The organism is Actinomadura rubteroloni (genome assembly GCF_002911665.1).
In the GTDB taxonomy this organism is placed as follows: domain Bacteria; phylum Actinomycetota; class Actinomycetes; order Streptosporangiales; family Streptosporangiaceae; genus Spirillospora; species Spirillospora rubteroloni.
In genome coordinates, this window is the sequence record NZ_MTBP01000003.1 from 1 (window position 1) to 56632 (window position 56632).

Sequence of the window (56632 nt, forward strand, 5' to 3'; positions counted from 1 at the left end):
TTTGGCGAGAGGGAAACACCCGGTTCCATTCCGAACCCGGAAGTTAAGCCTTTCAGCGCCGATGGTACTGCATGGGAGACTGTGTGGGAGAGTAGGACACCGCCGGACTTATTGTGGTTGAGGGCCATCCCGCGAGGGATGGCCCTCAACGCATTTCTAGGGGCTTCGCCGTCGGCGGGGCCCCTTTTTGCGTTGCCGGCCGGGGGCCTTGTGGCGGTTGGAGTGAGCCCGAGGGCGCCGTAGGGTGGTTCGGGTGACTGACAAGCTGTGGGAGATCGAACCGTCCGGGCCCCTGCGCGGTGACGTCACTGTGCGCGGGGCGAAGAACGCTGTCAGCAAGCACATGGTCGCGGCCATGCTCGGGAGCGAGCCCAGCACGATCCGCAATACGCCTGACGTGGGTGAAGTCGGGATCACTGCGGCGATGCTGGAGCATCTCGGGACCTCGGTGGAGCGTTCCGGGGACGAGATCACGCTCGTCCCTGGTGACGTCGTCGAGCCGAATGTGCCCAAGGCGTTCACCGGGCTCAACCGGATCCCGATTCTGATGCTCGGTCCGTTGCTGCATCGTGCGGGTGAGGCGTTCGTGCCGCTCGTGGGCGGGGATCCGATCGGGCGGCGGCCCGTCGACTTCCATGTGGACGCGCTGCGGGCGTTCGGGGCCGAGGTCACGCTGGCCGCTGACGGCATTCATGCGCGTGCCAAGCGGCTTGTCGGGACGCGTATCGAACTGCCGTACCCGAGCGTCGGGGCGACCGAGACGGTTCTGCTGGCCGCCGTGCTCGCGCAGGGCAAGACCGTCATCCGCAACGCCGCCACCGAGCCGGAGATCACCGAGCTGGCGCTGTTCCTGCAGCGGATGGGCGCGCGGATCTCGTTCAGCCCGGACCGGCGCATCGTCGTCGAGGGCGTGGAGCGGCTGGGCGGCGCGCAGACGCGGCTCGGCGGGGACCGGATCGAGGCGTTCTCCTACCTTGTGGCGGGGCTTGTCACGGGGGGCGAGGTGCGTGTCCACGGGTGCGCGCAGGACCGGCTCGTCACGCCGATCACGACGCTCGCGCGGATGGGCGCGCGGTTCCAGATCACCGACGACTGGATCATGGCGTCGGCGCCGGAGGGGCTGCTGCCCGCCGCCGTCCAGACCGACACGCACCCCGGGTTCGCCACGGACTGGCAGACGCCGCTGATGGTCCTGTTCACGCAGGCGGACGGCATGTCCGTGCTGCACGAGACCGTCTATGAGAACCGGCTCGCCTACGTCCCCGCGCTCCAGAGCATGGGCGCGGAGATCGAGGTGTACGACACGTGCCTCGGCGGGCCGGCGTGCCGGTACCACGACACGGGCGCGCGGCATTCGGCGGTCGTCCGGGGCGTCAGCAAGCTGCGCGGCGGCGACGTGACGATGCCGGACATCCGCGCGGGGTTCTCCGCCGTGCTCGCCGCCGCCGTGGCGGAGGGGCCGTCGACGTTGCGGGGCGTCCACCACATCGAGCGCGGCTACCACCGTCCGGTCGAGCAGTTCCGTGAGCTCGGGCTGAGCCTGCGCGCCCGCTGAGCGACGCGCCGGACGCGCGCCGGATCGGATATGTATGGGGGGTGATCCATGCCGACGGCCCCCAGCCGAAGTACCTTCAGCTCCGCGCGATCCTGCTGGAGCTGATCGAGCAGGAGCGCCTGCCGGTGAACGCGCCCGTCCCGTCCGAGCGGGAGCTGTGCCGCCGGTTCGGGGTGTCGCGGATGACGGTCCGGCAGGCGGTCGACCAGCTCGTCGCCGAGGACCGGCTGCGCCGCATCCCGGGCAAGGGGACGTTCGTCGCGCGCCCCAAGGTGCAGATGCCGAAAGAGCTGGTGTCGTTCACCGAGGACATGCGGGCGCGGGGGCTGCGGCCCGCGTCCAAGGTGCTCGGCGCGCGGACGGTCCCGGCGGACGCGCGGCTGGCGCGGCTGTTCGGCGCCGACCCGGGCACGCCCGTCCACCAGATCGAGCGGCTGCGGCTCGCCGACGACGAGCCGATGGCCGTCGAGAAGTCCTGCATCCTCGCGTCGCTCGCGCCGGGCCTGCTGGACGGCGGCGTCTCCGACCGGTCGCTGTTCGCGGTCCTGGCGGAGGACCACGGGATCGTCTTGGACGCGGGCGAGCAGACGATCGAGGCCGGCCCGGTCGAGGCCGACGAGGCGGGGCTCCTCGGCGTCGCGCCGGGCAGCGCCGTGTTCTTCCTGCTCCAGCGCACCTTCAGCCGGGACGTCTGCGTCGAAGTGGCGACCGCCACCTACCGCGCCGACCGGTACCGCATCCATCTCGGTCTCGAACCGCGAGGTCACGGGCCGGGGGACTGGCGTCCGCGCTGACGCGAGGCGTTCGCCGCGCCGCGCGCTGGGCATGACCCTCCCGACGGGACGAGGGAGGGACGCGCATGCCGGAGAACGTGCTGATCGCGGGGGCCGGGCCGACCGGGCTGCTGCTGGCGGGCGATCTCGCCGCGGCGGGCGTGGACGTCACCGTCCTGGAGCGGCGGGTGGGGCCGTCGGAGCTGACCCGGGCGTTCGCCGTCCACGCGCGGACGCTGGAGCTGTTCGACATGCGCGGGATCGCGGACGCGCTGCTGCGCACCGGCCGCCGCGTCCGGCAGATCCGATTCTTCGGGCATGTCGGCATTGACCTGTCCGGGCTGCCGGGACGGTTCCCGTTCGTCCTCGTCACCCCGCAGTACGAGACCGAGCGCGTCCTGCGCGACCGGGCCGTCGCGGCGGGCGCGCGGTTCCAGGAAGGCGTGGAGGTGACCGGGCTGCGGCAGGATGCCGAGGGCGTCGCGGTGCACGTCCGGACGGCCGACGGGACGACCGGGGTCCGCAGGGCCGCCTACGCGGTCGGCGCGGACGGAGCGCACAGCGCGGTCCGCGCGGCGCTGGGCCTGCCGTTCGGCGGGACGTCCGCCGCCCGCGAGGTGATGCTCGCCGACGTCCGGCTCGACGCGGAACCCGAAGAGATCTTCCAGTTCGGCGTGGGACGGGACGTGTTCGCCGTGATCGTCCCGTTCGGCGACGGCTGGTACCGCGCGGTCGCGTGGGACGACGACGACCGGGCGGCCGGCACCGGCGAGGTCGACCTGGACGCGCTGCGCGCCGCCCTCCGCAAGGCCCACGGCACCGACTTCGGGCTCGGCGCGGCGCGCTGGACGTCCCGGTACAGCACCGACGAACGCCAGGTCCCCCGCTACCGGGCGGGCCGGGTGCTGCTCGCGGGCGACGCCGCCCACGTCCACTCCCCGGTGGGCGGGCAGGGCATGAACATCGGCCTGCACGACGCCGCGAACCTCGCCTGGCGGCTCGCCGCCGTGCTGCGCGGCCACGCCCCCGACACGCTCCTGGACGGCTACCACGCCGAGCGCCACCCGGTCGGGCGCCAGATCGTCGCCGGGACGGGCGCGCTGATGCGGCTGCTGCTGGCCCGGTCGCCCGTCCTGCGCGCGGCGCGGCCGGTGCTGGTCCGCGCGGCGGCGCTGCCGCCGATCCGGCGGCGGGTCGCGCTGGTCGCGTCCGGGCTCGCCACCGCCTACCCGGCGCCGCGCGGGACGCATCCGCTCACCGGCCGCCGCGCGCCGGACGTGCCGCTGGCGCGCGGCGCCGGACGGCTGTTCGAGGCGCTGCGCGACGGGACGTTCGTCCTGGTCGCCGCCGCTGACGACCCCGCGCTCGGCTACCTGGTGGAGCAGCGCTGGCCGGGCCGCGTCCGGTACGCCGTCGCGGGCGGCCGGACGCGCGCGACCGTGCTCGTCCGGCCCGACGGCCACATCGCGTGGGCGACGGACGAGACCGCGCCGGACGCCAGGGCCGCCGCCGTCCGCGACGCGCTCGCCGGCTGGGCCGGACCGCCCGCCGGGACGGCGGCTCCGGCGGGTCAGAACCGGTGGCTCTCCCGGCCGTAGCCGAGTTCCTCGGCGATGTCGGCGAGGTTCTCGTACGGCCGGTCGGGCAGGTCGGCGAGGCTCTCGGCCGCCGCGTCGGGCGCGTCGGCGCCGATGTGCGCCAGGAGTTCGTCCGGATACGCCGGGTAGCGGACGCCTGTCAGCACGCGCGCGAGGGCGCTGCGCCGGTCGACGTCGGCGGTGCTCATGCCGGGCGGCGATCCGCTCTGCAGGTCGTCGGGCTGCGCCGGGTCGGGCCGTGCCGCCGGATCCCAGACGGCGTCGTCGGAGACGGGCTCGGTCTCCCTGAACTCGTCGGCGTGCGTGGCGTGCCCGCCGGTCACCATGCCGCGGGTCTCGCGCTCCAGCTCGTCGTCGAGCTGGGGGCCGTGCTTGCCGGTCTGCTGCTCGCCCATTGGGGGTCCTCCTTCCGTCAGGTGCGACCCCCTTCCCGGTCATCGGCGGCTGAACCGTCAGGCGTCCCGGCTCCTGCGGGGCAGGCGCAGGCGGCGCCGGGACGGGCGCGGCGACGGCTCGGGATCGGCCGCCCCGGCGGCGTCCGCGCCGGGGTCCACGGCGGCCTCGTAGCGCATCGGCAGTTCCCGGGGCGCGAGGACGAGCGGTGTCGCCCGCCACTCCAGCTCGTCGCGCGGCACGGCGGGCCGCAGCACCGGCAGCGCCGCCGCGAGCCGTTCCACGGCGAGGACGGCGAGGCCCGTCGCCAGGTCGCGGCCGAGGCAGGCGTGCGGCCCCGCGCCCCACGCCAGGTGCGCGCGGGAGCTGTGGACGGCGTCGGCGGGCAGGCCCCCGGCGAACGACGGGTCGGCGTGCGCGGCGGCCGTCGACAGCAGCACCGGGTCGCCCGCGGCGAGGTGGTAGCGGCCGAGCCGGACGCCTGAGCGCGGGCAGCGGAACGTCAGGTAGGACGCCGGGGGAGCGTGCAGCGCCGCCCGGTTGACGGCCTCGGGGAGCAGCCCGCCCGCCGAGCCCGCGCCGTCCCCGGACGCCTCCAGGATCGTCGAGCAGATCAGCGCGCCGGTGTGCCCGCCGACCCACCGGACGGCGAGCATCGCCTCCCCGGCCAGCTCGTCGGCGGTCAGGCCCGGGTCGGCGGCGTGCAGGAGCGACGCCAGGTCCGCGCCGCGCGCTTCCCTCGCCTGCGCGCACCGCTCCCGGACGGCGGCGGCGACCCGCTCGGCGGCCGCGGACGCGTCCGGGCCCTCGCCGAGCAGGACGGCGAGGTCGGCGCGCACGCCGTCGGGCAGCCCGAGCAGCCGGAGCGTCGCCAGCAGCGCAAGCGGACGCGCGTACCCGGCGGCGAGGTCGGCGGTGCCGGTGGCGCCGTGCGTCCGGACGAGCGCGGTGATCAGCTCGTCGGCGTCCCGCGCGACGCCGCGTTCCAGCGCCCGTGCCTCGGGGCGCTTGCGGTCCTGGAGCACCGCGAGCGCGGCGGCCCACGCGGCGCGCAGCCGGTCCAGGGCGGCGCCGTCGGCGAACAGCGCCGAGCCGGTCGCCGCTTGCGGGGCGTGCGGCCAGTCCGCCGGGACGCGGCCGCCCTCACGCTCCCGCCACGCGGCGGGGTCCTTGCTCCAGACGCCGCGCGCGTCGCGCAGGACGTCGAGCATCTGCGGGTAGCCGAGGACGAGCCACGCCGGCACCCCGCCCGCGTCCACCGGGGCGACGGGCCCGTAGCGGGCGCGCAGATCGTCGTGGAACGCGGTGTGCCGCGCCTCTCCCGCGCCCGTGAGCAGCGGTTCGACGGCCAGCCGGGCGAGCGGGGGGTGGGCCGGTTCGTCCGGCGTCAGTGGCTCCATCGGCCCCGACTCTAGAGGACGGCCGGGCGATGTGATCAGTTCCTCGTGAAATGCCCGGCCGGGCACCGCGCCGGTCCGCCGGGCCGCCGGGCGTGCGAGGCTGGTTCCCGCGCAACTGTCCCGATCCCATGACACCCGGAGGTCACGATGGCCGATTCGACCGACGACAACGGCGGCCCGGAAGAGCTGAAGAAGCGGTTCCGGGAGGCTCTGGAGCGCAAACGCGGCGCCGCGGCGGACCGGCAGGGCGCCGGCGGCGGGAAGGGCGGCAAGGTGCGCGGGGCGCACGAGCGCGCCGACCACCAGCGCCAGTTCCGCCGCAAGAGCGGCTGACCGCCGGGGCGGACCCGACGACCGGGTCCGCCCCTCGCGTCACTGCCGGTAGAGCTGCTCGGAGTAGGCGGCGCCGTAGTAGCGCTCCAGCTCCTCCACCGACTCGGGGGTCGTCTGGACCTCCTTGACCAGGCGGGCGTGGGACGGCAGCACGTCCGGCCGCCAGGTCGCGGGCTTCCAGAGTTCCGAGCGCAGGAACGCCTTCGCGCAGTGGAAGAAGATCTGCTCGATCTCGATCTCCACCGCCAGGATCGGCCGGTGGCCCTTGACGATCATCTGGTCGAAGTAGGGGGCGTCGCGCAGCAGCCGCGCGCGGCCGTTGATCCGCAGTGTCTCCGAGCGGCCGGGGATGAGCGAGATCAGCCCGACGTGCGGGTTGGCGAGGATGTTCAGGTAGCCGTCGGCCCGCCGGTTGCCGGGACGCTCGGGGACGGCGATCGTCGTGTCGTCCACCACATGGACGAAGCCGGACGGATCGCCCTTGGGGGACGCGTCGCAGGAGCCGTCGGCGGCGCTGGTGGCGAGGACGCAGAACGGCGACGCGGCGAGCCATTCGCGGTCGCGCGGGTGCAGGACGACGCGCTCCTTGGACACCGCGCGGGGCTTGGGCGCGCCGAGCAGCGCGCGGAGGTCGTCGGGCGAGGTGATCTCGGCCGGATCGGACACCGGTACGAGCCCCTTTCTCCGGCCGTCCGGCCGGTTCGCCGCCCATCCTCCTCTCCGCTGCCGAGCCCTGTCGAGTTTGTTCCGCGGTGTCCGGGTCAGGGGCCGTCGCCGAGCACGGCCGCGGCGGCGGCGATCGCGGGGAAGCGGGCGGCGGCCCCGGGCGCGGCGGCGGCCCCGGCGAGGACGAGCGTCGCGTAGCCGTGCGCCAGCGACCAGGCCGCGAGCAGGGCGTCCTCGTCCGGGACGGCGTCGCGCAGCGGGGCGTAGGACCGTTTCCTGGCCGCCTCCAGTTCGGGGTCGCCGGCGGCGAGCAGGTCGTCCCGGAACATGATCGCGAAGTGGGACGGGTGCCCGATCGCGAAGGCCACGTACCGGGCGCCGAGGTCGCGCAGGCCGGTCGCGGGCGGCTCGCGCAGCGCGGCGGCGAGCAGGTCGTGGCCCTCGGCCGCGAGCGCGGTGAACAGCCCGGTCTTGTCGCCGAAGTGGTGCGCCGGCGCGGCGTGCGACACCCCGGCGCGGCGGGCGAGGTCGCGCAGGCTCACGGCGGCGGGCCCGCGCTCGGCGATGAGCGCGGCGGCCTCGGCGAGCAGCGTCCGCCGCAGGTCGCCGTGGTGGTAGGGGCTCATGCCGCGATCCTATCTTGTCATTGACAAGACGTGGGCGCCGTGCGAATCTTTCCAATGACAAGATTGGAAGGACGCGCCATGACCCTCGACCGCCGCCTGTGGCACCTGCTCGAACCGGTCCACGCGCTCGTCTACTACGCCCCCGAGGTCACCGCCGCCACCCGCGCGCTCGGCCATGCCTCCGACACGCGGTGGCCCGCGTACTTCCCGCTGCGCGCCGCGCCGCTCGGGCCGGTCGGCCCCGGCCCGGTCACCGCGCTCTTCTACAGCTTTGAGCCCGGCATGGTCGGGCGCCACATGGCCGCCGCCTGGGACACCGCGCCGCCGGAACGGATGCTGGACGCGCGGCTCGGCGGGATCGACGCGGCGTACCGGCGGCTGCTCGGCTCCGGTCTCGGCGGTGCGCGCGTCGCCGAGGCCGCCGGCCTGGCCCGCCGCGCCGCCGAGGCCGCGCCGCTCGCGGGACGGGCGCTCGCCGCCGCCAACGCCGGTCTGCCCTGGCCGGACGAGCCCCATCTCGTCCTGTGGCAGGCCGCGACGATCCTGCGCGAGCACCGGGGCGACGGCCATGTCGCGGCGCTGCTCGCCGCCGGGCTCGGCCCGGCCGAGTCCCTGGTGTCGTTCGCGTCCGTCGGCGCGGCCCGTCCGGAGGTGTTCGCGAGCCGGGGCTGGTCGCCGGCGGAGTGGGCGGCGGCCGGGGAGGGCCTTCGCTCCCGCGGCCTGCTCGCCCCGGACGGCACGGCGACCGAGGCGGGCCGCGCGCTGCGCGCCGACGTCGAACGCCGCACCGACGACCTCGCCCGCGCCCCCTACGACGCGCTCGGCGCGGACGCCGCCGAACGCCTCGCGACGGCGCTGGAGCCCGTGTGGATCGCGGCGGTCGGCAGCGGCCTGCTGCCCGCCGAGAACACCCTCGGCATCGGGAAGGTGTGACGATGGAACTCCCGTGGACGACGGTCGCCCCGGCCGAGGGCGATGTGCTCGTGATGGCGTCCCGGTTCCGGCTGCGCGGGATCCGGCGGTCGCCCCGCTTCCTGCTCGACGCGCTGCGGCTGCGGCGGCAGGCGCTCCGCGCGCCCGGCGCGGTCGGCGTCGCGCTGCGCGCCCGCCCGCTGCGCGGCGAGTTCTGGACGCTCTCGGCCTGGACGGACCGCGCGGCGCTCCAGGACTACGCCGCCGCCGATCCGCACGCCGCCGTGCGGGCGCGCGCCGCCCGCTGGACGAGCGACGCCGCGTTCGTTTTCTGGACCGTTCCCGCGCCGCCCGCGAGCCGCGCGGACGCCGCCGAGCTGTGGCGCGAGGGGGAGCGGCGGGTCGCCGGTCAGGCGCGGACGGCGTAGGTGCGGACGCCGCCGGACTCGGCCGCGTCCAAAATCCGCTGCTCGGTGAGGACGTCCAGGTGCGCGCCGATCTCCAGGACGGCGAGCATCCGGCTGAAGGGGTCCAGGTCGTCCAGGGCGCGGCGGCGGCGCGTCCACGGCATCGCCCGCGCGACCTCCAGCGCGGTGGTGTTCCCGGCGCGGACCTGCGCGGCGGCGGCGTCCAGGCGCGCTTCGTGGTGGGCGAGCAACTCGTCCACGCGGGTGTGGACGCTGGCGGTGACGCCGCCGTGCGCGGGCAGCAGCAGCGTGTCGGGCAGGTCCCGGACGAGCCGCAGCGAGTCCAGGTAGCTGCGCAGCGGGCTCGCCTCGGGCTCGGGCTCCAGCCCGATCGACGGGCTGATGTGCGGCAGGACGTGGTCGCCCGCGAACAGCAGCCCGGCGGCGGCGTCGCGCAGCACGACGTGGCCGCGCGTGTGGCCGGGGGTGGCGAAGACGTCCAGGTCGCGGGCGGTGAGGGCGACGCGTTCGCCGTCGTCGAGCCAGGCGTCGGGGAGCGGGTCGGCGATGGAGCGTTCCCCGCCCCGGTCCAGCGCGGCGATCTCGGCGGCGAGGTCGGGCGCCCCGCACCGGCGCAGCAGCTCGATCTGGCGCCGGCTGCGGTCGGCGGCGTTGAACGCCTTGATCGACGGCTCCTCGCCCCGGCCGACCCGCACGCGCGTCCCGAACGCCTCGCGCAGCTTCAGGGCCTGCGAGTAGTGGTCGATGTGGGCGTGGGTGACGAGGAACTGCGAGACGTCCCCGGCCGTCAGGCCGAGCAGCCCGAGCGCCTCGTCCAGGGCAGTGCGTGCGTCCGGGAACGCCCAGCCGGAGTCCACGACGACCGGCCCGGACGGGTCGTCGATCACGTAGACGTTCACCGCGTGCAGGCCCGGGACGGGCACCGGCAGCGGGATCCGGTGGACGCCCGGGACGACCGGGTGCGCGCCCGGCTCCGTCCAGTCCGGGGGCTGCTCACTGAGCGGCGGTGTCACGGCGGCCCCCTTCTCGAACGTGATTCGGTTCGCCGCAGAACCTACTTCATCCGGCGGGCGGCCGGGCCGCCGGGGGCTCCTAGAGTGGGGGCATGGCACGCAGAGGCAGGAACGACCGCACGCCCGTCCCGGACCTGCGTCCGGTGGGCGGCGGACGGGCCGAGCTGCTGCGCGACGCCGACCGCGACGGCGGCTGGGTCCTGATCGTCGGCGGCGTCCCGCAGTCCTACGTGGACCTCGCCGACCCGACGTACCTGGACTTCGAGTACATGCGGCTGCTCGGCGACATCGTGGACTGCCTCGGCCTGCCCGGCGAGCCGTTCGACGCCGTCCACGTCGGCGGCGCGGGCTGCACGCTGCCCCGCTACCTCGCCGCGACCCGGCCCGGCTCGCGGCAGGTCGTGCTGGAGCCGGACGGCGAGCTGGTCGCGCTCGTGCGCGAGCGGCTGCCATTGCGGGGCGTGCGCGGCGTGAAGATCCGGATCACCGACGGTCGGACGGGCCTCGCCGCGATCCCGGACGCGTCCGACGACCTCGTGGTGCTGGACGCGTTCGCGGACGCGACCGTCCCGGCCGAGCTGGTCACCGAGGCGTTCACCCGGGAGGCGGCGCGGGTGCTGCGGCCCGCCGGGGTCTACCTGATGAACATCGCCGACGGGACGCGGCTGGCGTTCGCGCGGCGGGTCACGGCGACGGTGCGGGAGGTGTTCCCGCACGTCCTCATGCTCGCCGACCCCGGGGTGCTGCGCGGGCGCCGGTTCGGGAACATCGTGCTGGCGGCGTCGCGCGCGCCGCTGCCCGCCGACGCGCTGACGCGCCGGGCGGCGGGCGGGATCGCGCGGGCGCGGCTGGTGGACGGCGCCGACCTCGTCGCGTTCGGCGGCGGCGCGGCCCCGATCCGCGCCGCGGCGGACGTCGTGCCCCCCGAACCGCCGGAACGGGTGTTCGGGGCCTTCTGAGCGGCGCCCGTCCTTTATGGACCGTTCCCGGGCGGTCTGTCAGCGTTAACGGAAACGGCGAACCGAATTCTATGCCGCAGATCCGGCCGGTTTGTCCTGCAAAACGGGACGGGATGTCCCATAATCGAGTGATGGAGTCGTCCACCCGGATTCTTATTCTCGGCATGGATTCGTCGGGGAAGGTGCTTCAGTTCGATCGAAATGCGGCGGCCGTCCTGCGAATCGAGCCGGGCGTCCCGCTGGACGAGGTGATCGCCGGGGCCGGCGCGCCGCTGTGCGAGACGGTGCGCAGCGGACGCGAACGCACCGTCATGCTCTCCGTCGAGACCTCCGGCGGCGCGCACGAGGCCGTCGTCACGCTCCATCCGCTGAGCGCCGCCGCCGATCCCGACGGGGTCGCCGTCCTCGCGCTCGTCCGCGTGCCCGTGCCGCACGCCGAGCGGTTCGTGGACCCCGCGCTCGTCCGCCGCGCCCTGCTGGACGACGCCCTGCCGCGCCTCGGCTCCACCCTCGACCTCGACCTGCTCGCGCGCGGGCTGGTCGAGGTGGCCGTCCCGCATCTGTGCAACGTGGCGAGCCTGCTGCTGCTGGAGAGCGCGCTCGACCCCGAGGAGCCGCCCGCGGCGGGCGTCGCGCCGATGCGGCGGATGGCCCTGGCCACCGACGACGGCGACTCGGCGTGGGACGCGGCGTTCCCGACCGGCGAGGCCGTCGTGTACCCCGACGACAGCCCGTACGCGCGGTGCCTGGCGACGGGCGAGCCGGTGCGGGTCACGCTGGACGCCGAGAGCGCCGTCCGGCTGGCCGCCGAGTGGCGCCGTCCGCCCGTCGCGGACCTGTTCAAGGGCGCGTCGCTGCTCCTGCTGCCGATCACCGAGGCGGGCGGGCTCCTCGGGTTCTTCGTGTGCGTCCGGACGCCCGCGCACCGCCCGTTCGACGCCTACGACGTCGAGGTCGGCATGGAGTTCGCGAGCCGCGCGGCGATCCTCGTCGAGTGCGCCCACCGGTACGGGCGCGAGCGCGCGACGGCGCTGACGCTCCAGCGCAGCCTGCTGCCGACCGACCTGTCCGCGCCCGCGACCGTGGAGCTGCGGCACCGCTACCTGCCCGGCGGACGGCTCATCGAGGTCGGCGGCGACTGGTACGAGGCCATCGCGCTGCCCGGCGCGCGGGTCGCGCTCGTCGTCGGCGACGTCGCCGGGCACGGCGTCCGGGCGGCCGTCACGATGGGACGGCTCCGCACCGCGATCCAGACCCTCGCCGCCCTCGACCTGCCGCCCGCCGAGGCGCTGGAGCGGCTGGACGCCCTGATGCGCACCCTCGGCGAGCGCGAACCGCACTTCGCGACCTGCGCCTACGTCGTGTACGACGCGGTCAGCGGCCGGTGCGAGGTCGCGAGCGCCGGGCATCCGCCGCCGCTGCTGGCCGCGCCGGGCTCGCCCGCCGCCTACCTGGACGTCCCGCCCGCGCCGCCGCTCGGGATCGGCGACGGCCCGGTCGTCAGCCGCGAGTTCCCCGTCGCCGACGGCACCCTGCTGTTCCTCTACACCGACGGGCTGGTCGAGCACCGCGCCCGCGACATCGACGTGGGCTTCGACCGGCTGCGCGCCGTCTTCGACCGGGGCGCCGGCGACCTGGACGAACTGTGCCGCGAGACGCTCGACGGCGTCTTCGACGACCACCAGCGCGACGACATCGCGATGCTGCTCGCCCGGCTGCACCGCATCCCCGAGGAGGACCACGTCGCGTTCGCGCTGCCCGCCGAGCCCGCCGCCGCGCGCCGCGCCCGCGGGCTGGTCCGCGAGCGGCTGCGCCGCTGGGGCCTCGGCGCGCTCGCCGACACGGCGGTGCTGCTGGCGTCGGAGCTGGTCACCAACGCCTACCGGCACGCGGGCGGGCCGATCACGCTGCGGCTGATCCGCGAGGGCGGGCTCGTCCTGGAGGTGTTCGACTCCTACGACGGGCAGCCGCGCGTCCGGGCGGGCGAGGACGTCTGCGCCGACGGCGGCCGGGGCCTCCAGGTGGTGGCGCGGCTGTCGCGGCGGTGGGGCGTGCGTTGCACGCCCGGCGGGAAGGCCGTGTGGTGCGAGCTGCCGCTGCCGCGGTGAATGCCGAATGGCCGCCCGGCGACTCCTGCGGCCATTTCGGAAAAGGACGATGTCCGGGGCCGGGAAAAGCACACCCGGCGCGGTCGGCGGCCGATCGTGATTTTCGGCTTCGTATCGTGCCGGATGATGACGCACAGTAGTCTTCGGGGTGCCGGTGACCAAGGTTCCGGTGGCGGAGCCCGGTCCGCCGGTCCTGCGCGGTGAACCGGCGGGCCGGGATTCCGTTCGACGGCGTGTGTGACAAAGCACTGAAATCGGGATAAAGACCGCATCTCCGGTGGTTCGGCGGCCCCGATCATGGGATCTTGGTGGCCGCCGCGATCGCGCGGCCCGGGGACCCCGCCCGTGCGGGTCCCGCTCCCGATCGGAGAACCATGCCGAGACTCGTCCTCGCGGGCGCGTCCGCCGTCGCGCTCGTCGCGGCGGGCGGAATCGTCGCCTTTCGCGCCGCCGACGCGCCGCCCGTCCGGGCCGTGCCGGCCGCCCACGTCGACCCCGGCCGGGTCGCCGCGCGCTCCTTGCGCGACCTCGGCGCGCACACGCGCGGGCTGCCCGCCGCGACCACCGCGCCGTTCAGCCTGGTCGGTGTCACCTGGGACCGGCCGCGCGCCGAACTGCGCGGGACGGTCCGGGTCCGCACGCGGGCGCAGAAGACGGGCACCTGGTCGCCGTGGCGCAGTGTCACGACCGAGACCCAGGACGTCCCGGACAAGCCGGGCAAGAACGTGCGCGGCGGCACCGGCGCGCTGTGGACCGGGCCGTCGGACGGCGTCGAGGTCCGCGTGACCGGGCACGGCCGGACGCTGCCCGCCGGGCTCCGCGTCGACCTGGTCGACCCCGGCACCGGACGGACCACGACCCGCGCCGCCGGACGGCCCGTCCCGGTTCGGCTGGCCGCCGCCGTCGAGCCCGCCGGTTCGCCCGCGCCGTCGGACTCGCCAACCGTGAAGGCCGCCGCCGTGCCGCAGCCCGCGCTGGTGGCGCGCGTCGGGTGGGGCGCGGACGAGTCGCTGGTCAAGGCGCCGCCGACCTACGACGCGTCGGTGAAAGCGGTGTTCGTCCACCACACCGACACCGGGAACGACGTGGCCTGCGCGGACTCGGCGTCCGCCGTCCGGGCGATCTTCCTCTACCACGTGCAGAGCGAGGGCTGGGACGACATCGGCTACAACTTCCTGGTCGACAAGTGCGGGACGATCTTCGAGGGCCGCGCGGGCGGGACGGACCGTCCGGTCCACGGCGCGCACACCTACGGGTTCAACACCGACACCACGGGCGTGGCGGTGCTCGGGAACTACACGTCCGTCCAGCCGAGCGCGGCCGCCCTCGACGCCGTCGCGCGGATCTCCGCCTGGAAGCTCGGCCTCACCGGCGTCGACCCGACCGGGACCACGAAGCTGACCTCGCTCGCCCCCGACGGCACCGGCGGCAAGTACCCCTACGGCACCGAGGTCACGTTCAACACGATCTCCGGGCACCGCGACGGGTTCGCGACCGAGTGCCCCGGCACCGACCTGTACGCCAAGCTGCCCGCGATCCGGACGGCCGCGCGGAACATCACCTGGCCCGTCCCGGCGACGTCGCTGGCCGGGGCCGCCAAGTCCGGCACCCGCTACTACACCAAGGGCGCGGTGACGCTCGGCTGGAAGGCCACGGGCGCCGAGTCCTACGAGGTCCGGGTGGACGGCAAGGTCGTCGCGCAGCCCGCCGGGACCGCCACGTCCGCCGCCGTGACGCTCGCGGCCGGCGCGCACACGCTCGCGCTGCGGGCCGTCTACGCGGGCGGGAAGGTCACCGACGCGCCCGCCTACGCCGTCACCGCCGACGCCACGAAGCCGGTGTTCGGGTCGGGGGCCGCGCTGGCGCTGCGCCGCTCGACCGTGAACACGACCGCCGTGCCCGTCACGCTCGGCTGGAAGGCCACCGACAACACGCTGCTGGCGGCCGTCCGGGCGACGTCCCCGAGCGCGAAGACGTTCTCCCCGACCACCACGAGCTGGTCGGCGACGGCCAAGCCGGGCTCGGCGACCTGGGCGCTGACGGCGACGGACGCGGCGGGCAACGCGGCGACCTCCTCGGTGGCCCGGACGTCCGCGCTCGTCTCCGAGCAGAGCGCCTACCGCAAGGGCACCTGGCGGACCACGACGACGTCGTCCTACCTCGGCGGACGCGGGCTGTACTCCAGCTCGCGCGGCGCGTACGCGTCCTGGACGTTCACCGGCCGCTCGGTGGGCCTCATCGTCAAGCGCGCCAAGAACACCGGCGCGGTCACGGTCTACGTGGACGGCAAGAAGGCCGGGACGCTCGACACCCGCGCGTCCACCACCGCCTACCGGCAGCTCGCGTGGACGAAGGCGTGGTCGTCCAGCGCCAAGCACACGATCAAGATCGTGGTGGCGGGGACGTCCGGGCGCCCGGTCGTCGGCATCGACGGGATCGCCACCCTGCGGTGAGGAAAGACCGTCCGTCCGGCCGAGGGGGAACGGCCGGACGGACGGGGCTCAGGGGACCGGGACGGGCGCGTCCGCGAACGTCCCGGTCCGGCGGATCGTGTGCCAGCGCAGCCGCGCGCCGAGCGCGGCCGTGACGAGCGACTGGATCACCACGAGGTACATGAGCTGCCGGTAGACGACCTGCTGGAGCGGCAGCGCCCACAGCGGCCGGATCCGCTCGCCGTCCAGCCACAGCGCGTACGCGCCCGCCGCCGCCTGCGCCGCGACGAACAGCGACCAGGTCACGAGCGGCGCCACCGGGTCGAGGAACAGCACGCCGAACACCGCGAACAGGTCCACGGCGGGCGCGAAGACCGGCAGCACGACCTGGAAGACGAGCAGGTAGGGCAGCGCGCGGCGGCCGAACCGGCCCGAGGCGCCGCCCTGCACGACCGACCCCCGGTGCTTCCACATCGCCTGCATCGTCCCGTAGCACCAGCGGTAGCGCTGCCGCCAGAGCTGGCGCAGCGACGCGGGCGCCTCGGTCCACGCGACGGCGTTCTCCTCGTAGATGACTCGCCAGCCCGTCCGGCAGATCGCCATGGTCAGGTCGGTGTCCTCGGCGAGGGTGTCCTCCGGGACGCCGCCGACCGACGCCAGCGCCGCGCGGCGGAACGCGCCGATCGCGCCGGGGACGGTCGGCATGCACTGGAGGACGTCGAACATGCGCCGGTCGAGGTTGAAGCCGATGACGTACTCGATGTGCTGCCAGCGGCCGAGGATCCCGCCCCGGTTGGCGACCTTGGTGTTGCCGCTGACCGCGCCGACCGACGGGTCCTCCAGCGCCGTGACGAGATGCCGGATCGTGTCCCGCTGGAAGACCGTGTCGCCGTCCACGAGCACCAGCACGTCGTAGAGCGCCATGCCGACGCCCGCGTTCAGCGCGCTCGGCTTGCCGCCGTTGGCCTTGCGGACGAGCCGGACCCCGGGCAGCGCCAGCGACTCCACGATGGCCGCCGTCGCGTCGCGGGACCCGTCGTCCACGACGACGACCTCCAGCGCGCCCGGATAGTCGGTGTCCAGCAGCGACCGGACCGTCGCCGCGATGCCCGCCTCCTCGTTGTAGGCGGGGACGATCACCGAGACGCCCGGCCAGTGGCGCGGCGGCGGCCGTCGGCCCCGCCGCACCCGGCGCATGTGGACGTGCGCGAACAGCAGCAGCGCGACGAGCCGGATCGCGTACAGCGCCCCGGCGACGCCGAACACCGCCCCGAGCCCGCCGGTCAGCGCGCCCGCCGCCCGCTGCGCGGTCACGAGCGTCCAGCCGATGAACCTCTCGGTGCCGGACGCGGGGACGGCGGCGGGCGGCAGCCGCAGCGCCGCGCTCACGGTCGTGAACCGGTAGCCGCGCGGCTGGAGGCGCGTGATGATCTGCTCGACCGCCGCGACGGTCTCGGCCCGGTCGCCGCCGGAGTCGTGCAGCATGACGACCGCGCCGCCCGTCCCGGCGATGGCCCGGTCCACGATCGCGGCGGTGCCCGGACGGCGCCAGTCCTCGGTGTCGCGGTCGGCGAGCACGACCAGGTAGCCGGCGCGGCCCGCGCGCTCGGCGGCCCGCCACTCGGCGGTGGTCAGCCCGCCCGGGACCGACGAGTACGGCATCCGCAGCAGCCGCGTGTGGACCCCGGCGGCGCCGGCCAGCGCCCGCTGGGTGAGGTCGAGTTCGAGGTCGTCGCGCCAGGCCGGGGCGGACGCCATGTCCGCGTGCGTGTAGGTGTGCGAGCCGATCTCGTGGCCCTCGCGCAGGATCCGCCGGACGATCCCGGGGTGCTGCGCGGCGTGGGCGCCGGTGGCGAAGAACGTGGCGTGGGCGTTGTGGCGGCGCAGGACGTCCAGGATCTTGGGTGTCCAGACCGGGTCGGGGCCGTCGTCGAAGGTGAGCGCGATCGTCTTGGCGGGGAGGCGGCGGCTGCGCGGCGTGCCGTCCGCCAGGTTCAGGACCGGGCCGCCGGACGTCACGGCGGCGGGCGCGGGGGCCGGGTGCGGCGGCGTCCGGTGCGGGCCCTCGCCGACGGCGCCGTGCGCGAAGCCGTCCAGGAGCAGCAGGGCGGCCAGCGCGAGCCCGCCGAGCGCGAGCAGCGCCCAGTGGCCGCGCGGTTCGGAGCGGCGTCTCGTCACGGCTTCTTGGTCCGGCCCTTGGCGGGGGGCGTGACCCGTCCGTGGCCCGGCGTCGGCGTCGCGGCGTGCGACGACGGGAGGGGCGCGGCCGTGGAGCGCGCGGTCGGCGCCGGCGCCGCGTCCGGCCGCGCCGCGACGGCGGGACGGCTCGCCGGGGCGGGGCGCGGCACCGCACGGGGCGTCGCCGCCGGGACGGTCCGGATCCGGGGCGTCCGCTCCTGCTTCGGGCGGGGGTGGGCGGGGGAGACGGTCGCGGTGGGGCCGTCGCCGGTCCACGGCGTCATCGGCACCCGCGCGCCGGTCGCGGCGCCGAGGCCGACCGCGGCCAGGAAGGACGCGCACAGCCCGCCGGCGGCCAGGCCGAGGCCGCGCAGCAGCCTCCGCCGCCGCCCGGTCGGGTCGACGAAGACCGGCTCGGGCGCCTCGGTCTCCGGGCCGTGCGTGATCACGTCGTGGGTCATCGGTTCCATCACTGCTCGCGGGAGGGGCGTTCTGACGGCCCTGATCCCTGAGCGCCGGAATACTCACAGATGTCACACCAGTCCGGGTTTGCCTGCACAATGGCGCCGTGGAGGACGCCACGGAGGACGAGCTCGGCCGGGCCGTCGCGGCGGCGGCCGGCGGCGACGAGGACGCGTTCCGGCTGCTCTACCGGGACGTCCAGCCCCGGCTGCTGCGCTACGCCCGCGCGCTCGCCGGGTCCGACGCCGAGGACGTGACCGCCGAGGCGTGGCTCCAGATCGCCCGCGACATCGCCGGATTCCAGGGCGAGGTGGACGCGTTCCGTGGCTGGTGCGCGACGATCGTCCGCAACCGCGCGCTGGACCTGCTGCGCCGCCGCTCCCGGCGGCCCGTCGCGGACCGCTCGCTGGAGGAGGTGCTGTCGATGCCCGCCCGCGAGGACACCGAGGCGCTCGCGCTCGCCCGGCTGTCGACGGACGCGGCAGTACGGCTGATCGCCGAGCTGCCGCCGGACCAAGCCGAGGCGGTCCTGCTGCGCGTCGTCGTCGGCCTGGACGCCGAACGCGCGGGCCGCGTGCTCGGCAAGCGTGCGGGCGCGGTGCGCACGGCCGCCTACCGGGGGCTGCGCCGCCTCGCCGCGCGACTGGACACCGCACCGGACACCGGCGCCGCCCCGGTCCGCACCCACACCGAGGGGGCACTGTGAGCGAGCCGGAAGCGCACGGCATCGGGTACGCCGCAGGCGGGCGGGAGCCACAGCGCGAGCCGAAGGCGCGCGCCGTGCGCTGGACTGAGGACCGCGCGGAGCGAGGGACGAGCGAGGGAAGCGTGCGGCATCCAGCACGCCGCAGGCTCGCGGGAGGCACCGTGAGCGAGCCGAAGGCGCGCGCAGTGCGCTGGACTGAGGAGCGGCGGGAGCTTGCGACCAGAGTGACGAGGGAAGCGTGCGGCTTTGAGCGCGCCGTAGGCTCGCGGGAGACACAGTGAGCGACGAGATCCGGGAGATCGGGTCGCCTGCGCTGACCCGGCTGGTGGAGGCGGCGCAGGCTTCGGCGGGGCCAGGGGAGCTGGCGGGCGAGGAGGCGGCGGTCGCCGCGTTCCGGGCGGCGCGGGCGGAGCGGGCGCCGCGTCGCGTCCGTGCCGTGACGGTCCGGGCGCTGGCCGTGGGCGGGGTCGTGGCGGTGCTCGGCGGCGGGGCGGGTCTCGCCGCCGCGAGCGGTCATCTGCCCGCGCCGGGCGGCGCGCCCGCGCGGACGCACCCGGCGACGCGGACGGACGCCCCGGACCGGGAGCGGGGCGGGACCGGGCCGGCGGGGCGTCCCGTCGTGCCGCATCCGGACGCGAGTCCCGCGCCGCGTCCTACACCGGACGCGTCCGCCACGCCGACGCCGTCGCCGGGGAAGGGGCACGCGCCGTTCGAGGCCGTTCCGAGCGACGCGCCGAGGACCCCCGTCCCCGGGCGCGGTGTGACCGAGCACCCGCCCAAGCGCCCGGTCAAGCACCCGAAGACGTCGCACACCCCCGCCGGGAACGGCAACGCGCCGCACGGGGGCGAGGAGTAGCGGGTCAGGGCTCGGCGGGCGCCCGGGGCTCCTCCGGCGGCGCGGTCGCCGCCGCGACCGGGTGGAAGTACAGGTGGACGGCCGCCGCGACCACCGCCCCGACCATCGGCGCGACGATGAACAGCCACACCTGGCCGAGCGCCGTCCCGCCGACGATCACCGCCGGGCCGAGCGCGCGCGCCGGGTTCACCGACGTCCCGGTGATCGCGACGCCGATGAGGTGGGCGACCGCGAGTGACAGGCCGATGACGACGCCCGCGGTGGCGCGGTCGGCGGTCTTGCTCGTCACGGCCAGCACCGCGAACACGAAGAACGCCGTCAGGACGACCTCGGCGAGGAACGCGCCGCCGAGGCTCACCCGGATGATGCTCGCCGAGCCCCAGCCGTCCGCGCCGAGGCCCGTCGTGGCGCGGCGGTAGATCGGCGACGCGTTCAGCGTCGCCCACAGGATCAGCGCGCCGACGATGCCGCCGAGGAACTGCGCGATCCAGTAGCCGACGGCGCCGCGCACGCTGATCCGGCCCACGATCAGCGCGCCGAGCGTGACGGCCGGGTTGACGTGGGCGCCGGAGATCGGCGCGAGGACGTAGGTCAGCACGAGCATCACGAAGCCGAAGGTCAGCGCGGTCGCGACGACCCCGGCGGACAGGCTGCGCCCGGTGACGCCGAAGCCGAACGACAGCGCCGCCACCCCGACGGCGAAGTAGACGAGCAGCGCGGTCCCGAGGAACTCCGCCACACATTTCTTGACCATGGTGCCTCTTTCCGAGGATGCCGGTTCCGTCGGGGCCGTACCCGGAACGCGGCGTCCGGCGGAGGGGCGCGGCCGGAATCCTGATCTTCTTTACCGCGCGGCGAGGCATCCTTTCCGTCGACCGGGCGTCCCGCCGTTCTGCCAGGACGCTTCACGCGTCCTTTCCCGCCCCCGGGTTCTTTACCTTTCGCGGGGCATGCTGGACCGTCCCGTGGGGTTATACCCGGTGGATCGCGACGGTCCCATGACCTCGGCCCTCGGTTCTTTACCTTTCCGGGGGCATCATCTGGGACATCGCGGGGTTATACACCCCAGATCGCGACACGCGGTCCCTCTTTCTGGAAGCGCGGCCCTTCTCGGCCGATCCGCTTCGGGCGTCGTGTCCCGCCCCTTCTCGGGCGAGGCTCTTCTTCTCCTTCGCACGGCGCTCACACCGCTCTGATTCCACGGCCCTCGCATGGCCTGGGGCGGTTGTTCTGTCCGCCGAACAAAGGATTTCTTGATGCATCAGCGTGCGACGAATGTTCTGATGGCGACGGTGACGGGTTCTGCTCTGGCGGGGATGATGGTGGCCGGTGTGGCCGCCGCGTCCACCCATGACGAGGCCCCGGCGACCAAGGCCGCCACCACGACCGCCGCCGCCCAGCACGCCCCGGCCAAGAAGGCTCCCGCGAAGAAGAAGGCGCTGCTGACCGGTAAGACGACCGCGTCCTACTTCTGGGACGACGGTTCGGGTGTGAACGGTGACACCGGTGCTCCGGCGTCCGGGAAGCCGATGCAGAAGGGCATGTTCGCCAGCCCGAGCTGGCCGATGAACACCAAGGTCAAGGTCTCCTACCAGGGCCGCAGTGTCACCGGGTTCGTCGGCGACGTCGGTCCGGGTGAGCCGTCGCATCGTGGGGTGATGCTGGACCTGGACACCTACACCTTCCGTCACCTGGTGGACGGGAAGAAGCCGGCGAGCAAGTACGTCACCGGCACCGATGCGGGCCACATCGAGGGTGTGAAGTACGAGGTCCTGAAGTGGGGTCACGGCCCGGGCAAGAAGGGCACGCCCAAGCCCCTCGGATAAGCACGACCAGAACGGCCCCGGCGAACGCCGGGGCCGTTCGCCTGCCTATGCTCGGCCGGTGACCGACTTCGAGCGCCTGATCGACGCGGCGTGGCCCGCCCCCGTGGTCGCGGACGTCCACGGCTGGCGGCTGCGGTTCGCCGACGGCGTCACCAAGCGCGCCAACTCGGTCTGGCCCGCCGCCCACCCCGCCGACACCGACGCCGCGATCCGCGCCGCCGAGGAGTACTACCTGCGCCGCGACGAGCGCCCGACGTTCCACATCGGCCCGGGAGCCCGTCCCGCCGCCCTGGACGCGCTGCTGGAGCGGCGCGGCTACGCCAAGGTGGATCCGACGCTCGTCCTGACCGCCGACCTGGACGCCGAGGAGCCCCCGCCGGACGCGGTGATCGCCGACGTCCCGTCCCCGGAGTGGATGGACGCGTGGTGGTCGGTCGACGGACGCTACGACGACGCCGAGCCCGTCGCGCGCCGCATCCTCACCGGCACCCCGGCCCGGTACGCGGCGGCGGGGGACGGCGCGGCGGTCGGCCGGGCCGTCCCGCAGGACGACTGGCTCGGCGTGTACTGCATGGCCGTCCGGCCCGAGGCGCGGCGGCGCGGCCTGGCGAGGACCGTCCTGCGGGCGCTGCTCGCCGACGGCCGGGCGCGCGGCGCACGCCGCGCCTACCTCTGCGTGACCGAGCGGAACGCGGCGGCGCGGGCGCTGTACGCGACGGCGGGCTTCACGGTCGTGGCCCGCTACCACTACCGGGTGCGCCCGCCGGGAAACGGGTGATAGATCTGGGGACGCGATGAGCGACGCCCCGGGTCTCCGCCGCCTGCTGCCCTACGCGCGGGCGCAGCGCGCCAGTCTCGTCGCAACCGCCGTCACGGCCGTCGGGGTCGCGGCGGTCGGCGTGGCCGTCCCGGTGGTCGAGCGGCGGATCGTGGACGACGCGATCCTCGGCCACGGCGCCCCGCTGCTGCCCTGGCTCGGCGTGCTGCTCGCGCTGGCCGTCGCGGGGTTCGCGCTGACGAAGGTGCGCCGCTACCGGGCCGCGAAGGTGAACGTCGAGGTCGTCATCGCGCTGCGCGAGGCGATCCACGCGCAGGTGCAGCGGCTCGACCTCGCCGCCCACGGCACGCTGTCCACCGGGCAGCTCGCCAGCCGCGCGAGCGCCGACGTGCAGCTCATCTCGGCCGTCACCCGCGCGATCCCGTCGATCGCCGCGAGCGTGCTGCTCATGACCGGGGCGCTCGCGGTGATGGTCGTGCTGTCGCCGCCGCTCGCGCTCGTGTCGCTGACCGTCGTGCCCGCGCTCGCGGCGCTGTCGTGGCGGATGCGGCGGACGCTCGTCCCCGCGACGTTCGACGCCCAGGCTCGCGCGGCGGACGTCGCCGAGATCGTGGACCAGGCCGTCACCGGCGTCCGGGTCGTGAAGGCGTTCGGCGCCGAGGACCGCGAGCTGCGGCGGCTGGAGGGCGCGGCGGCGGCGCTGTTCGGCTCCAGCATGCGCACGATCCGGATCATGGCGCGGTTCCAGCCCGCGCTGGCGGCCGTCCCGGCGTTCGGGCAGGTCGCGGTGCTGGCGTTCGGCGGCTGGCTGGCGATCCGGCACCAGATCACGGTCGGGACGTTCCTGGCGTTCGCGTCCTACCTCGTCATGCTCACCGGCCCGGCGCAGAGCCTCGCGGGGCTGTTCGGCCGCGTCCAGCAGGCCCGCGCGGGCGCGGCGCGCGTGTTCGAGCTGCTGGACTCCGTCCCGGCGGTCGCGGACGCCCCGGACGCGGTGGAGCTGCCGAAAGTCGCGGGCCGCATCGACTTCGACGCCGTGACGTTCGGGTTCCGCCGCTCCGAACCGGTCCTGGACGGCTTCGACCTGCATCTGGCGCCCGGCGAGACGGTCGCGCTCGTCGGCGCGTCCGCGTCCGGGAAGTCCACGGCCGCGATGCTGCTCGCGCGGTTCTACGACCCGCAGCAAGGAAGCGTGCGGGTGGACGGCCGGGACGTGCGGTCGGTGACGCTCGGCTCGCTGCGCTCCCAGATTGGCATGGTGTTCGAGGACGCGTTCCTGTACTCCCGGAGCGTCCGCGACAACATCGCGCACGGCCGTCCGGACGCCACCGACGCCGAGGTGGCCGCCGCCGCGCGCGCCGCCGAGGCCGCCGGGTTCATCGCGGCGCTGCCCGACGGGTACGCGACCGTCGTCGGCGAGCGCGGCATCACGCTGTCGGGCGGGCAGCGGCAGCGGCTCGCGCTGGCCCGCGCGCTGCTGGCCGACCCGCCCGTGCTGGTCCTGGACGGCGCGACGAGCGCGGTCGACGCGCGGGTCGAGGAGAGCATCCACGCGACGCTGCGGCGCGTCCTCGCCGGCCGGACGACGCTGATCATCGCGCACCGCCGGTCCACGCTGCGCCTCGCCGACCGGATCGCCGTCGTGGACGCGGGCCGCGTCGTCGACACCGGCACGCACGAGGAGCTGACGGCCCGCTGCGCCCGGTACCGCGTGCTGCTGGCGGGCGAGCGGGAGCAACTGGACGACGGCGCGGACGAGCCCGAACCCGTCCGGCGCGCGGCGCCCGAACGGGCCGAACTGCTCCCCGAGGACGCCGACCTGCTGCGCCGCGTCGCCGAGCTGCCGCCCGCGACGGACGTGCCGGGCGTGGACGTCGCCGCCGAGACCCGTCCCGACTCCGGCTTCACGCTGCGGAGGTTCCTGCGGCCGTACCGGGGCGCGCTCGCGGCCGGGCTCGCGCTCGTGCTGTGCGACGCGGCGGCCGGGATCGCCGGGCCGTACCTGTCGCGCGACGGCGTGGACCGGGGCGTCCTGCACGGCGACACCGCCGCCGTCCTGGCCGTCGCGGGCGTGTTCTGCCTGGTCACCGTGCTCGGCGTGCTCGCCGGACGGGCCGTGACGCTGGTGACCGGACGGACCGGCGAGCGGCTGATGTACGCGCTCCGGCTCCGCGTCTTCGCCCAGCTCCAGCGGCTCGGGGTCGACTACTACGAGCGCGAGATGGCCGGCCGGATCATGACCCGGATGACCACCGACGTCAGCGCCTTCTCCGCGCTGCTGTCGGACGGGCTGCTGACCGCCGTCGCCGGGACGTTCACGTTCGCGGGCGTCGCCGTCGCGATGTTCACGATGAACGCGCGGCTGGCGGGCGCGACGGCGCTGGTGCTCCTCCCGCTGATCGCGGCGACCGTCGTGTTCCGGCGGCTGTCGGCCGGGCCGTACCGTGAGGCGCGGGACCGGATCGCGACCGTCAACGCCGTCCTCCAGGAGTCGCTGTCGGGCGTGCGGGAGACGCAGGCGTTCGCGCAGGAGGAGCGGCGGCAGCGCGAGTTCGCCGCCGCGACCCGCGCCTACGCCGACGCGCGGCTGCGCTCGCAGCACCTCATCTCGCTGTACTTCCCGTTCGTGCAGTTCCTCGGCGAGGTGGCCGCCGTCCTCGTGCTCGGGCTCGGCGCGGGCCTGGCCGGCGGGGGCGCGCTGACGGCCGGGGAGCTGATCGCGTTCCTGCTGTACCTGGACCTGTTCTTCAGCCCGATCCAGCAGTTCGCGGACGTCTTCGACGACTGGCAGCAGGCGCGGGTCTCGATGGGCCGGATCGGCGGGCTGATGGCCGCGCCGCTGACCGTCCCCGCGCCCGAGCGCCCTGCGCCGCTCCCGGACATCACGGGGGCGATCGAGTTCCGGGACGTCCGGTACGCCTACCCCGGCACCGGCACCGACGTCGTCACCGGCGTCGACCTGCGCGTCGCGCCCGGCGAGCGGGTGGCGATCGTCGGGGCGACGGGCGCGGGCAAGTCCACGCTCGTCCGGCTGGCCGCCCGGTTCGCCGACCCGGTGGCGGGCGCGGTGCTGGTGGACGGCTGCGACCTGCGCACTCTCGACCCGGCCGCCTACCGCCGCCGCCTCGGGTACGTCCCGCAGGAGCCGTTCCTGTTCGCCGGGACCGTCCGCGACAACATCGCCTACGGGGACCCCGGCGCCTCCGACGAGCGCGTCCGGGCGGCGGCGCGGGCCGTCGGCGCGCACGCCGCCATCGCGGCCATGCCCGACGGCTACGACACCGAGGTCACCGAACGCGGACGGTCGCTCTCGGCGGGGCAGCGCCAGCTCGTCTGCCTGGCCCGCGCCGAGCTGGTGGCCCCGGCGATCCTGCTGCTGGACGAGGCAACCGCCGACCTCGACCTCGCCACCGAGGCGCGCGTGACCGCCGCGATGGACCGCCTGGCGTCCGGCCGGACGACGCTGCTCATCGCCCACCGCCTCCAGACCGCCCGGCACGCCGACACGATCGTCGTCATGGACGGCGGCCGGATCGTCGAGTCCGGCACCCACGACGCCCTGCTCGCGGCGGACGGCGCCTACGCGCGCCTGTGGACCGCCGCGTCCTGACGGCCGGGAGGCTCGCGCGACGTTCGATACGGACGCGGAAGTTCGCGTGCTGTTCGTTTCCCGGAATGTCGGGCGCGGCTGTGCGGTGGTGCGCGCCGGTCACGCTCGGCGCCGTGAAGGTCGCCATCGTGACGGAGTCGTTCCTGCCCCGCGTGAACGGGGTCACGAACTCGGTCTGCCGCATCCTCGAACAGCTCGCCGCCGGCGGGCACGAGGCGCTTGTCGTCGCGCCCCGGCCCGGCCCGGACGGGTACGCCGGGGCGCCCGTCGAACTCGTGCCCGGCGTCGCGCTCCCCTTCTACTCGTCGTTCGTCGTCGGGGTCCCGGCCCGCCGCGTCACCTCGGTGCTGCGGGACTTCCGGCCCGACGTCGTCCACCTGGCCTCGCCGCTCGTGCTCGGGACGTCCGGGCTGGCGGCGGCGCGGCGGCTGGACGTCCCGGCCGTCGCGGTGTTCCAGACCGACATCGCCGGATTCGCCCGGCGGTACGGGCTGCGCGCCACCGACCCGCTGATCTGGTGGTGGCTGCGCCGCCTGCACGCGGGCGCCGAGCGCACGCTGGCGCCGTCCACGCCCGTCGTCGCCGAGTTGGAGCGGCGCGGGTTCCCGCGCGTCCACCTGTGGGGACGCGGCGTGGACCGCCGCCGCTTCCACCCCCGCCACCGGTCGGCGGCGCTGCGCGCGCGGCTCGCCCCGGGCGGCGAGATCCTGGTCGGCTACGTCGGACGGCTCGCCGCCGAGAAGCGCCCCGGGCTGCTGGCCCATCTGGCGGACCTGCCCGGCGTCCGGCTCGTCGTGGTCGGCGACGGCCCCGAGGAGCGGTCGCTGCGCCGCCGGCTGCCGGACGCCGTGTTCACCGGGTTCCGCACCGGGACCGAGCTGTCGGAGCTGATGGCGTCGCTGGACGTGTTCGTCCACACCGGCGCCGACGACACGTTCTGCCAGACCGTCCAGGAGGCGCTGGCCTGCGGCGTCCCCGTCGTCGCGGCGGCGGCGGGCGGGCCGCTGGACCTCGTCCGGCCGTGCGTGAACGGGCTGCTGTACGCGCCCGACGACGCCGAGGGCCTGCGCGCGGCCGTGGTGACGCTCGCCGCCGACGCCGGGCTGCGGCGGAGCATGGGGCTGCGGGCGCTGGAGTCCGTCCACGGGCGCGGCTGGGACACCGTCTGCGCGGAGCTGGTCGGCCACTACCGGGAGGCCGTCCACGGCACGGCGCCCGGACGGCGGGCGAAGACGGCCGCGTGAGACGTTCCGCCTTCCCGTTCGTCGTCTCGGTCCACGACGTGGCGCCGAGCACCGCGGGGCCGAGCGCCCGGTGGCTCGCCGACCTGGACGAACGCGGTGTCCACGCCACGCTCCTGCTGATCCCCGGGCCGTTCGGCGGCGGTCCGGCGCTGCCGGACGACCCGGCGCTCGTCCGCCTGCTGCACCGGGCCGCCGGACGCGGCCACGAGCTGTCCCTGCACGGCTATCGGCACGAGGGCGTCCCCGGCGGGCCGCGCTGGCGGCGGGGGGTGAACCGGGTGCTGGCGCGCGGCGCGGGCGAGTTCTGGTCGCTGACCGAGCGGCAGGCCGCGCGGCGCCTCGGCGCGGGGTTGGAGCTGCTGGCGGCGGCGGACATCGCCGTCACCGGCTTCACGCCCCCCGGCTGGCTGGCCTCGCCGGGGACGCGGCGGGCTCTGGCCTCCCTCGGCTTCGCGTACTGGACGAGCCAGCTCGCCGTCCATCCCCTGCCGGGCGGGCCGGTCCGGGCGATGCCCGCGCTCTCGCACCGGCCGGGCGGGGCGGGGGAGCGGTTCGGCGCCCGGCTGATGGTTGACGCCGCCCGCGTGCTCGCCCGATCCGGAACGCCGTTCCGTATCGCGCTGCACCCCGCCGACCTCGGCCGTCCCGGGCTGCGCCGCGCCGCGCTCGCCGCCGTCGACCTGGCCGTCGCGGCGGGCGGGCGCCCGGTGACCTACGCGACGCTGGCGGCGGCATGAGGGTCGTCCAGCTCGCCAACCTCTACAGCCCGGTGTCCGGCGGGCTCCGCACGGCCGTCGACCGGCTCGGCGCCGGGTACGCCGCCGCCGGGCACGACCGCGCGCTCGTCGTCCCCGGCCGCGCCCACACCCGGCGCGAGGACGAGAACGGCGTCGTCGTCACCGTGCCCGGCGCGTCGGTCGCGCCCGGCTACCGGATCGTCCTCAACCCCCGGCCGGTGCTGCGGGCGCTGGCCCGGCTCCGCCCGGACGTGGTCGAGGTGTCCGACAAGGCCAGCCTCACCGTCGTCGCGCGGTGGGCGCGGCGCAACGGCGTCCGGTCGGTGCTGTTCTCGCACGAGCGCCTGGACGCGATCCTCGCGTCCCGCACGCCCGGCCCGGTCCCGCTCGCGCCGCTCACCGACCGGTGGAACCGGCGGCTCGCGGCGTCCTTCGACGCGGTCGTGACGACCTCGGCGTTCGCCGAGGACGAGTTCGCCCGCGTCGGCGCGCCCCGCCTGCACCGCGTCCCGCTCGGGGTGGACCTGGACACGTTCCGTCCGGGCGCCGCGCGGCCGGACGGCGGGCCCGTCCGGCTGCTGCACCTCGGCCGCCTGTCGCGGGAGAAACGCCCCGGGCTGGCGCTCGCGACCGTCGCGGAGCTGCGGCGGCGCGGGATGGCCGTCGAGCTGGACGTCGTCGGCGGCGGCCCGCTCGCCCCGGCGCTGCGGGCGCTGGCCGAGCGCGGCGACCTGCCCGTCCGCTTCCACGGGCACGTCGCGAACCGCGCCGACGTGGCCCGGCTGCTCGCGGCCGCCGACGTCGCGCTGGCCCCCTGCCCGGTCGAGTCGTTCGGCCTCGCGGTGCTGGAGGCCCTGGCCTGCGGCACGCCCGTCGTGGCCGCCGACCGGGGCGCGGCGCGCGAGCTGGTGGCGCCGGGCGCGGGCGTCGCGGTCCCGGCCGTCCCGGGACGGTTCGCCGACGGCGTGCAGGACCTGCTGCGCCGTCCCGCGTCCGAACGCCGCGCCGCCGCCCGCGCCCGCGCCGAGGAGTTCCCCTGGACGGCCGCGATCGCCCGGATGCTCGCCGTCCTGGAAGGGCATCAGCCGCAGTTGTGACCCCACAAGAATTCCGTGTTTCCCTTCCGGCGCCGCCGCCTCCTAGCGTGGGAGACACGGAAAAGGGGGGTCTATTCATGACCGAGCTGAACGGGAAAGTGGCCGTCGTCGCGGGCGGCGCGAAGAACCTCGGCGGGCTGATCAGCGAGCGGTTCGCGGCGGCGGGCGCGAACGTCGTCGTCCATTACCACGGCGCCGCGTCCGAGGCCGACGCGGAGAAGACCGTCGGGGCGGTGCAGGCGGCCGGGACGCAGGCCGTCGCGGTGCAGGGCGACCTCACGCGCGTCGCCGACGTCCAGCGGCTGTTCGACACGGCGCTGGACGAGTTCGGCGGCGTGGACGTCGCCGTCAACACCACCGGAATGGTGCTCAGGAAACCGATCCTGGACACCACCGAGGCCGACTTCGACACCATGTTCGCCGTCAACGCCAAGGCCGCCTATTTCTTCCTCCAGGAGGCCGGGCGCCGCCTCAACGACAACGGCTCGATCATCAGCGTCGTCACGTCGCTGCTGGCGGCCTTCACCGACGGGTACTCCACCTACGCGGGCGCGAAGGCGCCGCTGGAGCATTTCACCCGCGCGGCGGCGAAGGAGTTCGCGAGCCGGGGGATCGCGGTGAACAACGTCGCCCCCGGGCCGATGGACACGCCGTTCTTCTACCCGCAGGAGACGCCCGAGCGGGTCGCGTTCCACCGGTCCCAGGCGATGGGGGACCGGCTCACCCGGATCGAGGACATCGTCCCGCTCGTGGAGTTCCTGGCGACCGGCGGCCGGTGGATCACCGGCCAGACGATCTTCGCCAACGGCGGGTACACCACCCGCTGAACCTATCCTGGGACGCGGCGCGGCGCCCCGCCGCGCGGACGGGACCGGAAGACGTGATGCTGGACCTGCGCAAGCTGGACCACCTGATCGCGGTGGCCGAGGAGGGCGGCTTCACCCGGGCCGCCGAGCGCCTGCACCTCACGCAGCAGGCGCTCAGCACGTCCGTCCGCGCCCTCGAACGCGAGGTGGGCGTGCCGCTGCTGGACCGGCAGGGCGGCCGGGTGACCGTCCTGCCCGCCGGAGCCGCGCTGATCGAGGACGCCCGCGTCCTGCACGGCCTGGCCCGGTCGGCGGTGCGGCGCGCCCGCGCGGTCGGCCGGGACGAGCCCGAGACGCTGCGCGTCGGCCACACCCCGGCGGTGACGGGCGAGGAGGTCAGCGTCCTGGTCGCCGCCGCCCGCGCCGCGCACCCCGGCCTGCGCGCCGAGAGCCACCAGCGCTACCCCGACGACCTCGCCGACGACCTCACCGCCGGGCGCCTCGACCTCGGGCTGTGCCGGGGGATGCGGGCGCCGCACGGGCTCGTCCGGGCGACGCTCGCGCGGCACCGGCTGCGCGTCGCCGTCGCCGCCGACCACCCGCTGGCCGGACGGCCCGCCGTCGCCCTCGCCGACCTGCGCGACCAGCGGATCCTCGTCTGGGGGACGCCCGGCCGGTCGAGCTACACCGACTTCCTCCTGGACCAGTGCCGCCGGGCCGGGTTCGAGCCCCGCCACGAGCGCAGCGAACTGCAGGGCACCCCGCCCGCGACGGCCGTGATCGGCACCGACGCCGTCGCGTTCGTGACGCTCGCGCCGGGGCCGGCGGCGGACGGCCGGGTCCGCGTCCTGGACCTCGAACCGGCCGTCCACGCGCCGCTGCACGCGCTCTGGCCGCAGCACACGACGTCCCCGGCCCGCACGGCCTTTTTGGACGCCGCCGCCGGCTAGCGGGCGGCGTGGTGGCGGGCGCCCGCGGCGGTCTCGGGGTCGGCGTGGACGGTCGCGGCGGCCAGCCGGGGGAGCGCGTCCAGCAGCGCCCGCTCGGCGTCCACCGCGATCCGGTGCGCCGCCGCGACCGTGGCGTCGGGCGGGACGACGATCTCGCACTCGGCGCGCAGCCGGTGCCCGATCCAGCGCAGCCGGACCGTCCCGGCGTCCCGGACGCCCGGCGTGGCGCGCAGGACGTCCTCGGCGGTCGCGACCAGCGCCGGGTCGACGGCGTCCATGAGCCGCCGGACGACCTCCCGGGCCGCCTGCCGCAGCACCGCCAGGATCACGACGGTGATCGCCAGGCCCACCACCGGGTCGGCGCGGTCCCAGCCGAGCGCGGCGCCCCCCGCCCCGAGCAGGACGGCCAGCGACGCGAACCCGTCGGTGCGGGCGTGCAGGCCGTCGGCGACGAGCGCGGCCGACCCGATGCGGCGGCCCACCCGCATCCGGTGCCGGGCGACCAGCTCGTTGCCCGCGAACCCGACGAGCGCGGCGGCGGCCACGGCGGGCAGGCCGGACACCGGCTGCGGATGGACGAGCCGTTCCGCCGCCGTCCATGCCGCCGCCGCCGAGGACGCGGCGATGGCCGCCACGACGGCGACTCCCGCGAGGTCTTCGGCCCGTCCGTACCCGTAGGTGTAGCGGCGGTCGGGCGGCCGGCGGCCGAGCCAGAACGCGAGGCCGAGCGGCACGGCGGTCAGCGCGTCGGCCGCGTTGTGCAGCGTGTCGCCGAGCAGCGCCACCGACCCCGACAGCGCCGCGACCACCGCCTGGACGGCCGCCGTCGCCGCCAGCATCCCGAGCGACACCCACAGGGCGCGCATGCCCTCGGCGCTGGACTCCAGCGCGGCGTCCACCCGGTCGGCGGCCTCGTGCGAGTGCGGCCGGACGACGTGCCGGATCCGCGCCCGCACGCCCCGCCGCCGGTGTCCGTGCCCGTGTCCGTGCCCATGCCCGTGACTGGCCATCGGCTCAGGATGACGCACGGAACGGGTTGCGGCACCTCGACAACAGCCCAGGTGACGCCGTTGCGAACCGGTCGCGGTTCACCGCTCGTCCCCGGGTGCCGTGCCGCGCGTGATCGTCAGGGCCGGGACGGGGCACGGCGCGGAGCGGACGCCCGTCAGGCCGCTCGCGGTCAGCAGCGCGGCGTGGTCGGGCGCGGTCGCGGCGGCGTGCCCGTGCAGCATCAGGTGGGCGCGGACGTGTCCGGCGGCGGACCCGGCGCGGGCGAAGTCCACGACGACCGCGCGCCCGCCCGGCCGGAGCACGCGGCGCGCCTCGGCCAGCGCGGCGGCGGCCTGCTCGCGGTCGAGGTAGTGCAGGACGAGGCTGAGCACGACGACGTCGAAGGACGCGGGGGCGAACGGCAGCCGCTGCGCCCGTCCGTGCACGAAATCCACCCCGTCGGCGCGGGCGCGGGCCCGGGTGAGCATCTCCTCGGACGCGTCCAGGCCGGTGACCCGCGCGTCCGGGCCGACGGCGGCGCGCGCGGCGCGGGTGAGGGGGCCGGTCGCGCAGCCGACGTCCAGGACGTCGTCGCCGGGCCGCACCCCGGCGGCGTCCAGCGTCGCCGCGCGCAGCGAACGGGCGCGGCCGAGCGTCAGCACCGCGACGAGCGGGTCGTAGAGCGAAGCGAACATGAGGGTGACCTTTCGCCGGGACGGTGAACCGATACGGGACAGTTGTTCCGTAACGGAGTATCGTCGTGACGCATGGGATCGGGTCAATCACCAGATCGCCGTATCCGTCCGCTACTGGACGAATGTGGCGAACCGTCCGGAAGCGGGGGCGTCATGCGGCAACAGCGGACGGACCGCCGGTCGGCGCGCACGCGGCGGCTGCTGATGGGCGCGCTGATGGACCTCATGCTCGTCAAGCGCTACGACGCGATCACCGTCCAGGAGATCACCGACCGCGCCGACGTCGGCCGCTCCACCTTCTACGCGCACTTCACCGACAAGGACGCGCTGCTCGTCGACGGCGCCCGCCAGATGATCGGCGGCCTCCCGGCCGGCGACGGCGCGCACGTCAGCCTCGCCCTGCTCCGGCACATCGGCGCGCGGGCCGAGATGTACGTGGTGATGTCGCGCGGCCGGGGCCTGCCGCTGTTCCTGGACGCCCTGCACCGCGAGCTGACGGCCGTCTACGCCGACCGCCTGGCCGCGCGGGCGTCCGCCCCGCCCGCCGTGCCGCTCCCGCTGCTCGCGGCGATGGTGTCCAGCATGCTGCTGACGGCCCTGCGCGGCTGGCTCGAAGCGGGCGCGGCCGAACCGCCCGAGACGGTCGACCGCGCGTTCCGCACCGCCGCCGACGCCGCGATCCGCGCGGGCCTCGCCCCGGCCTGAGCGCGCCGGGGGCCGCGGACCCGGCCGGTGACGACCGGGTCCCGAAGCCGCCCGCGGAACGGCGGCCCCTGCCGGTCAGAAGGTGATGAAGCCCCCCACCAGATTCCAGATGTAGCAGCGGTGGCCGAGGTAGAGGTAACCCGGGCCGGTGGTGCCCGCCGGACCGCCCGGACGCAGGTGGCGCAGGTGCTGGGCGGTGCGGTCGTAGCGGGGCCAGGCGGGCTGGCCGGACGTCGCGGGGTCGCCGTTACGGACGAAGGAGGCCAGGTATGCCGACATCTGCGCGGACAGAGCCGTCTGTTCCGGAGTGAACGCGGCGGACTTCGGGTCGAAGAAGTACGGCAGGTCGGCGGCGTGGGTGGACGCGGGGGACAGGCCGGGCAGGATCGGCGGGGCGCCGGGGTCGTCGAACAGGTAGGCGTAGGTGGGGGCCAGCGGCGCGGCCTCCTGGAGGCCGGTGTCGGTGGCGCAGCCGAACAGCATGTCGCCCATGAGGGCGCTCAGCGCCTTCAGCGGCGAGCCGTACCGCCACGAGGGGTAGAGGAACGTCGCGATCGGGGCGGCGGCGCCGGCGAACTCGGTCATGAGCTTCTGGTAGTCGGCCTCGGTCGGTTCGACGCCGTGGTTGGCCTTGAGCCCGAGCGCGGCGAACAGGTACCCCTCGTCGGAGGTGGTCCCGGCGAGGATCGGACGCACCGGGACCCGGCCCGACTTGATCATCGAGACGGGCGTATCGGGGATGACGACGCCGTCCAGCACCTGCGGGAAGAAGAACGGGGTGTTCGGCCCCTGCGTGAACGGCGCCGCGTCGAGGAGTTCACGGGCGGGCTTGGCGCGCAGGCAGGCGAGCTGGCCGGGGCCGTCGGGGCAGCCGACCTTCGCCGCGAACGCCGAACCGGTCTTGGTGGCGTTGGCGAGCGTCGTGCCGTAGGTCTTCTCCGAGCCGCACACGCTTCCGCTGAGCAGGACGGCCCGTTGGAACAGCCCGGACGCGGCGGGCGAGGCGTAGTTGGCGCAGACGCCGATGCTGCCCGACGACTGGCCCATCAGCGTGACCTGCCGCGGATCGCCGCCGAACGCGCCGATGTTGCGCGCGACCCAGCGCAGCGCCTCCTGCTGGTCCTGCGTGGTGTAGTTCAGCGCGGGGTCCTCGGTGCGCAGGGACTCCAGCGCGAGGTTCCCGAACAGCCCCTGCCGGAAGTTGACCGCCACGACGACCGCGTGCGCGGCCTCGGCCAGCCCCCCGGCGTCACCGTTGGCGTCGCCGAACGCCCAGCTTCCGCCGTGCAGCCACACGATGACCGGGAGGCCGGCGGTCTCGGCCCCGGTGGGCGCGTAGACGTTGAGGTTGAGGCAGTCCTCGGTGTCGACGGCGCCGCCGAAGTCGGTGGCGGGCTGGGGGCAGATCGCGCCGTACCGGGTGGCGTCCCGCACCCCCGGCCACGCGGCGGGCCGTTCGGGGGCCTTCCACCGCAGCGCGCCGACCGGCGGCCGGGCGTACGGGACGCCGAGGAAGGCCCGGTGCCCGCCGGCCGTGAACCCCCGCAGCGAGCCCGCGTCGATGCGCACGACGTCGGCCGCGTCGGCGGACGCCGGGACGGCCCCGGCCAGCAGCAGGAGGGCGCCCGTGAGAGCGGTCAGCAGCCTGCGCGTCATCCTCGTCTCCTCATGATCAGTGGGATCGGAGGGGACAGTGTCAGGCCGCCGGGTGCTCACTCACCAGTTCATTCGGTGCTCGTTCTCCCGGTCCCAGAGCAGTTCCACCACGCGCGCGACGCCGCGCGCGAGATGCCTGCGGTAGGTGCTCAGCGGGAGCCCGAGGATCTCGGCCGCCCGTTCCTGGGTGGGCGCGCCGCGCAGGAACGCGCACTCCAGCGCCGTGCGGGGCTTCTCCTCGCGCAGCTCGGCGACGGCGGCGCGGAGCGCGTCGCGCAGGGCGCCGGGGTCGCCCGGGCCCGCGACGCGGCAGCCCAGCAGGGGACTGGCGAGCAGCGCGTCCGGACGGCGCAGGTCGCGCAGCGCCCGCTTGACCTCGGCGGCGAACTCCTCGCGCGGCAGGACGGGCTCGGCGGGCCCCGCCGGGGGACGGCCGAGGTCGTGCTCGGCGACCATGTCCAGCCAGGCCCGGACCGTCCGGCCGCGCCAGTCGCGGACGAACACCGTGTAGCGCGTTCCGCCGATCCGCCGCTCGGCCCCGGGGAGCCGGACGTAGCCGATGTGCGCGAGCAGCGGCGCCACCGCGTCGGGGTCGCCGGTGAACGCGCAGATGAAGTCGTAGGCGAGAAGCGGGCTGCTCATCAGGCGCTGGATCTGCTTGGCCATCGCGGTGTTGCGGGTCGCGCCCGGCCCCTGGTAGTCGTCGCGGTCCATGTAGAAGCGGCCGAGCACGACCTCCTCGGCGGGTTCCAGCGGGCCGTTCTCGCACACGTGCCGCCAGCAGGCCGCCACCACGGGGTCGGCGGCGAGGTCGGCCTCGGTCAGGTCCCGCAGCCGCAGCACCACCGAGAACCCGAAGCTCTCCGGCCCCCGGAACACGGCGGTGAGCGCCTGCGGATGGTCCATCCACCGGGCGGTCAGCTCGGCGGCCTCCGCGCCCTCGTACCGGGCGGCGGTCGCGAGGATCGCCGCCCGGTCGCCGGGTCCCGCGAGGTCGGTGTAGGCGCCCGCCAGCCGTCCCCACTCCCAGTACTCGGCGGACAGGGGGTTGGCGCGCACCAGGAAGCACGCGTCGAGCACCCAGCGGAACTGCTCCTCGCCCGCGGTGGCGCGCACCCGTTCCATCAGGTGGTCGCGGATCCGGTAGTGGACGACCGCGAACGCCGCCGGGTCCCGCCAGCGCAGGTCGGCCGCGACGACGTCCCGGACGAGGTCGTGCGGGAACAGCCCGAGCGGGCCCTCCTCCATGAACGGCAGGCCGCGCAGCCAGCCGAACAGCGCGCCGGCGTCCTCGCCCAGCGCGGCGCGCAGCAGCGGCTCGGTGGTGAAGCGGGCCAGCGCGCACGCCTGGAGCGCCCGCCGGTGCAGGTCGCCCGGCGCCCCGTCGACGAAGCACTCGGCGAGCCGGCCGACGACCGCGGGCACCTCGCGCAGGTCGCCGACGCGATCGGGACCCGTCCCGTCCGTCCGGATCGCGTCGGTGAGCAGCACGAGCGCGAGGGGGTGCCCGTGGCTGATCGTTGTGAGCCGGTCCCCGGCGTCCTCGGGCAGGCCCTCCGCCCGCGCGTACTCCCGCACCTCCGCCGCCGACAGGTGGCCCAGGCGGACGACGCGCAGCAGCTCGCGCCAGCCGGGGTCGGCCGCCCAGCCGCGTCCCGGCGGCCTGCGTCCGGCGATCACCACGACGGCGTTCTCGGGCAGGCCGGGCACCAGCGTCTCCCGCACCCAGTCGTCCAGCCCGCCGATGGCCTCGTAGGTGTCGATGAACAGGACCGGCCGCCCGCCCTCGGCGAAGGCCACCCGGAACGGGCCGGGCTCCAGCGCCCGTCCGTCCATCCGCACGACCCCGGCGCCCCGCCGCTCCGCCTCCTGGGCGAGGACGGCCAGCAGCGCCGTCTTCCCGACGCCTCCCGGCCCGTGGACGTACAGCACGGCGAACGCGGGACGGGAAGCCGTCAGGGCCTCCCGGAACAGGTCCACCTCGCGCGCCCGGCCCACGAACCTGCGCCGCCGCGCCCCGGCGAGCCGCCGCGCGACCGTCGTCTCCGGCTCCACCACTCGACGCCTCCGCCCGCACCGGCCGACCGGGCCGTCATGGTACGCCCGCCGCCCCGCCACCGCCCGTGCCCCCGAACGTGCAGGACGGCCGCTCCGCCTTCGCGGCCCCGGGGCGATGACAATGAACGACCCGCCGTGAAAACGTTCTGACCGAACTTCGGGCCGCCGCGCGGCGGCCCACGGCCTGCCGAGGAGACGACCCCCGGATGATCGTTCACATCGACGACCAGGGAGTGACCGTCCTGGAGGGCGACGACTGCACTCGCCTGAGCGTCGCGACGACGCTGCCCCCGGACGCGACCGACCGCGCGCTGCGCGGACGCGGCCTCGGCCGCGCCACGGAGTCCGGCACCGCCGAACTCGCTGTCGCGGACCTGCGCGCGCTGGCGTCGGAGGGCGCCGCCGCCGACTGGCCGGACCGCTGGGACGCCATGATCGCTTACGCACGCCGCAACGACTGGCTCTCCGCGGACGGCCTATGGGTCCAGGCCCACATCGCGCCCGCGTGAAACAGCATCGCCGTCCCCAGCTCGACCCGCGTGACCCTGAGAGGGGGGTGGTGCGGACGGGTGGGAGGATGGGCCGCGATGGGCGAGGCGATGCGCGCGGACGCGGGAATGAGGCTGGCGAGGGCCGGTGTGCTCTCCGTGGTCTGCGTCGCGCTCTCGGCGGTCGCGCACGCGCTCGCCTCGCACCGGGCCGTCCCGCCCGGGGCGCTGGCGGCGGCGCTTCCGTTCGCGGCGGCGTTCACCGTTCCGCTCGTCGGGCGTGAGCGCACGGCGCGGGGCGTGGCCGTGATCCTGTTGTGCGGTCAGGTGCTGACGCACGTCGTCTTCTCCGCCGGTCAGTGCGGGATGGACGCGTCGGCGACCGCCGGCTCGCGGCCGGTGTCGGGGCACGCCGGCATGGGCGCCGGGTGGCCGTTCATGCCGTCGCCCACGATGTTCGTGCTGCACCTGGCCGCCGCGCTGGCCTTCGGGCTGGTCCTGCGGCGCGGCGGCGCGGCGCTCTGGGCGCTGGTGCGCCTGTCCGAGCGCGGTGTCGACGCGGTCTCGGGCTTCGTTCTCAGCCTTCTCCTGGCGGTCGTCGCGCTGGTCTCGGTGCGCGCGCCGCTCGTGTTCGCCGTGCGCCGAGCCGGGCGGGCGGAGGTCCGCGGCGGTCGCGGTACGGCCGCCGTCCTCGCGCACGCGGTGGTCAGGCGGGGACCGCCGCGTCGTCTCGCGGCGGTCTGAAGCACCGCGCGGGACGGACGACCTCTCCTTTCTCGTAGCGAACCCCGGTGGCCGGACCGGTCCCCGGGGCCATCGGCCGCCGCGTTCACGCCACCGGTCTTCGGCCCGGTCATTCCCTTCTCCGCCCGGCGTTCGCGCGATGCCGGCGCGGAGCCCGTCACGCCCCGAGGAGAGCCGCCTGTGCGGTCGATCCTCCCGGGGCGCCGTCCGCCTTGGAAGCGGCCCGGTGCCGATCTCCGGTCGCGCCGACCGGCTGCTCCGCGGACGGCACTCTGACGAACGGAGACGAGATTCTCATGCACGTTCATCTCCGGCGGTCCCTGGCCGCCGTGCTCGGCGTGACCGCCGTCGTGTCCGCCGCCGCCTGCGGCGTGTCGGGCCCGGTGGCGAACGGCGAGCCCATCGCGTTCGGTCCCGCCGGGCGGACGGCCTACCCCCTGACGTTCGACAACTGCGGGACCAAGGTGACGTTCCGGACGCCGCCGCGGCGCGTGCTGATCCTCAACGGCACCTCGGTCGGCGAGGTCGAGAGCTTCCTCATGCTCGGCCTCGGCGGCAGCGTCGTCGCCAACGCCCAGTCGTACGGGGTCTCCGACGACCCGTCGATGATCGGCCGGATCAAGGCGCTGCCCACCGGCGGCGTGACGGCGAACAAGAACTTCGACGTCCCCGCCGAGCAGGTGCTGAAGCTCCGGCCGGACCTGGTGGTGTCCACCTGGTCGGGCGGCTTCGACGCCAGGAAGGGGTTCGCCACGCGCGAGCAGCTCGCCGCGGCGGGGATCACCTCGCTGGTGAACCCGGTGAACTGCGCGTCGGGGAAACCGGACGCGACCGCCGCCGAGAAGACGGCCTACAAGAACCAGTCGATCAACTCGTCGCTGGAGTTCCTGCTCCTGCTCGGACGGATCTTCGACGTCCAGAAGCGGGCGACGGAGCTGGTCGACGGGCTCCGCGCCCGCGTCGACGCGATCCGCAGGCGGGTCGCGGGCCTGCCGGCGAAGAAGGTGCTGATCGCCTATCCCGGCATGGCGATGATGAACGCCAACGGCCTGCCCGCCGTCATGACGGGCGGGATCTACGACGACGTGATCAGGGCGGCGGGCGGCGTCAACGCGTTCGCCGGGCAGGGCGAGAACCTGACGCGGACCCTCAGCCGGGAGCAGCTCGCGGCGGCGCAGGTGGACGTCCTCGTGGTCGGGCTGTTCACGCCGCAGGAGAAGGGGGACGCCGAGGCGGCGAAGCTGTTCGCCGCGTACCCGCAGTGGCGGGCGTCGCGGACCAGGACGTACACGGTGGTGTCGGACGGCGTCTACCTCGGCCCGCTGAACGCCGCCGGGGTGGAGAAGATCGCTGCGGCGGTGCGTTCCGGTGGCTGACGTCGTCCGGGAGCGGCGGGGTCCGCACCCGGTGTCCGGACGGCGCGGAACCGGCGCGCTGCTCGCCGTCCTGGCGTGCGCGCTCGGCGGCGCGCTCGTCGTCGGCATCTCGGTCGGCTCGGTGAACCTGCCGCTCGGCGAGGTCTGGGGCGTGGTGTGGGCGCACCTGGCGGGCCGCGCGCCCGATCCGCTGCTCGACCAGGTCGTCTGGCAGATCCGCACGCCCCGCGTGCTGCTCGCGGCGCTCGCGGGAGCGGGCCTGTCGGTGGCGGGAGTGGCGTTCCAGGCGTTGGTCCGCAACCCGCTCGCCGACCCCTACGTCCTCGGGATCTCCTCGGGCGCGTCGCTCGGCGCCGTCCTCGTCCCGGCGCTCGGCGGGACGGCGGCGGGCGGGCTGGCCGGGTCGCTCGGCGTGACGGGCGCGGCGTTCGTCGCGGCGGTCGGGTCGGCGGCGGTCGTCTACCTGCTGGCGCAGCGGGCGGGACGGCTGCTGGACTCCCGGCTGGTGCTGACCGGCGTGGCCATCGGCTACCTGTGCACGGCGGCGACGACGTTCGTGCAGCTCCGGCTCAATCCGACCGAGCTTCAGGGCATGATGTTCTGGCTGATGGGCAGCGTCGCCGGGGCGACGTGGAGCGACCTCGGCGTCCCCGCCGTGCTGATCTGCGTGTGCGGAGCGTTCCTGCTGGTGCAGGCGCGGGCGTTGAACGCCCTGCTGGCCGGGGAGGACGCCGCGACCGGGATCGGCGTCCCGGTCGCGGCGCTGCGCGTGACGCTGCTGGTGACCGGTTCGCTTCTCACCGCGACGATCGTCAGCGTCGTCGGCGGGATCGGGTTCATCGGGCTGATGGTCCCGCACGCGACGCGGTTCGTCGTCGGCGGCGACCACCGCCGCGTCCTGCCCGTCGCGCTGCTGGCCGGGGCGCTGTTCACCGTGCTGGTCGACCTCGCCGCGCGGACCGCCGACCGGCCCGACGAGCTGCCCGTCGGGATCTTCACGACCGGGCTCGGCGTCCCCTTCTTCCTGTGGCTGCTGCGCCGCCGCGCCGTGGGAGGCGACGATGCGTCTTGACCTGGCCGGGGTGAGCGTCCGGATCGACGCGCGTCCCATCGTCGCCGACGTCGACCTGACGGTGGAGCCGGGAGAGTTCGCCGCGCTCGTCGGCCCGAACGGCAGCGGCAAGTCCACGTTGCTGCGGACCGTGTACCGGACGCTGCGGCCGTCCGGCGGCGTCGTCCACCTGGGCGGCGAGGACCTGTGGCGGATGCGTCCCCGCACGGCCGCGCGGCACCGGGCGGTGCTTCCCCAGCACAACCAGGTGGGCGGCGAGTTCTCCGTGGCCGAGGTCGTGGCCGTCGGCCGCACCGGCCGCAAGGGCGCGCTCGACCGCGAGACCCGGGCCGACCGCGCGGCGGTCGACGCGGCGCTGGACCGGGTCGGGATGCTCTGGGCGGCCGGCCGGCTGATGTCCACCCTGTCGGGCGGCGAGCGGCAGCGCGTCCTGCTGGCGCGGGCGCTGGCGCAGGAGGCCCCGCTGCTGGTGCTGGACGAGCCCACCAACCACCTGGACATCGGCTCCCAACTGCACCTGCTCGATCTCGTCCGCTCGCTCGGCCTCACGCTGCTGGCCGCGCTGCACGACCTCGACCAGGCCGCCGCGCACGCCGACCGGGTCGTCGTGCTGCGCGACGGCCGGGTCGCCGGGCACGGTCCGCCGCTGGACGTCCTCACGCCGTCGTTTATCGAGGAGGTCTTCGGCGTCCGCGCCCACGTCGGCCCGCACCCGATCACCGGCCGTCCCCACATCGCGGTGGCGGCGCCCGCCTGACCCGCCCGGTGGCCCGCCCCGCGCCGGGGCGGGCCACCCGCCTAGTCGGCGGCGGGCTCGTACGGCTCGTCCTCGCCCGGGAAGCCGCCGGCGATGACTGGGGGCGGGCCGAAGCGGCGCAGGCGCAGGCTGTTGGAGACGACGAACAGCGAGGACAGCGCCATCGCCGCGCCCGCGATGAGCGGGTTGAGCAGCCCGGTCGCGGCGAACGGGAGCGCGAGCAGGTTGTACCCGAACGCCCAGGCCAGGTTGCCGCGGATGGTGCCGAGCGTTCCGCGGGCGAGCGCCAGGGCGCTCGGCACGACGTCCAGGTCGTCGCGCACCAGGATCAGGTCGGCGGCGGCGATGGCGAGATCGGTCCCGTCCACGACGGCGAGCCCGAGTTCCGCGCGGGCCAGGGCCGGGGCGTCGTTGACGCCGTCGCCGACCATCGCGACCCGGCGGCCCTCGTCCCGGAGCCGCGCGATGACGGCCGCCTTGTCGGCGGGCAGCACCTCGGCGATCACCTCGGTGATCCCGATCTTGGCGGCGACCGCGTGCGCGGCGGCCGCGCCGTCGCCGGTGAGCAGCAGCGTCCGCAGCCCCATCGCGTGGAGCCGGGCGACGGCGTCGCGCGCGGACGGCTTGACCGTGTCGCTCAGCGCGAGCGCGCCGCACACCGCGCCGTCGACGGCGACGAGCACGGCGCTGTGCCCGCCGTCCGCCCACGCGGCGAGCGCGGCGCCGAGCGACTCCGGCACCGGGAGGCCCTCGCGCTCCAGCAGCCGCGCGGACCCGACGACCACGGCCCGGCCGTCCACGACGCCCCGGGCGCCCAGCCCGGCGAGCGCGGCGAAGTCGGTGACCGGGGGCAGCGCGCCGAGTTCCGCGCGGGCGAAGCGGGCGACGGCGGCGGCGATGACGTGCTCGGAGGCGTCCTCGACGGCGCCCGCGTGGCGCAGGACGTCCTGCCGCGCGTGCCCGTCGGCGACGGCGACGTCCGCCACGGTCATCCGGCCCTCGGTGACCGTGCCGGTCTTGTCCAGGACGACCGTGTCGATCCTGCGCGCCGACTCCACCGCCCGGTGGCCCTTGATGAAGACGCCGAGCCGCGCGCCCGTCGCGGACGCGACCTGGAGCGCGGTGGGCGTCGCGAGCCCGAGGGCGCACGGGCAGGCGATGACGAGCACGGCGAGCGCGGCCGTCACCGCCCGGGAGCCGTCGCCGCCGACGGCGAGCCAGGTGAGCAGCGTGCCGAGGGCGAGGACGAACACGGCCGGGACGAACCAGCCGCAGATCCGGTCGGCCAGCCGCTGCACGGCCGCCTTGTCGGCCTGTGCCCGCTCGACCAGCCGGACGAGCCCCGCCAGCCGGGTGTCGTCGCCGACCCGGGCGGCGGCCACGACGAGCCGGCCGCTCAGGTTGACCGTCCCGCCCGTCACCGGATCGCCGGCGGCGACCTCGACGGGCATCGGCTCCCCGGTCATCGCGCTGGTGTCCACCGCGCTCTGCCCGGACTCGACCCGCCCGTCCGCGGCGATCCGCTCGCCCGGACGGGCGACGAACCGGTCGCCGACCCGCAGGTCGCCGAGGGGCACGCGGCGTTCGGCGCCGTCGGCGTCCAGGACGGCGACGTCCTTCAGGCCCAGCTCGGCCAGTTCGCGCAGCGACGCGCCGGAGGCACGCCGCGCCTTGGCCTCCAGCAGGCGGCCGATGAGCACGAAGGTGGTCACGCCGCCCGCGACGTCCAGGTAGAGGGCGCCGGACGGCGTCGTCAGCACGGCCCAGACCCCGGACGCCTCGCCGGTGCCCGACTCGGTGAACAGGGTGGCCAGCGACCAGCCCGTCGCGGCGATGATCCCCGTCGAGACCAGCGTGTCCATCGAGGTGGTCCCGTGCCGCAGCGCGCGGAACGCGGCGTGGTGGAACGGCCACGCGCACCAGGTCACGAGCGGAAGGGTCAGGGCGAGCAGGACCCACTCCCAGCCGGCGAACCGCCAGGACGGCATCGCGGCGAGCGTCAGCGACAGGTCGCCGAGCGGCATGGCCAGCAGCACCGCCACGATCGTCCGGCGCCACAGCGCGCGGACGCGCCGGTCGTCGTCCACGGGGTCGGCCGCCGGGTCCGGCACGTCCGGCCGCGCGGTGTACCCGGCCTTCTCGACCTGCCTGATCAGTTCGGCGACGGGCACGTTCCCGGCGTCGACCGTCGCCTTCTCGGTCGCGTAGTTGACGCTCGCGACGACGCCGTCGAGTCTGTTGAGCTTGCGTTCGACGCGCGCCGCGCACGCCGCGCAGGTCATGCCGCCGATGACGAGGCGCACGGACCCGGCGCCCGGCGCGGCGTCCGCCGCAATCGTCGCGGCGGCGCCCTCGTGCTGCGGGCTCATCGTGATCCCCTTCCGATCGTGGGAGCGGAGAACGTCCGGCCCTCCGGAGCGCGCTCGCCGGCGAGCGGCGGCCGGCGCGACGGTGGGGGCGGTGCGCATCTACTACAAAGCGTAGTACATCGTCGGCCGGCCGCGCCGGGATTCGGCGTCGCGGCCGGATCAGTGGGCTGACCTGGGCGGACGCGCGGCGCTCGGTGAATTGTGTCGTCCAAGTGGTTTCGGCCGGACATATCAGTTTTTGTCTCGTATGTGTGAATACTGCGTTTCGCTGGGGTGCGTCCGCTGCTCGGCGGCGAGGACGAGCCGGGTGCCGACCTGGACGACCAGCCGCACGGATCTCACCTGGTCGTCCGCGCGCCGGGACGCGGAGCCCCCGCCGCCGGCCACCAGGTACTCGCCCGTCCGCATGCGGCGGTGCGCGACCGGACGCAGCGCGAGATGGGGGCCGAGGTGCCCGAGCACGCGGCCTACGGCCGAATGGGTCACCCCGAACGCCGCGGCCAGTTGCCGGACGGTCACGTCCGAACGGTAGTAGCAGGCCACCAGCAGGACGCGGTCGGCCAGCGCGAGCGACCACGGCCGTCCCGTGCTCTCCGTGCCGATGCGCCGCTCCAGCTCGCCGACGAGCGCCAGGAACGACGGCCCGGTGAGGCCGGTGAGCACGCGGACGGAGGACGTGTCGCACGGGTTCACCGCGAGGACGTCGATGCGTTTCGGATCCACGAGATGACTCATCTATCACGCGCAGATAAATGTTGATCGAGTGATATGGCGGTCGACAAGTGATGCGTCTGGATCATCCGGCGGGGCTTCCGTTTCATCTTGACCCGATTTCGGGAGCGGGCGGGTGGCGGGTTCCCTACCCCCGTAGGGTAGCGCGCCAGCCCAAAGCCGTCGCCGTCCCGCGGCGAAAGCGGCGATGAATTCATAATGGACGACCTGATCACCGAGTTTCGAGACGGCGGCTGTTTCCCGGCCTTGACACCATTGGAGCTCCCAAGTTCGATGTCGGAAGTCGCGCCGGGGGACTGTTTATGCGAACTGGTCGGCGGTTCGGTGCCGCCACCGCTCTCCATCAGCGTTCCGTACCGGCGTGATCGCTCTGTGAAATGACGACCGAGGCCCGCCGCGACAAAGGGCGGGGAGGATCGGAGGAGAGGCGATGAAGGCCAACGCCGGAAACGGCGCGGCGAGCACGGGCGCCGCGGCCGTGCTGTGCGGTGTCGGCGGCCACGTCCCCGGCCCGGTCCTGACCAACGCGGACTTGACCGCGAGGTTCGACACCTCCGACGAGTGGATCGTGACACGGACCGGGATCCGCGCCCGGCACGTCGTCGAGCCCGGCACCGCCACGTCCGATCTCGCGGTGCGCGCGGGCGCGGCGGCGCTGGCCTCGGCGGGCGACGCCTCCGTCGACCTGCTCCTGCTCGCCACCACGACCCCGGACCGTCCGTGCCCCGGCACCGCGCCGACGGTCGCGCGCGGGCTCGGCCTCGGCGGCGTTCCGGCGCTGGACGTGAACGCCGTCTGCTCCGGCTTCGTCTACGGTCTCGCCGCGGCGGCCGGCTTCGTCGCGGCGGGGCTGGCGCGGCGGGTCCTGCTCATCGGCGCCGACACCTTCACCACGCTGCTCGATCCCGGCGACCGCGACACGGCGACCGTGTTCGGGGACGGTGCGGGCGCGGTGGTCCTGCGCGCCGGGCGCGCCGGGGAGCCCGGTGCGCTCCTCGCCTTCGACCTCGGCAGCGACGGCGGCCTCGCCGACCTGATCACCGTCCCGGCGGGCGGCTCGCGCGCCCCGCTCACCGCCGGGGCTCCGGTGCCGGACGACGCCCGGTTCACGATGAGCGGCAGGGCCGTGTACCGCCACGCCGTCCAGCGGATGACCGAGTCCTCCCGGGCCGCGCTGGACGCGGCCGGATGGAAGCCCGGGGACGTCGACCGGTTCGTCGGGCACCAGGCCAACCTGCGCATTCTCACCACGGTGGCCGACGAACTCGGGATCGGGGCCGATCGCGCCTATGCGAACGTGGACCGGGTCGGCAACACCGCCGCCGCGTCGATCCCCCTCGCCCTCGCCGACGCCGCGGCCGCCGGGACGCTGCGTCCCGGCGACCGGGTGCTCCTGACCGCGTTCGGCGGCGGCGCGACCTGGGGCTCGTGCGCGCTGGTGTGGCCCGAACTGCCGCACGCCGAACCGATGACCGCGTGCCCGGCCCCGTAGCGGGCCGGCGGCCGACAGAACACGGAGGGGACATGGAGAAAGAACACGTTCACGCCGTCATCACCAAGCTGATCCACCGCGAGGTGCCGGAACTGACCGGCGACCTGTCCGCGGCGGACGATTTCGGAACGCTCGGCATCGACTCGATGACCATGGTCGACCTGATGGTGGCGGCGGAGCGGGAGTTCGGCGTGGAGATCGCCGACGACCGGCTCGCCGACGTCGCCACCGTGGGCGATCTCGTGGACATCGTCGTCGCCGGAGCGGGCCCCCGGCAAGGAGGAGAGTCATGACCGTCCGAACGCAACCCGCCCACCGATTCGGTGTCACCGTCGAGGGATTCGACCCGGCCACCGCGTCCGACGACGACATCGAGGACCTGCGGCGCACCGTCTACGAGCAGAAGATCGTCGTGCTGCGCGGCCAGGACCTCGACACCCGCGCGTTCCTCGCCCTCGGCCGCCGTTTCGGCCGCCCCGAGGAGTACTACCAGCCGATGTACCACCACCCGGACGTCCGGGAAGTCTTCGTGTCCTCCAACGTCGAGGAGGGCGGACGGCAGGTCGGCGTCCCGAAGACGGGCAAGTTCTGGCATTCGGACTACCAGTTCATGCCGACGCCGTTCGACATCACGTTCATTTATCCGCAGGTCCTCCCCGAACGGAACCGGGGCACCTACTTCATCGACATGGCGCAGGCGTACGAGCGCCTGAGTGACGAGTTGAAGGAGGCGGCCGAAAGCACACGCGCCTGGCACAGCGTGCGGCGCTATTTCAAGATCCGTCCGTCCGACGTGTACCGGCCGCTGTCGGAGGTCCAGGCCGAGGTCGACGCCGAGACGCCGCCGAGCGTCCATCCGACGGTGATCACCCACCGGTTCACCGGCGAGAAGATCCTCTACCTCAGCGAGGGATTCACCTCCGGGATCGAGGATTCCGAGGGCCGGGACCGCCCCGATCTGCTCCAGGCACTTCTGGAGGCGAGCGGGCAGCTCGACCCGACGTTCGGACACGAGAACATCCATCTCCAGACCTTCGAGAAGGGCGACCTGCTGGTCTGGGACAACCGGACCCTCGTCCACCGGGCACTCCACACCGCGACACCGGAACCGGCGGTGTCGCACCGCGTCACCGTCTACGACGAGACGGTCGGCGATCCGATGGCGACGAGCGAATAGGCGACTCCGATGGAAACGGCGACCTCCCCGGCGCCGGACGTCGAGCATCCGACCGATACGGCGCTGCTCACCGACGTCCTGCGCTGCTATAAGCCGCACTGCCGGTATCTGCGCTCAATGACGGTGCGCGTCACCGAAGGGCGGCTCACCGGACGCGGCGAACTGCGGATACCCGAGTCCTGCTACATCGACGACACCGGTCATCTCAACGCCGTCGAAGTCAACATCTGTTACAACCAGATGCTCTACTACGTCATCGCCGCCGCGGTCGAGTGGAATCTCACGCCGGCTTTCGCGCGGTGGACGATGGACGACTACTGGGCGAAACAACTCCCCGACATCCTGATCGCCCGCATGCAGAGTTCATTCCTGCGTCCCATCGACCCCCGCAGTTTCCACGGCGAGTTCGAGGTGCTGCGCAGCACGCGGCTCAAGGACATGCTCACCCTGGAGACGGCCTTCCGCTACGGGGACGACGCGGGCGGCCGTTGCGACGGCCGGGTCCGGGTCGCGATCACGAACGCCTGACGCCCGACGCGGGCGGGCCGCAGCCGAACGACGCGGCCCGCCCGCCGTGCCACCGAGGAGACCCGGTGTACCACCCGCAGTTGCAGACCCTCACCGCGACCGTGGAGTTCCATGCCGAGAAGCAGCCCGACACCACCGCGATCGTGTGCGCGGGCCTGCGGCTGAGCTACGCGGAGCTGTACCGGGGCGCGAGCCGGATCGCACGCGCGATCCAGGCCGGCGGCCTGAAACGGGGCGCCCGCGTCGCGTTCCTCGGCCGGGAGTCCGTCGGCTACTACGAGACGCTGTTCGGCTGCGCGCTCAGCGAGACCGTCCTGGTGCCGATCAACTGGCGGCTGACCGCCGAAGAGGTCGGGCATATCCTCGCCGACTCCGGCAGCGAGCTGCTGTTCGTGGACGCCGGGCTGCTGGAACTCGTCGACCGCGTTCGTCCGCGACTGGAGCGCCTCGACACCGTCGTCGTCCTGGACGGAGCGGACGACGAACGCTGGCGGGCGACCGGGGCGGACGGCCCGCCGCCGCGTCCCGCCACGGGTCCCGAGGACCCGGTCGTCCAGCTCTACACCAGCGGGACGACCGGCCTGCCGAAGGGCGTCGTCCTCGCCCAGCGCAGCTTCTTCAAGATCAGGGACGCGCTCGCGGCGGAGGGACTCGACTGGATCGACTGGCGGCCGGGCGATCGCAGCCTGATCGGGATCCCGGGACTACACGTCGGCGGAGTTTGGTGGGCCGTGCAGGGCTTCGCGGCGGGCGTCACCAACGTCGCGATGCCCCGCTTCGACAGCCGCGCGGCGGTGGAGCTGATCCGCGACCTCGGCGTCACCACCGCCTGCGTGGTCCCGTCCATGCTGCGCCTGATGCTCGCCGAGCCGCACACCGGCCCGGCGGACTTCGCCACGCTCCGCAAGATCGTCTACGGCGGCTCGCCGATCTCCGAGACGCTGCTGACCGAGGCGGTGCGGCGGTTCGGGTGCGAGTTCGCGCAAATCTACGGGCTGACCGAGACGGGCAACACGGCCGTCTGCCTGCCTCCGGCCGATCACGTGCCGGGAAGTCCGCGCATGCGCGCGGCGGGCCGGCCGTATCCGGGCGTGCGGGTGAAGGTCGTGGACTCCGGCGGTGAAACGGTCCCGGCGGGGACGGTCGGGGAGGTGTGCCTGCACAGCCCCGCCAACATGCTGGAGTACTGGGAGCGCCCGGAGGCCACGGCGGAGACGCTGGTCGACGGCTGGGTCCACACGGGCGACGCCGGATACCTGGACGAGGACGGCTACGTCCATATCCAGGACCGGATCAAGGACATGATCATCGTCGCGGGCGAGAACATCTACCCCGCCGAGATCGAGCACGTCCTCGCCAAGCACCCCGCGGTCGCCGACGCGGCCGTCATCGGCGTGCCCGACGACCGCTTCGGCGAGGCCGTCCACGCCTTCGTGGCCCTGCGGCCCGGACACGAGGCGGGTCCCCGCGACCTGCTGGAGTTCCTGCGCGGCCGGATCGCCGCGTTCAAGATCCCGAGCAGGTTCGTCGTCGTGGACCGGGTGCCGCGCAACCCCAGCGGCAAGATCCTGCGCCGCGAACTGCGCGACGAGCACTGGCGGGATCGGGACCGCAAGGTCAACTGACGCGGAGGCCGCTCATGACACTGGACGCACAGAGCCTGCGCCGCGCCGTCGGCGACATGCTCTACCTCGGCCCGGACGAGATCGTCGCGGACGCCGACCTGTTCGCGCTCGGCCTGGACTCGGTCCGGCTGCTCTCGCTCCTCGAAGGCTGGCGGGAGCAGGGCGCGGACGTGAGCCTCGTCGAACTGGCGGAACGCCCCACGCTCGCCGCGTGGGAGGACCTGCTCCTGCGCCCGTCCGGCGCGGCCCGGACGGGCGCGGAGTCCGGGCCGGGCCGGCGGCTGCCGCTGACCGAGGCGCAGGCCGGCATCTGGACGGGCCAGCGCCTCGACCCGGCCGATCCCTCCTACAACACCGCCGAGTACGCCGACATCGACGGGCCGGTCGACGCCGCGCTGTTCGAGGAGGCGCTGCGCCGGACGGTGCGGGAGACCGAGGCGCTGAACGTCCGGTTCGCCGAGGACGAGGACGGGCGCCCCTGGATGGAACCGGCCGACCACCGGTGGACGCTCCACGTCGCCGACGTCGAAGACGAACCCGATCCCCGCGCGGCGGCGCTGCGCTGGATGCACGACGACCTCGCCCGTCCGGTCGACCTGACCGCCGAACCGCCGTTCGGCCAGGCGCTGTTCCGCCTGGCCCCGGACCGGTTCCTCTGGTACCAGCGCGTCCACCACATCGCGCTGGACGGCTTCGGGCTCGCGCTCGTGGCGCGGCGGGTCGCCGACGTCTACACGGCGCTGGCGGCGGGCCGCGACCCGGGGGAACCGGGGTTCGGGTCGCTGCGCGCGGTCGTCGAGGAGGACGCCGCGTACCAGTCGTCCGAGCGGCGGGACGCCGACCGGGCCCACTGGCTCGCGCGGTCGGCGGGCCGGGAGGCGCCCGCCGCCCTCAGCGGCCGGAAGGCACGGCCCGCGCGGACGTTCCTGCGCGAGTCCTTCGACGTGGACGCCGAGATCGTCGCGGGCCTGCGCGCCGTCGCGCGGCGGTGCGCGGCGACCTGGCCGGACGTCGTCATCGCGGCCTGCGCCGCCTACACCCACCGGATGACCGGCACGGCCGAGCCCGTCCTCGGCGTGCCGGTGATGGGACGGCTCGGATCGGTGTCGCTGCGCGTGCCGAGCATGGTGCTCAACATCGTCGCGCTGCGGCAGCCGGTGGACCCGGGCGCGGGGCTGGCCGCGCTGACGGGCGCGGTCGCCGACCGGATGCGCGCGGACCGGCCGCACCACCGCTACCGCTACGAGCACCTGCGGCGGGACCTCGGGCTGAGCGGCGAGCGCGGCGCGCTGTACGGCCCGGCCGTCAACATCATGCCGTTCGACTACGACCTGTCGTTCGCCGGACGGCCCGCCGAGGTCCACAACGTCTCGGCGGGACCGGTCGAGGACATTTCCGTCAACGTCTACGACCGGGCGGACGGCAGCGGCCTGCGGATCGCCCTGGACGGGAACCCCGCCTGCCTGGACCAGGCGGCGCTGGCGGCGCACGGGCGGCGGCTCCTGCGGTTCGTCGCCGCGCTCGTCGCCGAACCCGACCGTCCCGTCCGCGACGTGGACCTGCTGTCGGAGGACGAGCGCCGCCTGCTGTCCGGCGCGTGGAACGCCACCGCCCGGGACCTCCCGGCGGAACCGGTGACGCGCGCCTTCGAGCGGCAGGCCGCCCGGACGCCGGACGCCACGGCGCTCGTCCGCGCGGACGACGCCCTGTCTTATGCCGAGCTGAACGCGCGGGCCAACCGGCTCGCCCGGTTCCTGATCGCCCGTGGCGCGGGACCCGAACGCCGCGTCGCGCTGCTCCTCCCTCGCTCCCCGGACCTGATCGTCGCGCTGCTCGCGGTCCTGAAGACGGGCGCGGCCTACGTCCCCCTCGACCCGGGGCTGCCGCCCGGACGGCTGGACTGGCTGCTCGGCGACGTCCGTCCGGTCCTGCTGCTGACGGACGAACCGCGCGGCGGCGACGAGATCGCGCTGAACGATCCCGGGGTGCGCCGGGCCGTCGAGGGGGAGCCGTCCCGCGACGTGACCGACGACGACCGGCGCACGCCGCTGCGGCCCGCCCATCCCGCCTACCTGATCTACACCTCGGGTTCCACCGGACGTCCGAAAGGCGTCGTGACCGAGCATCGCGGCCTGACGAACCTCTACCTGCACCACCGCGCGGGAATGATCGCGGTCGCGGACGGCGCCCGGTTCCGGGCGGCGCTGACCGCCCCGCTGTCGTTCGACACGTCGTGGGAGGGCCTGCTCTGGATGTTCGCGGGCCACGAACTGCACCTCGTCCCGGACGACGTGCGCCGCGACCCGGAGGCGATGGTCCGCTACGTCGGCGAGCGGCGCGTCGACTTCCTGGACGTCACGCCGTCCTACGCCGAGGAACTCGTCGTCGCGGGCCTGCTCGACGGCCCGCACCGGCCCCGGGTGGTGGCGCTCGGCGGCGAGGCGGCCGGTCCGCTGCTGTGGACGCGGCTCCGCGACGCTCCCGGCGTCATCGGCTACAACCTGTACGGCCCCACCGAGGGAACCGTGGACACGTTGGCCTGCCGCCTCGCCGACAGCGACGTCCCGATCGTCGGCCGTCCGCTCGCCAACACCCGCGCCCACGTCCTCGACGGCGGGCTGCGGCCGCTGCCGCCGGGCGCGGCGGGCGAGCTCTACCTGTCCGGCGTCCCGCTGGCGCGCGGCTATCACGGCCGGGCCGGGCTGACCGCCGCCCGGTTCGTCGCCGACCCCTTCGGCCCGCCCGGCGCGCGGATGTACCGGACCGGCGACCTGGCCCGCCGGCGACCGGACGGCGCCCTCGACTACCTCGGCCGCGCCGACGACCAGGTGCAACTGCGCGGGTTCCGGATCGAGTACGGCGAGATCGAGTCGACCCTGGCGGCGCATCCGGCCGTCGAGCGGGCCGCCGCCCTGGTGCGCGAGGACGCGCCGGGCGTGAAACGCCTGGCCGCCTACGTCGTCACCGCCGACGGCGCGGAGGCGGACGCGGGCGAACTGCGCTCTTTCCTCGCCGACCGGCTCCCCGCCTACATGGTCCCGGCGGCGTACGTGACGCTGCCGGAACTGCCGTCGAATCCGAACGGCAAGCTCGACCGCGCCGCGCTGCCCGTCCCGCCGGAGCAGGCGCGCGGTGGTCGCGCGCCGCGCGACCACGTCGAACGCGAACTGTGCGCGCTGTTCGCCGAAGCGCTCGGGCTCGCCGAGGTCGGCCCGGACGACGACTTCTTCGAGCTCGGCGGGCACTCCCTGCTCGTCACCCGGCTCGTCCCGCGCATCCGGCGGCGGCTGGCCGTGGAGCTGCGCGCCGGGCTGATGTTCGAGCGCCCCACGGCGGCGCGGCTGGCGGAGGCGCTGCGCGGCGAGTCGCCGGACGAGGCGGCGCCCGACCTGGAGGCGGACGCGGTCCTGGACCCCGGCGTCCGCGTCCGGACCGCGCCGCGCCCGGACGGGCCTTCGCGTCACGTCCTGCTCACCGGCGCGACGGGATTCCTCGGCGCCTTCCTCCTGCGCGAACTGCTCGACCGGACCGACGCGGAGGTGTCGTGCCTCGTCCGGGCGCCGGGCGAGGCCGAGGCGCACCGCCGCGTCCGCGACGCGCTGACCCGCCACGGGTTGTGGCGCGACGGGATGGAGACGCGGATCACCGCCGTGCCGGGCGATCTGGAACGGCCGCTGCTCGGCGTCGGCTCCGCCGTGTTCGACCGGCTCGCCGAGCGGATCGACCTCATCGTCCACAACGGCGCCCTGGTGAACCACCTGGCGCCCTACGCCCGGCTCAGGGCCGCGAACGTGCTCGGGACGCAGGACGTCCTGCGCCTCGCCACGACCGGACGGGTGAAGGCGGTCCACCACGTCTCGACGTGCGACGTGGCGGTCGGCGTCCGCGACAACCCCGCCGTCCTCGCCGAGGACCGGGTCGCGCCCGCCGCCGACGTTCTGCCGAACGGCTATGTGGCCAGCAAATGGGTGGCCGAGCGGCTGGTCCGCGCGGCGCGGGAGCGCGGCGTCCCCGCCACGGTCCACCGCCCGAGCCGGGTCTGCGGCGACACCGCCACCGGCCTCGGCGCGACCGACGACGCCTTCTGGACGATGCTCCGCGCCTCGATCGTGCTCGGCGCCGTGCCCGACACGGTCGACGGCGAGACGGTCGACCTGGTGCCCGCCGACTACGTGGCCGCCGCGATCGTCCGGCTGGCACAGCGGCCGGACGCGGCCGCCGCCTACCACCTGACCAGCCCGAACCCGCTCCTGGTCGGGGCGGTCGTGGACCGGCTGCGGCAACTCGGCTACGTGTTGGAGCGGGTCCCGGCGGCCGACTGGCGGCGCGCCCTCGCCGGACGGGCCGACGGCGCCGGGGAGGAGGACGGGCGGCTCGCCGTCGCCGCGCTGCTCGGCGAGGAGTTCGAGGCCCTGCCCGGCGGGTTCGTCTTCGCCCGCACCAACGAACGGCGCGACCTTCCCGACCTCGAGTGCCCGGACATCGATGACGAGATCATCGACCGGTACGTCCGCGCCTTCGTCTCGACGGGCTTCTTCCCGGCCCCGCAGCCGAGCGGGTCGCGATGACCGACGTGCGGCACGGCGCCCCGGCCGTCGTCGACCCCGTCCGTGCGTGGATCATCGTGGCCGCGCTCGCGGTGGGCTCGTTCCTGTTCGTCACCGTGGAGACCCTGCCGATCGGGCTGCTGTCGGACCTCGCGGCCGGCCTCGCCGTCTCCGAGGGCACGGTCGGGCAGCTCGTCACGGTGTACGCGTTCTGCGTCATGGCGGCGGCCGTCCCGCTCACCGTCGCGTTCTCCCGCTTCCCGCGCCGGGCACTGCTGATCGGCGTCTTCGCGGTGTTCGTGGCCGCGACGACGGCGTCCGCGCTGGCCGGGAACTACGTCGTCCTGCTCGTGGTGCGGGCCGTCCTCGCGATGGCGCAGGCGCTGTTCTGGTCGGTGGCGGTGTCGCTGGCCGGGACGCTGGTGCCGGACGCCCGGAAGGGCCGGGCCATCGCGCTCGTCTACGCGGGGATCTCCTTCGCCCAGCTCCTCGGCGTCCCGGGTGGCGTCGCGCTCGGGCACTGGCTCGGGTGGCGCTGGGCGATGGGCGTCCTGCCCGTGGCCGGACTGGTCGTCGTCGCCGTGCTCGCGGCGTTCCTCCCGCCCGTCCAGGGGCACGAGCCGATCCGCGCACGCCGGGTCTTCGCGCTGCTCGGCCGGACGCGGGTGCGCACCGCCATGATCGCGATCACCGCGGCCTTCACCGGCACCTATGTCGCGTTCACCTACATCAGCCCGTTGCTCCAGCGCGTCGGTCACGTCCAGCCGGACATGGTGTCGGTGTTCCTGCTCCTGTTCGGGCTCGCCGGGGTCGGCGGCAACGCCCTCGCGGGGGTGCTCGTGGACCGCAGGCCGTACACCACCGTGTTCGTCGCGGTCGGCGGGATGCTCACCGTCGTCGTCGCCTTCGCGGCCCTGGGCGGCCGGACGCCGGTGACGGTGCTGACCGTCGTCGCGTGGGGATTGTGCGGCTCGGCGATGCCCACCGTCTTCACGGCGTGGGCGCTCCGCCTCGCGCCCGCCGACCGCGAGGCGATCACCGCGCTCCTGGTGATCGCCGTGAACTTCGGCCTCGGCGCGGGCGCCCTCGTCGGCGGCGGGCTGCTGAACGGAGCCGGAACGTCGGGCGTAACCTCGGCCGCGGCTCTCCTGCTCGCGACAGCCCTCGCCGCGGCCGTCCTCGGTTCGAGGCAACGCCCCTAGCAGCCGCAAATCACGACGACCGGACAGCCGGTGGGAGTTCACGCAGGTGGCGGTGCGCGGCGTTCACGGCGCGGGTCTGGGCGACCTGGCGGGCCCAGCCCCACACCGCGCCGGAGAAGGGGCCGTTGTCGTGGCCGCAGGCGGCGCAGACGCGGATCTCGCCGGTGTTGCGCAGGTCGGCGAACTCCGCCGAGCCGACCGCGGTCGGGAACTGGCGCACCGGGTCGGTCGCGCTCCCGTGCCGTGCGGCGTCGTAGCCCGGCAGATCGTGCGGGGTGGCGTTGTAGGTGTGCCGGACCAGTTCGGCCTTGCACGAGGTGCATCGGGCGATCATCGCTTCGCTCTGCTCGCCCTCTTCCGCCTGGTGCTGGGTGACCACGATGACGGCGTAGGCGCCGGGGTCGGTCTCGTCGCTGAGGCGCGAGTTGACGCCGTGGAGGTTCTGGGTGGCGATGATCTGCGCGGGTGAGAGGGGCGAGTTGTGGGAGCCGTAGCAGACGACGACCTCCGACACGGTGTTCCAGTGGAAGAACTGGCCGTGGTCCCGGCCGGGTCCGCCGATGAGGACGTTGCCGCAGGGGATGATCGCTCCGGCGTGGTCGTAGGGGAACAGCGGCATCAGTTGCGCGGCGGCCTTGGCCATGCGCTCGTACACGCTGACCTTGAGAGGTTCGAGGTCGGGGTCGGGCGGTGGGATGCTGCGGGTGCTGTCCAGTTGAGGGTGGGCGTTCACTGATCTCGCCTTCCGACGATGCTTTCGTGAGTGCGCGTTCCGGTACTGCCTGAGCCGTCGGGGCGAAAGGGTTCGGCTCGGCCGGGATCAGGCCGGTTCGGTGGTCCAGCCGTAAGGTTCCAGGCTGATCTCGGGGTGGACGGCGGAGCACTTGCCGCAGGTGCGGGCGTCCAGGTCCGCGCTGAACCGCGCGACCGCCTCGGCGTAGAGCGCGACGGCGGAGCCGTCGTTGTCGTGCTGCCACTCATAGCGGTGGAGTTCGGCGCCGCATTCGGGGCAGTACCAGGCGGCTCCCTGGCGTCCGGCGGCCAGCGGCTGGTAGCGGATCGTGACGCCCTCCTCGACCGGCACGATCTGGTGCGGGGTCCCGGCGGGCACGTAGACGTGGTCGCCGACGTCCATCCGGAACCGGTTGACCGAGCTGTCGCGCAGGTGGACGTGGGCCGAGCCGGAAAGCTGGCTGAGCACGGTGTCCTTCTCGCAGATCAGGTGGAAGGGCTGCGGCAGCCAGTTGCGCGACAGGTAGATCTGGGGGTCGGTGTCGGCGGGCAGGACGGCCTCGTCCTGGTAGTTCCCGATCTCGGCGGCGGCCTTGAAGGCGTGGAGCATGCGGCGACGGGTCACGATCGGTCCTCCTCGGCGGACGCGGCGGTCTGGATCAGGCTCTGGGATGCGGCGTTGACGGCCCTGGTCTGGGCGACCTGGCGGGCCCAGCCCCACTGCGCGCTCGGGAACGGATCGTTCGCGTGGCCGCAGCCGGCGCAGACGCGGATCTCGTCGGTGTTGCGCAGGTCGGCGAACTCCGCCGATCCCAGCGCGGTGGAGAACTGGTGGACGGGGTCGTCCGGGCCGCCGTGGCGCTCGGCGTCGTAGCCGGGCAGGCCGTGCGGGGTGGCGTCGTATTCGTGGCGGATCAGCTCGGCCTTGCACTTCTTGCAGCGGGCGATCATCGCCTCGGTCTGGCCGCCCTCGACCGACTGGTGCTGGGTGACCACGATGACGGCGAACGCCTCGGGGTCCTTCTCGTCGCGCAGGAAGGAGTTCACGCCGTGTAGGTTCTGGGTCGCCATGATCTGCCCGGTGGCCAGCAGCGACTTGTGCGAGCCGTAGACGGCCACGACCTCGTTGACGGTGTTCCAGTGGAAGAAGTGCCCGTACGCGTTCTCGGGGCCGCCGATGAGGACGTTGCCGCAGGGGATGATCGCTCCGGCGTGGTCGTAGGGGAACAGCGGCATCAGTT

The 56632-nt window shown here is 74.9% G+C and carries 50 protein-coding genes and 1 rRNA gene (1 of these 51 cut by a window edge); 34 read left to right on the forward strand and 17 right to left on the reverse strand.

Translation table 11 applies throughout. The annotated features are described in order from the left end of the window. The 4 genes from rrf to BTM25_RS21385 all read left to right on the forward strand — a co-directional run. Positions 1–108: ribosomal RNA gene (gene rrf / locus BTM25_RS21370) — 5S ribosomal RNA — on the forward strand; the annotation flags it as partial. Between the two features lie 145 nt (positions 109–253). Beyond that, entirely contained in the window at positions 254–1555 is a 1302-nt protein-coding gene (murA, locus tag BTM25_RS21375) for a UDP-N-acetylglucosamine 1-carboxyvinyltransferase (RefSeq protein WP_103564793.1), read from the forward strand. Between the two features lie 41 nt (positions 1556–1596). Continuing rightward, on the forward strand, positions 1597–2349 hold the full coding sequence (locus tag BTM25_RS21380) for a GntR family transcriptional regulator (protein ID WP_103564794.1): 753 nt from the start codon (positions 1597–1599) through the stop codon (positions 2347–2349). Positions 2350–2414: 65 nt separating this feature from the next. Beyond that, a complete protein-coding gene (locus tag BTM25_RS21385; protein ID WP_103564795.1) occupies positions 2415–3926 on the forward strand; it encodes an FAD-dependent monooxygenase in 1512 nt (503 codons plus the stop codon). Here the strand turns inward: BTM25_RS21385 and BTM25_RS21390 are convergent. Both BTM25_RS21390 and BTM25_RS21395 read right to left on the reverse strand, forming a co-directional pair. After that, a complete protein-coding gene (locus BTM25_RS21390; RefSeq protein ID WP_103564796.1) occupies positions 3899–4321 on the reverse strand; it encodes a DUF2795 domain-containing protein in 423 nt (140 codons plus the stop codon). The two genes, BTM25_RS21385 and BTM25_RS21390, sit on opposite strands and share 28 nt — an antisense overlap. Before the next feature lie 57 nt (positions 4322–4378). After that, complete coding sequence (locus BTM25_RS21395) at positions 4379–5719, reverse strand: cytochrome P450 family protein (RefSeq protein ID WP_103564797.1); 1341 nt, start codon at positions 5717–5719, stop codon at positions 4379–4381. 147 nt (positions 5720–5866) lie between these two features. Between BTM25_RS21395 and BTM25_RS21400 the strand changes: the two genes are divergently transcribed. Beyond that, on the forward strand, positions 5867–6052 hold the full coding sequence (locus BTM25_RS21400) for a DUF5302 domain-containing protein (RefSeq protein ID WP_103564798.1): 186 nt from the start codon (positions 5867–5869) through the stop codon (positions 6050–6052). Between the two features lie 39 nt (positions 6053–6091). On the opposite strand, the gene BTM25_RS21405 is transcribed toward BTM25_RS21400, so the two are convergent. Further along, positions 6092–6718: a pyridoxamine 5'-phosphate oxidase family protein gene (locus BTM25_RS21405; RefSeq protein ID WP_103564799.1), complete on the reverse strand. Its 627-nt coding sequence runs from the start codon at positions 6716–6718 to the stop codon at positions 6092–6094. A 95-nt stretch (positions 6719–6813) separates the two neighbouring features. Continuing rightward, the gene (locus BTM25_RS21410) at positions 6814–7344 is read right to left on the reverse strand and encodes a TetR/AcrR family transcriptional regulator (RefSeq protein ID WP_103564800.1); all 531 of its coding nucleotides are present in this window, start codon (positions 7342–7344) and stop codon (positions 6814–6816) included. Positions 7345–7422: 78 nt separating this feature from the next. On the opposite strand from BTM25_RS21410, the gene BTM25_RS21415 reads away from it, so the two are divergent. Together BTM25_RS21415 and BTM25_RS21420 are read left to right on the forward strand one after the other, a co-directional pair. Next, positions 7423–8277 carry an SCO6745 family protein gene (locus BTM25_RS21415; RefSeq protein WP_103564801.1) on the forward strand — a complete coding sequence of 285 codons (855 nt, stop codon included), beginning with the start codon at positions 7423–7425 and terminating at the stop codon, positions 8275–8277. A 2-nt stretch (positions 8278–8279) separates the two neighbouring features. Continuing rightward, on the forward strand, positions 8280–8684 hold the full coding sequence (locus BTM25_RS21420; protein ID WP_103564802.1) for a hypothetical protein: 405 nt from the start codon (positions 8280–8282) through the stop codon (positions 8682–8684). Here BTM25_RS21420 and BTM25_RS21425 read toward each other — a convergent pair. Further along, positions 8666–9697, reverse strand: coding sequence for an MBL fold metallo-hydrolase (locus tag BTM25_RS21425; protein ID WP_103564803.1), 1032 nt, complete (start codon positions 9695–9697; stop codon positions 8666–8668). The genes BTM25_RS21420 and BTM25_RS21425 overlap by 19 nt on opposite strands. Positions 9698–9789: 92 nt before the next feature. Here BTM25_RS21425 and BTM25_RS21430 point away from each other — a divergent pair, with 92 nt between their 5' ends. The 3 genes from BTM25_RS21430 (at position 9790) to BTM25_RS21440 (ending at position 15217) form a co-directional block, all read left to right on the forward strand. Further along, complete coding sequence (locus BTM25_RS21430) at positions 9790–10656, forward strand: spermidine synthase (RefSeq protein WP_103564804.1); 867 nt, start codon at positions 9790–9792, stop codon at positions 10654–10656. Positions 10657–10820: 164 nt separating this feature from the next. Next, positions 10821–12764 carry an ATP-binding SpoIIE family protein phosphatase gene (locus BTM25_RS21435; RefSeq protein WP_103564805.1) on the forward strand — a complete coding sequence of 648 codons (1944 nt, stop codon included), beginning with the start codon at positions 10821–10823 and terminating at the stop codon, positions 12762–12764. 374 nt (positions 12765–13138) lie between these two features. Next, entirely contained in the window at positions 13139–15217 is a 2079-nt protein-coding gene (locus tag BTM25_RS21440) for an N-acetylmuramoyl-L-alanine amidase (protein ID WP_103564806.1), read from the forward strand. A gap of 48 nt (positions 15218–15265) precedes the next feature. On the opposite strand, the gene BTM25_RS21445 is transcribed toward BTM25_RS21440, so the two are convergent. After that, complete coding sequence (locus BTM25_RS21445; protein ID WP_103564807.1) at positions 15266–17374, reverse strand: bifunctional polysaccharide deacetylase/glycosyltransferase family 2 protein; 2109 nt, start codon at positions 17372–17374, stop codon at positions 15266–15268. Next, entirely contained in the window at positions 17371–17835 is a 465-nt protein-coding gene (locus BTM25_RS21450; RefSeq protein WP_146059099.1) for a hypothetical protein, read from the reverse strand. The genes BTM25_RS21445 and BTM25_RS21450 overlap by 4 nt, the downstream gene beginning before the upstream one ends. Before the next feature lie 107 nt (positions 17836–17942). On the opposite strand from BTM25_RS21450, the gene BTM25_RS21455 reads away from it, so the two are divergent. Both BTM25_RS21455 and BTM25_RS21460 read left to right on the forward strand, forming a co-directional pair. Beyond that, complete coding sequence (locus BTM25_RS21455; protein ID WP_235828551.1) at positions 17943–18542, forward strand: RNA polymerase sigma factor; 600 nt, start codon at positions 17943–17945, stop codon at positions 18540–18542. A 277-nt stretch (positions 18543–18819) separates the two neighbouring features. Further along, positions 18820–19398 (forward strand): hypothetical protein, encoded by a 579-nt coding sequence (locus tag BTM25_RS21460; RefSeq protein ID WP_103564810.1) that lies wholly within the window; start codon positions 18820–18822, stop codon positions 19396–19398. A 4-nt stretch (positions 19399–19402) separates the two neighbouring features. Here BTM25_RS21460 and BTM25_RS21465 read toward each other — a convergent pair whose 3' ends face one another. Next, a complete protein-coding gene (locus BTM25_RS21465; RefSeq protein ID WP_103564811.1) occupies positions 19403–20152 on the reverse strand; it encodes an MIP/aquaporin family protein in 750 nt (249 codons plus the stop codon). 502 nt (positions 20153–20654) lie between these two features. Between BTM25_RS21465 and BTM25_RS21470 the strand changes: the two genes are divergently transcribed. From BTM25_RS21470 to BTM25_RS21505, 8 genes are all read left to right on the forward strand, one after another. Further along, on the forward strand, positions 20655–21224 hold the full coding sequence (locus BTM25_RS21470; RefSeq protein WP_103564812.1) for a hypothetical protein: 570 nt from the start codon (positions 20655–20657) through the stop codon (positions 21222–21224). 58 nt (positions 21225–21282) lie between these two features. Continuing rightward, the gene (locus tag BTM25_RS21475; RefSeq protein WP_103564813.1) at positions 21283–22002 is read left to right on the forward strand and encodes a GNAT family N-acetyltransferase; all 720 of its coding nucleotides are present in this window, start codon (positions 21283–21285) and stop codon (positions 22000–22002) included. A 16-nt stretch (positions 22003–22018) separates the two neighbouring features. Beyond that, entirely contained in the window at positions 22019–25612 is a 3594-nt protein-coding gene (locus BTM25_RS21480; RefSeq protein ID WP_103564814.1) for an ABC transporter ATP-binding protein, read from the forward strand. Positions 25613–25725: 113 nt separating this feature from the next. After that, positions 25726–26856, forward strand: coding sequence for a glycosyltransferase family 4 protein (locus tag BTM25_RS21485; RefSeq protein ID WP_205648207.1), 1131 nt, complete (start codon positions 25726–25728; stop codon positions 26854–26856). Then, on the forward strand, positions 26853–27593 hold the full coding sequence (locus tag BTM25_RS21490; RefSeq protein WP_168212200.1) for a DUF2334 domain-containing protein: 741 nt from the start codon (positions 26853–26855) through the stop codon (positions 27591–27593). Before BTM25_RS21485 ends, BTM25_RS21490 begins: the two co-directional genes overlap by 4 nt. Beyond that, positions 27590–28690 (forward strand): glycosyltransferase, encoded by a 1101-nt coding sequence (locus BTM25_RS21495; RefSeq protein WP_103564817.1) that lies wholly within the window; start codon positions 27590–27592, stop codon positions 28688–28690. Before BTM25_RS21490 ends, BTM25_RS21495 begins: the two co-directional genes overlap by 4 nt. 77 nt (positions 28691–28767) lie before the next feature. After that, positions 28768–29517: an SDR family oxidoreductase gene (locus tag BTM25_RS21500; RefSeq protein ID WP_103564818.1), complete on the forward strand. Its 750-nt coding sequence runs from the start codon at positions 28768–28770 to the stop codon at positions 29515–29517. Positions 29518–29573: 56 nt separating this feature from the next. Next, positions 29574–30446 (forward strand): LysR family transcriptional regulator, encoded by an 873-nt coding sequence (locus tag BTM25_RS21505; RefSeq protein ID WP_235828594.1) that lies wholly within the window; start codon positions 29574–29576, stop codon positions 30444–30446. Here the strand turns inward: BTM25_RS21505 and BTM25_RS21510 are convergent. Then, complete coding sequence (locus BTM25_RS21510) at positions 30443–31456, reverse strand: cation diffusion facilitator family transporter (RefSeq protein WP_103564820.1); 1014 nt, start codon at positions 31454–31456, stop codon at positions 30443–30445. The genes BTM25_RS21505 and BTM25_RS21510 overlap by 4 nt on opposite strands. A gap of 78 nt (positions 31457–31534) precedes the next feature. Next, positions 31535–32131 (reverse strand): methyltransferase domain-containing protein, encoded by a 597-nt coding sequence (locus tag BTM25_RS21515; protein ID WP_103564821.1) that lies wholly within the window; start codon positions 32129–32131, stop codon positions 31535–31537. Positions 32132–32284: 153 nt separating this feature from the next. On the opposite strand from BTM25_RS21515, the gene BTM25_RS21520 reads away from it, so the two are divergent. Next, positions 32285–32836 carry a TetR/AcrR family transcriptional regulator gene (locus tag BTM25_RS21520; RefSeq protein WP_103564822.1) on the forward strand — a complete coding sequence of 184 codons (552 nt, stop codon included), beginning with the start codon at positions 32285–32287 and terminating at the stop codon, positions 32834–32836. A 75-nt stretch (positions 32837–32911) separates the two neighbouring features. Here BTM25_RS21520 and BTM25_RS21525 read toward each other — a convergent pair whose 3' ends face one another. After that, positions 32912–34492 carry a carboxylesterase/lipase family protein gene (locus tag BTM25_RS21525; protein ID WP_103564823.1) on the reverse strand — a complete coding sequence of 527 codons (1581 nt, stop codon included), beginning with the start codon at positions 34490–34492 and terminating at the stop codon, positions 32912–32914. 60 nt (positions 34493–34552) lie between these two features. Continuing rightward, on the reverse strand, positions 34553–36550 hold the full coding sequence (locus BTM25_RS21530) for an AAA family ATPase (RefSeq protein WP_146059100.1): 1998 nt from the start codon (positions 36548–36550) through the stop codon (positions 34553–34555). Positions 36551–36756: 206 nt separating this feature from the next. Between BTM25_RS21530 and BTM25_RS29295 the strand changes: the two genes are divergently transcribed. From BTM25_RS29295 to BTM25_RS21550, 5 genes are all read left to right on the forward strand, one after another. Beyond that, positions 36757–37059 (forward strand): hypothetical protein, encoded by a 303-nt coding sequence (locus tag BTM25_RS29295; protein WP_146059101.1) that lies wholly within the window; start codon positions 36757–36759, stop codon positions 37057–37059. Positions 37060–37137: 78 nt separating this feature from the next. Next, positions 37138–37782: a hypothetical protein gene (locus tag BTM25_RS21535; RefSeq protein ID WP_103564825.1), complete on the forward strand. Its 645-nt coding sequence runs from the start codon at positions 37138–37140 to the stop codon at positions 37780–37782. 296 nt (positions 37783–38078) lie between these two features. Beyond that, entirely contained in the window at positions 38079–39158 is a 1080-nt protein-coding gene (locus tag BTM25_RS21540) for an ABC transporter substrate-binding protein (RefSeq protein ID WP_103564826.1), read from the forward strand. Further along, the gene (locus tag BTM25_RS21545) at positions 39151–40230 is read left to right on the forward strand and encodes a FecCD family ABC transporter permease (RefSeq protein WP_103564827.1); all 1080 of its coding nucleotides are present in this window, start codon (positions 39151–39153) and stop codon (positions 40228–40230) included. The genes BTM25_RS21540 and BTM25_RS21545 overlap by 8 nt, the downstream gene beginning before the upstream one ends. After that, positions 40220–40987, forward strand: a complete 768-nt coding sequence (locus BTM25_RS21550) for an ABC transporter ATP-binding protein (RefSeq protein ID WP_103564828.1) — start codon at positions 40220–40222, stop codon at positions 40985–40987. Before BTM25_RS21545 ends, BTM25_RS21550 begins: the two co-directional genes overlap by 11 nt. 41 nt (positions 40988–41028) lie before the next feature. Here the strand turns inward: BTM25_RS21550 and BTM25_RS21555 are convergent, their stop codons facing one another. Together BTM25_RS21555 and BTM25_RS30980 are read right to left on the reverse strand one after the other, a co-directional pair. Continuing rightward, positions 41029–43356, reverse strand: a complete 2328-nt coding sequence (locus tag BTM25_RS21555; RefSeq protein ID WP_103564829.1) for a heavy metal translocating P-type ATPase — start codon at positions 43354–43356, stop codon at positions 41029–41031. A gap of 231 nt (positions 43357–43587) precedes the next feature. Continuing rightward, on the reverse strand, positions 43588–44079 hold the full coding sequence (locus tag BTM25_RS30980; RefSeq protein ID WP_168212201.1) for a transposase family protein: 492 nt from the start codon (positions 44077–44079) through the stop codon (positions 43588–43590). Positions 44080–44286: 207 nt separating this feature from the next. Here BTM25_RS30980 and BTM25_RS29775 point away from each other — a divergent pair, with 207 nt between their 5' ends. The 8 genes from BTM25_RS29775 to BTM25_RS21595 all read left to right on the forward strand — a co-directional run bounded on the left by BTM25_RS29775 (position 44287) and on the right by BTM25_RS21595 (position 54659). Continuing rightward, the gene (locus BTM25_RS29775) at positions 44287–44469 is read left to right on the forward strand and encodes a hypothetical protein (RefSeq protein ID WP_168212202.1); all 183 of its coding nucleotides are present in this window, start codon (positions 44287–44289) and stop codon (positions 44467–44469) included. A 49-nt stretch (positions 44470–44518) separates the two neighbouring features. After that, entirely contained in the window at positions 44519–45580 is a 1062-nt protein-coding gene (locus BTM25_RS21565) for a beta-ketoacyl-ACP synthase 3 (protein WP_103564831.1), read from the forward strand. Between the two features lie 32 nt (positions 45581–45612). Then, on the forward strand, positions 45613–45873 hold the full coding sequence (locus tag BTM25_RS21570) for an acyl carrier protein (RefSeq protein ID WP_103564832.1): 261 nt from the start codon (positions 45613–45615) through the stop codon (positions 45871–45873). Then, positions 45870–46757, forward strand: a complete 888-nt coding sequence (scoE, locus tag BTM25_RS21575) for a (3R)-3-[(carboxymethyl)amino]fatty acid oxygenase/decarboxylase (protein WP_103564833.1) — start codon at positions 45870–45872, stop codon at positions 46755–46757. Before BTM25_RS21570 ends, scoE begins: the two co-directional genes overlap by 4 nt. A gap of 9 nt (positions 46758–46766) precedes the next feature. Next, entirely contained in the window at positions 46767–47285 is a 519-nt protein-coding gene (locus BTM25_RS21580) for an FcoT family thioesterase (protein WP_103564834.1), read from the forward strand. A gap of 65 nt (positions 47286–47350) precedes the next feature. Next, positions 47351–48910 (forward strand): long-chain-fatty-acid--CoA ligase, encoded by a 1560-nt coding sequence (locus tag BTM25_RS21585; protein WP_205648208.1) that lies wholly within the window; start codon positions 47351–47353, stop codon positions 48908–48910. Positions 48911–48924: 14 nt separating this feature from the next. Further along, positions 48925–53478 carry a non-ribosomal peptide synthetase gene (locus BTM25_RS21590; RefSeq protein ID WP_103564835.1) on the forward strand — a complete coding sequence of 1518 codons (4554 nt, stop codon included), beginning with the start codon at positions 48925–48927 and terminating at the stop codon, positions 53476–53478. Further along, positions 53475–54659, forward strand: a complete 1185-nt coding sequence (locus tag BTM25_RS21595) for an MFS transporter (RefSeq protein WP_103564836.1) — start codon at positions 53475–53477, stop codon at positions 54657–54659. Before BTM25_RS21590 ends, BTM25_RS21595 begins: the two co-directional genes overlap by 4 nt. Before the next feature lie 10 nt (positions 54660–54669). On the opposite strand, the gene BTM25_RS21600 is transcribed toward BTM25_RS21595, so the two are convergent. From BTM25_RS21600 to BTM25_RS21610, 3 genes are all read right to left on the reverse strand, one after another. Then, positions 54670–55392, reverse strand: coding sequence for a hypothetical protein (locus BTM25_RS21600; protein ID WP_103564837.1), 723 nt, complete (start codon positions 55390–55392; stop codon positions 54670–54672). Positions 55393–55479: 87 nt separating this feature from the next. Continuing rightward, positions 55480–56016, reverse strand: coding sequence for a cupin domain-containing protein (locus tag BTM25_RS21605; RefSeq protein ID WP_146059102.1), 537 nt, complete (start codon positions 56014–56016; stop codon positions 55480–55482). Beyond that, a protein-coding gene (locus BTM25_RS21610) for a hypothetical protein (RefSeq protein ID WP_103564839.1) crosses the window boundary here: on the reverse strand, positions 56013–56632 show its 3' portion. The gene runs 121 nt beyond the window's last position; only the last 620 of its 741 coding nucleotides appear in the window; its start codon lies off the right edge, out of view; it ends in the stop codon at positions 56013–56015. Before BTM25_RS21610 ends, BTM25_RS21605 begins: the two co-directional genes overlap by 4 nt.

What these genes read in the sequence shown, in the direction of transcription:
- scoE (WP_103564833.1), top strand. Translation starts at nt 45,870, where the DNA reads ATGACCGTCCGAACGCAACCCGCCCACCGATTCGGTGTCACCGTCGAG.
- BTM25_RS21390 (WP_103564796.1), bottom strand. Translation starts at nt 4,321, where the DNA reads ATGGGCGAGCAGCAGACCGGCAAGCACGGCCCCCAGCTCGACGACGAG.
- BTM25_RS21430 (WP_103564804.1), top strand. Translation starts at nt 9,790, where the DNA reads ATGGCACGCAGAGGCAGGAACGACCGCACGCCCGTCCCGGACCTGCGT.
- BTM25_RS21470 (WP_103564812.1), top strand. Translation starts at nt 20,655, where the DNA reads ATGCATCAGCGTGCGACGAATGTTCTGATGGCGACGGTGACGGGTTCT.
- BTM25_RS21520 (WP_103564822.1), top strand. Translation starts at nt 32,285, where the DNA reads ATGCGGCAACAGCGGACGGACCGCCGGTCGGCGCGCACGCGGCGGCTG.
- BTM25_RS21510 (WP_103564820.1), bottom strand. Translation starts at nt 31,456, where the DNA reads ATGGCCAGTCACGGGCATGGGCACGGACACGGGCACGGACACCGGCGG.
- BTM25_RS21420 (WP_103564802.1), top strand. Translation starts at nt 8,280, where the DNA reads ATGGAACTCCCGTGGACGACGGTCGCCCCGGCCGAGGGCGATGTGCTC.
- BTM25_RS21385 (WP_103564795.1), top strand. Translation starts at nt 2,415, where the DNA reads ATGCCGGAGAACGTGCTGATCGCGGGGGCCGGGCCGACCGGGCTGCTG.
- BTM25_RS21440 (WP_103564806.1), top strand. Translation starts at nt 13,139, where the DNA reads ATGCCGAGACTCGTCCTCGCGGGCGCGTCCGCCGTCGCGCTCGTCGCG.
- BTM25_RS21580 (WP_103564834.1), top strand. Translation starts at nt 46,767, where the DNA reads ATGGAAACGGCGACCTCCCCGGCGCCGGACGTCGAGCATCCGACCGAT.
- BTM25_RS21535 (WP_103564825.1), top strand. Translation starts at nt 37,138, where the DNA reads ATGGGCGAGGCGATGCGCGCGGACGCGGGAATGAGGCTGGCGAGGGCC.
- BTM25_RS21410 (WP_103564800.1), bottom strand. Translation starts at nt 7,344, where the DNA reads ATGAGCCCCTACCACCACGGCGACCTGCGGCGGACGCTGCTCGCCGAG.
- BTM25_RS21500 (WP_103564818.1), top strand. Translation starts at nt 28,768, where the DNA reads ATGACCGAGCTGAACGGGAAAGTGGCCGTCGTCGCGGGCGGCGCGAAG.
- BTM25_RS21465 (WP_103564811.1), bottom strand. Translation starts at nt 20,152, where the DNA reads ATGGTCAAGAAATGTGTGGCGGAGTTCCTCGGGACCGCGCTGCTCGTC.
- BTM25_RS21415 (WP_103564801.1), top strand. Translation starts at nt 7,423, where the DNA reads ATGACCCTCGACCGCCGCCTGTGGCACCTGCTCGAACCGGTCCACGCG.
- BTM25_RS21505 (WP_235828594.1), top strand. Translation starts at nt 29,574, where the DNA reads ATGCTGGACCTGCGCAAGCTGGACCACCTGATCGCGGTGGCCGAGGAG.
- BTM25_RS21570 (WP_103564832.1), top strand. Translation starts at nt 45,613, where the DNA reads ATGGAGAAAGAACACGTTCACGCCGTCATCACCAAGCTGATCCACCGC.
- BTM25_RS21525 (WP_103564823.1), bottom strand. Translation starts at nt 34,492, where the DNA reads ATGACGCGCAGGCTGCTGACCGCTCTCACGGGCGCCCTCCTGCTGCTG.
- BTM25_RS21540 (WP_103564826.1), top strand. Translation starts at nt 38,079, where the DNA reads ATGCACGTTCATCTCCGGCGGTCCCTGGCCGCCGTGCTCGGCGTGACC.
- BTM25_RS29295 (WP_146059101.1), top strand. Translation starts at nt 36,757, where the DNA reads ATGATCGTTCACATCGACGACCAGGGAGTGACCGTCCTGGAGGGCGAC.
- BTM25_RS21595 (WP_103564836.1), top strand. Translation starts at nt 53,475, where the DNA reads ATGACCGACGTGCGGCACGGCGCCCCGGCCGTCGTCGACCCCGTCCGT.
- BTM25_RS21590 (WP_103564835.1), top strand. Translation starts at nt 48,925, where the DNA reads ATGACACTGGACGCACAGAGCCTGCGCCGCGCCGTCGGCGACATGCTC.
- BTM25_RS21555 (WP_103564829.1), bottom strand. Translation starts at nt 43,356, where the DNA reads ATGAGCCCGCAGCACGAGGGCGCCGCCGCGACGATTGCGGCGGACGCC.
- BTM25_RS21515 (WP_103564821.1), bottom strand. Translation starts at nt 32,131, where the DNA reads ATGTTCGCTTCGCTCTACGACCCGCTCGTCGCGGTGCTGACGCTCGGC.
- BTM25_RS21495 (WP_103564817.1), top strand. Translation starts at nt 27,590, where the DNA reads ATGAGGGTCGTCCAGCTCGCCAACCTCTACAGCCCGGTGTCCGGCGGG.
- BTM25_RS21550 (WP_103564828.1), top strand. Translation starts at nt 40,220, where the DNA reads ATGCGTCTTGACCTGGCCGGGGTGAGCGTCCGGATCGACGCGCGTCCC.
- BTM25_RS21435 (WP_103564805.1), top strand. Translation starts at nt 10,821, where the DNA reads ATGGATTCGTCGGGGAAGGTGCTTCAGTTCGATCGAAATGCGGCGGCC.
- BTM25_RS21450 (WP_146059099.1), bottom strand. Translation starts at nt 17,835, where the DNA reads ATGACCCACGACGTGATCACGCACGGCCCGGAGACCGAGGCGCCCGAG.
- BTM25_RS21395 (WP_103564797.1), bottom strand. Translation starts at nt 5,719, where the DNA reads ATGGAGCCACTGACGCCGGACGAACCGGCCCACCCCCCGCTCGCCCGG.
- BTM25_RS29775 (WP_168212202.1), top strand. Translation starts at nt 44,287, where the DNA reads ATGGACGACCTGATCACCGAGTTTCGAGACGGCGGCTGTTTCCCGGCC.
- BTM25_RS21400 (WP_103564798.1), top strand. Translation starts at nt 5,867, where the DNA reads ATGGCCGATTCGACCGACGACAACGGCGGCCCGGAAGAGCTGAAGAAG.
- BTM25_RS21480 (WP_103564814.1), top strand. Translation starts at nt 22,019, where the DNA reads ATGAGCGACGCCCCGGGTCTCCGCCGCCTGCTGCCCTACGCGCGGGCG.
- BTM25_RS21565 (WP_103564831.1), top strand. Translation starts at nt 44,519, where the DNA reads ATGAAGGCCAACGCCGGAAACGGCGCGGCGAGCACGGGCGCCGCGGCC.